General features: G+C 50.0%; 56 protein-coding genes and 1 tRNA gene (2 of these 57 only partly in view). 34 read left to right on the top strand and 23 right to left on the bottom strand.

Annotation, left to right across the window (positions count from 1 at the left end; all coding sequences use genetic code 11):
- The 11 genes from ACJ67_RS03300 to ACJ67_RS03350 all read right to left on the bottom strand — a co-directional run.
- Positions 1–425, bottom strand: the start of a protein-coding gene (locus ACJ67_RS03300; RefSeq protein WP_049637862.1) for an efflux RND transporter permease subunit. The gene continues 2677 nt to the left of window position 1, outside the view; the window shows 425 of its 3102 coding nt (coding positions 1–425); the start codon lies at positions 423–425; its stop codon lies beyond the left edge, outside the window.
- Positions 426–428: 3 nt separating this feature from the next.
- Positions 429–1580: an efflux RND transporter periplasmic adaptor subunit gene (locus ACJ67_RS03305; RefSeq protein WP_049637863.1), complete on the bottom strand. Its 1152-nt coding sequence runs from the start codon at positions 1578–1580 to the stop codon at positions 429–431.
- Positions 1581–1590: 10 nt separating this feature from the next.
- Positions 1591–2841: a TolC family protein gene (locus ACJ67_RS03310; RefSeq protein ID WP_231587236.1), complete on the bottom strand. Its 1251-nt coding sequence runs from the start codon at positions 2839–2841 to the stop codon at positions 1591–1593.
- 105 nt (positions 2842–2946) lie between these two features.
- Entirely contained in the window at positions 2947–3282 is a 336-nt protein-coding gene (locus ACJ67_RS03315) for a hypothetical protein (protein WP_049637865.1), read from the bottom strand.
- Between the two features lie 184 nt (positions 3283–3466).
- Positions 3467–5722 (bottom strand): ATP-dependent Clp protease ATP-binding subunit ClpA, encoded by a 2256-nt coding sequence (gene clpA / locus ACJ67_RS03320; RefSeq protein ID WP_049637866.1) that lies wholly within the window; start codon positions 5720–5722, stop codon positions 3467–3469.
- A gap of 263 nt (positions 5723–5985) precedes the next feature.
- Entirely contained in the window at positions 5986–6297 is a 312-nt protein-coding gene (gene clpS / locus ACJ67_RS03325) for an ATP-dependent Clp protease adapter ClpS (protein ID WP_018986133.1), read from the bottom strand.
- A gap of 79 nt (positions 6298–6376) precedes the next feature.
- Positions 6377–7648 (bottom strand): HlyC/CorC family transporter, encoded by a 1272-nt coding sequence (locus ACJ67_RS03330; protein WP_049637867.1) that lies wholly within the window; start codon positions 7646–7648, stop codon positions 6377–6379.
- An 86-nt stretch (positions 7649–7734) separates the two neighbouring features.
- Positions 7735–8679, bottom strand: a complete 945-nt coding sequence (secF, locus tag ACJ67_RS03335; protein ID WP_049637868.1) for a protein translocase subunit SecF — start codon at positions 8677–8679, stop codon at positions 7735–7737.
- Positions 8680–8708: 29 nt separating this feature from the next.
- Positions 8709–10538 (bottom strand): protein translocase subunit SecD, encoded by a 1830-nt coding sequence (secD, locus tag ACJ67_RS03340; RefSeq protein WP_049637869.1) that lies wholly within the window; start codon positions 10536–10538, stop codon positions 8709–8711.
- Positions 10539–10597: 59 nt separating this feature from the next.
- Complete coding sequence (gene yajC, locus ACJ67_RS03345) at positions 10598–10912, bottom strand: preprotein translocase subunit YajC (RefSeq protein ID WP_049637870.1); 315 nt, start codon at positions 10910–10912, stop codon at positions 10598–10600.
- Positions 10913–11956: 1044 nt separating this feature from the next.
- Positions 11957–13147, bottom strand: coding sequence for a tRNA guanosine transglycosylase (locus ACJ67_RS03350; protein ID WP_049637871.1), 1191 nt, complete (start codon positions 13145–13147; stop codon positions 11957–11959).
- Between the two features lie 155 nt (positions 13148–13302).
- Between ACJ67_RS03350 and pssA the strand changes: the two genes are divergently transcribed.
- The 4 genes from pssA to ACJ67_RS03370 all read left to right on the top strand — a co-directional run bounded on the left by pssA (position 13303) and on the right by ACJ67_RS03370 (position 17410).
- Positions 13303–14094: a CDP-diacylglycerol--serine O-phosphatidyltransferase gene (gene pssA, locus ACJ67_RS03355; protein WP_049637872.1), complete on the top strand. Its 792-nt coding sequence runs from the start codon at positions 13303–13305 to the stop codon at positions 14092–14094.
- A 126-nt stretch (positions 14095–14220) separates the two neighbouring features.
- Positions 14221–15753 carry a 2-isopropylmalate synthase gene (locus ACJ67_RS03360; protein WP_049637873.1) on the top strand — a complete coding sequence of 511 codons (1533 nt, stop codon included), beginning with the start codon at positions 14221–14223 and terminating at the stop codon, positions 15751–15753.
- Positions 15754–15827: 74 nt separating this feature from the next.
- A complete protein-coding gene (gene yedA, locus ACJ67_RS03365) occupies positions 15828–16721 on the top strand; it encodes a drug/metabolite exporter YedA (RefSeq protein ID WP_049637874.1) in 894 nt (297 codons plus the stop codon).
- 20 nt (positions 16722–16741) lie between these two features.
- A complete protein-coding gene (locus ACJ67_RS03370) occupies positions 16742–17410 on the top strand; it encodes an HAD family phosphatase (protein WP_049637875.1) in 669 nt (222 codons plus the stop codon).
- Here the strand turns inward: ACJ67_RS03370 and ACJ67_RS03375 are convergent.
- On the bottom strand, positions 17407–18501 hold the full coding sequence (locus ACJ67_RS03375; RefSeq protein ID WP_049637876.1) for a porin: 1095 nt from the start codon (positions 18499–18501) through the stop codon (positions 17407–17409). The genes ACJ67_RS03370 and ACJ67_RS03375 overlap by 4 nt on opposite strands.
- Positions 18502–18640: 139 nt before the next feature.
- The gene (locus ACJ67_RS03380; protein WP_049637877.1) at positions 18641–19465 is read right to left on the bottom strand and encodes an inner membrane protein YpjD; all 825 of its coding nucleotides are present in this window, start codon (positions 19463–19465) and stop codon (positions 18641–18643) included.
- 148 nt (positions 19466–19613) lie between these two features.
- Here ACJ67_RS03380 and ffh point away from each other — a divergent pair, with 148 nt between their 5' ends.
- The 3 genes from ffh to ACJ67_RS03395 all read left to right on the top strand — a co-directional run bounded on the left by ffh (position 19614) and on the right by ACJ67_RS03395 (position 22006).
- Positions 19614–20975: a signal recognition particle protein gene (gene ffh, locus ACJ67_RS03385; RefSeq protein WP_049637878.1), complete on the top strand. Its 1362-nt coding sequence runs from the start codon at positions 19614–19616 to the stop codon at positions 20973–20975.
- Positions 20976–21114: 139 nt separating this feature from the next.
- A tRNA-Lys gene (locus ACJ67_RS03390) sits at positions 21115–21190 on the top strand.
- 276 nt (positions 21191–21466) lie between these two features.
- On the top strand, positions 21467–22006 hold the full coding sequence (locus ACJ67_RS03395) for a hypothetical protein (protein ID WP_049637879.1): 540 nt from the start codon (positions 21467–21469) through the stop codon (positions 22004–22006).
- A 56-nt stretch (positions 22007–22062) separates the two neighbouring features.
- Here the strand turns inward: ACJ67_RS03395 and ACJ67_RS14795 are convergent, their stop codons facing one another.
- Entirely contained in the window at positions 22063–22203 is a 141-nt protein-coding gene (locus tag ACJ67_RS14795; protein WP_156171636.1) for a hypothetical protein, read from the bottom strand.
- Between the two features lie 328 nt (positions 22204–22531).
- Here ACJ67_RS14795 and ACJ67_RS03400 point away from each other — a divergent pair, with 328 nt between their 5' ends.
- Complete coding sequence (locus ACJ67_RS03400; protein ID WP_049637880.1) at positions 22532–22711, top strand: hypothetical protein; 180 nt, start codon at positions 22532–22534, stop codon at positions 22709–22711.
- Positions 22712–22757: 46 nt separating this feature from the next.
- A complete protein-coding gene (locus ACJ67_RS03405; protein ID WP_049637881.1) occupies positions 22758–22955 on the top strand; it encodes a hypothetical protein in 198 nt (65 codons plus the stop codon).
- Positions 22956–22997: 42 nt separating this feature from the next.
- Here ACJ67_RS03405 and ACJ67_RS03410 read toward each other — a convergent pair whose 3' ends face one another.
- Together ACJ67_RS03410 and ACJ67_RS14800 are read right to left on the bottom strand one after the other, a co-directional pair.
- Positions 22998–23441 carry a hypothetical protein gene (locus tag ACJ67_RS03410; protein ID WP_049637882.1) on the bottom strand — a complete coding sequence of 148 codons (444 nt, stop codon included), beginning with the start codon at positions 23439–23441 and terminating at the stop codon, positions 22998–23000.
- A gap of 38 nt (positions 23442–23479) precedes the next feature.
- Positions 23480–23656 (bottom strand): hypothetical protein, encoded by a 177-nt coding sequence (locus tag ACJ67_RS14800; protein ID WP_156171637.1) that lies wholly within the window; start codon positions 23654–23656, stop codon positions 23480–23482.
- A gap of 379 nt (positions 23657–24035) precedes the next feature.
- Between ACJ67_RS14800 and ACJ67_RS03415 the strand changes: the two genes are divergently transcribed.
- The 7 genes from ACJ67_RS03415 to ACJ67_RS03445 all read left to right on the top strand — a co-directional run bounded on the left by ACJ67_RS03415 (position 24036) and on the right by ACJ67_RS03445 (position 31020).
- Positions 24036–25532 carry a DEAD/DEAH box helicase gene (locus tag ACJ67_RS03415; RefSeq protein ID WP_049637883.1) on the top strand — a complete coding sequence of 499 codons (1497 nt, stop codon included), beginning with the start codon at positions 24036–24038 and terminating at the stop codon, positions 25530–25532.
- Positions 25532–25990, top strand: coding sequence for a YaiI/YqxD family protein (locus ACJ67_RS03420; RefSeq protein WP_049637884.1), 459 nt, complete (start codon positions 25532–25534; stop codon positions 25988–25990). Before ACJ67_RS03415 ends, ACJ67_RS03420 begins: the two co-directional genes overlap by 1 nt.
- A 150-nt stretch (positions 25991–26140) precedes the next feature.
- Positions 26141–27292, top strand: coding sequence for a GGDEF domain-containing protein (locus tag ACJ67_RS03425; protein ID WP_049637885.1), 1152 nt, complete (start codon positions 26141–26143; stop codon positions 27290–27292).
- Positions 27293–27498: 206 nt separating this feature from the next.
- Positions 27499–30135, top strand: a complete 2637-nt coding sequence (locus ACJ67_RS03430; protein ID WP_049637886.1) for a bifunctional diguanylate cyclase/phosphodiesterase — start codon at positions 27499–27501, stop codon at positions 30133–30135.
- 124 nt (positions 30136–30259) lie between these two features.
- A complete protein-coding gene (locus tag ACJ67_RS03435; protein WP_231587237.1) occupies positions 30260–30472 on the top strand; it encodes a hypothetical protein in 213 nt (70 codons plus the stop codon).
- 14 nt (positions 30473–30486) lie between these two features.
- Complete coding sequence (locus ACJ67_RS03440; protein ID WP_049637887.1) at positions 30487–30756, top strand: hypothetical protein; 270 nt, start codon at positions 30487–30489, stop codon at positions 30754–30756.
- Positions 30757–30792: 36 nt separating this feature from the next.
- Positions 30793–31020 (top strand): hypothetical protein, encoded by a 228-nt coding sequence (locus ACJ67_RS03445; protein ID WP_231587238.1) that lies wholly within the window; start codon positions 30793–30795, stop codon positions 31018–31020.
- 145 nt (positions 31021–31165) lie between these two features.
- On the opposite strand, the gene ACJ67_RS03450 is transcribed toward ACJ67_RS03445, so the two are convergent.
- A complete protein-coding gene (locus ACJ67_RS03450) occupies positions 31166–31606 on the bottom strand; it encodes a MarR family winged helix-turn-helix transcriptional regulator (RefSeq protein ID WP_049637889.1) in 441 nt (146 codons plus the stop codon).
- Between the two features lie 264 nt (positions 31607–31870).
- On the opposite strand from ACJ67_RS03450, the gene ACJ67_RS03455 reads away from it, so the two are divergent.
- Positions 31871–33268, top strand: a complete 1398-nt coding sequence (locus ACJ67_RS03455; protein ID WP_049637890.1) for a 3'-5' exonuclease family protein — start codon at positions 31871–31873, stop codon at positions 33266–33268.
- Between the two features lie 64 nt (positions 33269–33332).
- Here the strand turns inward: ACJ67_RS03455 and ccoG are convergent, their stop codons facing one another.
- Both ccoG and ACJ67_RS03465 read right to left on the bottom strand, forming a co-directional pair.
- Positions 33333–34742: a cytochrome c oxidase accessory protein CcoG gene (gene ccoG, locus ACJ67_RS03460; protein WP_049637891.1), complete on the bottom strand. Its 1410-nt coding sequence runs from the start codon at positions 34740–34742 to the stop codon at positions 33333–33335.
- A 112-nt stretch (positions 34743–34854) separates the two neighbouring features.
- Complete coding sequence (locus tag ACJ67_RS03465) at positions 34855–36264, bottom strand: PLP-dependent aminotransferase family protein (protein WP_049639741.1); 1410 nt, start codon at positions 36262–36264, stop codon at positions 34855–34857.
- 113 nt (positions 36265–36377) lie between these two features.
- Here ACJ67_RS03465 and ACJ67_RS03470 point away from each other — a divergent pair, with 113 nt between their 5' ends.
- From ACJ67_RS03470 to ACJ67_RS03500, 7 genes are all read left to right on the top strand, one after another.
- Positions 36378–36719 (top strand): hypothetical protein, encoded by a 342-nt coding sequence (locus ACJ67_RS03470; RefSeq protein ID WP_049637892.1) that lies wholly within the window; start codon positions 36378–36380, stop codon positions 36717–36719.
- 135 nt (positions 36720–36854) lie between these two features.
- Positions 36855–37169 (top strand): 50S ribosomal protein L21, encoded by a 315-nt coding sequence (gene rplU, locus ACJ67_RS03475; protein WP_049637893.1) that lies wholly within the window; start codon positions 36855–36857, stop codon positions 37167–37169.
- A gap of 47 nt (positions 37170–37216) precedes the next feature.
- Positions 37217–37474: a 50S ribosomal protein L27 gene (gene rpmA / locus ACJ67_RS03480; RefSeq protein WP_049637894.1), complete on the top strand. Its 258-nt coding sequence runs from the start codon at positions 37217–37219 to the stop codon at positions 37472–37474.
- 186 nt (positions 37475–37660) lie between these two features.
- Positions 37661–38713: an Obg family GTPase CgtA gene (gene cgtA / locus ACJ67_RS03485; protein ID WP_049637895.1), complete on the top strand. Its 1053-nt coding sequence runs from the start codon at positions 37661–37663 to the stop codon at positions 38711–38713.
- Between the two features lie 42 nt (positions 38714–38755).
- Positions 38756–39877, top strand: a complete 1122-nt coding sequence (proB, locus tag ACJ67_RS03490) for a glutamate 5-kinase (protein ID WP_049637896.1) — start codon at positions 38756–38758, stop codon at positions 39875–39877.
- Positions 39878–40164: 287 nt separating this feature from the next.
- Entirely contained in the window at positions 40165–40659 is a 495-nt protein-coding gene (gene purE, locus ACJ67_RS03495) for a 5-(carboxyamino)imidazole ribonucleotide mutase (protein ID WP_049637897.1), read from the top strand.
- Entirely contained in the window at positions 40656–41804 is a 1149-nt protein-coding gene (locus ACJ67_RS03500; RefSeq protein WP_049637898.1) for a 5-(carboxyamino)imidazole ribonucleotide synthase, read from the top strand. Before purE ends, ACJ67_RS03500 begins: the two co-directional genes overlap by 4 nt.
- Positions 41805–41861: 57 nt before the next feature.
- On the opposite strand, the gene ACJ67_RS03505 is transcribed toward ACJ67_RS03500, so the two are convergent.
- Together ACJ67_RS03505 and rpsT are read right to left on the bottom strand one after the other, a co-directional pair.
- Complete coding sequence (locus ACJ67_RS03505) at positions 41862–42323, bottom strand: PH domain-containing protein (RefSeq protein ID WP_049637899.1); 462 nt, start codon at positions 42321–42323, stop codon at positions 41862–41864.
- A 167-nt stretch (positions 42324–42490) separates the two neighbouring features.
- Entirely contained in the window at positions 42491–42892 is a 402-nt protein-coding gene (rpsT, locus tag ACJ67_RS14580; RefSeq protein ID WP_018986091.1) for a 30S ribosomal protein S20, read from the bottom strand.
- A 205-nt stretch (positions 42893–43097) separates the two neighbouring features.
- Here rpsT and murJ point away from each other — a divergent pair, with 205 nt between their 5' ends.
- Genes murJ through ACJ67_RS03535 form a run of 5 tightly spaced genes read left to right on the top strand, consistent with a single transcriptional unit; the run spans position 43098 to position 49345 of the window.
- Complete coding sequence (murJ, locus tag ACJ67_RS03515; RefSeq protein ID WP_049639742.1) at positions 43098–44642, top strand: murein biosynthesis integral membrane protein MurJ; 1545 nt, start codon at positions 43098–43100, stop codon at positions 44640–44642.
- Between the two features lie 5 nt (positions 44643–44647).
- Complete coding sequence (locus ACJ67_RS03520; protein ID WP_049639743.1) at positions 44648–45541, top strand: bifunctional riboflavin kinase/FAD synthetase; 894 nt, start codon at positions 44648–44650, stop codon at positions 45539–45541.
- Between the two features lie 50 nt (positions 45542–45591).
- The gene (gene ileS, locus ACJ67_RS03525) at positions 45592–48501 is read left to right on the top strand and encodes an isoleucine--tRNA ligase (protein ID WP_049637900.1); all 2910 of its coding nucleotides are present in this window, start codon (positions 45592–45594) and stop codon (positions 48499–48501) included.
- On the top strand, positions 48494–48979 hold the full coding sequence (lspA, locus tag ACJ67_RS03530) for a signal peptidase II (protein WP_049637901.1): 486 nt from the start codon (positions 48494–48496) through the stop codon (positions 48977–48979). The genes ileS and lspA overlap by 8 nt, the downstream gene beginning before the upstream one ends.
- Positions 48980–49030: 51 nt before the next feature.
- The gene (locus tag ACJ67_RS03535; RefSeq protein ID WP_049637902.1) at positions 49031–49345 is read left to right on the top strand and encodes a DUF1905 domain-containing protein; all 315 of its coding nucleotides are present in this window, start codon (positions 49031–49033) and stop codon (positions 49343–49345) included.
- On the opposite strand, the gene ACJ67_RS03540 is transcribed toward ACJ67_RS03535, so the two are convergent.
- Together ACJ67_RS03540 and ACJ67_RS03545 are read right to left on the bottom strand one after the other, a co-directional pair.
- A complete protein-coding gene (locus tag ACJ67_RS03540; protein WP_197080656.1) occupies positions 49323–51644 on the bottom strand; it encodes a bifunctional diguanylate cyclase/phosphodiesterase in 2322 nt (773 codons plus the stop codon). The two genes, ACJ67_RS03535 and ACJ67_RS03540, sit on opposite strands and share 23 nt — an antisense overlap.
- 46 nt (positions 51645–51690) lie before the next feature.
- Positions 51691–52587, bottom strand: coding sequence for a DUF808 domain-containing protein (locus ACJ67_RS03545; protein WP_049637903.1), 897 nt, complete (start codon positions 52585–52587; stop codon positions 51691–51693).
- Between the two features lie 98 nt (positions 52588–52685).
- On the opposite strand from ACJ67_RS03545, the gene ACJ67_RS03550 reads away from it, so the two are divergent.
- From ACJ67_RS03550 to ACJ67_RS03570, 5 genes are all read left to right on the top strand, one after another.
- Positions 52686–53084, top strand: coding sequence for a DUF2946 domain-containing protein (locus ACJ67_RS03550; protein ID WP_231587239.1), 399 nt, complete (start codon positions 52686–52688; stop codon positions 53082–53084).
- Positions 53085–53148: 64 nt separating this feature from the next.
- A complete protein-coding gene (locus ACJ67_RS03555; protein ID WP_049637904.1) occupies positions 53149–53397 on the top strand; it encodes a helix-turn-helix transcriptional regulator in 249 nt (82 codons plus the stop codon).
- 76 nt (positions 53398–53473) lie between these two features.
- Complete coding sequence (locus tag ACJ67_RS03560) at positions 53474–54229, top strand: PEP-CTERM domain protein (protein WP_049637905.1); 756 nt, start codon at positions 53474–53476, stop codon at positions 54227–54229.
- Between the two features lie 25 nt (positions 54230–54254).
- Positions 54255–54989 carry a PEP-CTERM sorting domain-containing protein gene (locus tag ACJ67_RS03565; protein WP_049637906.1) on the top strand — a complete coding sequence of 245 codons (735 nt, stop codon included), beginning with the start codon at positions 54255–54257 and terminating at the stop codon, positions 54987–54989.
- A gap of 42 nt (positions 54990–55031) precedes the next feature.
- Positions 55032–56621, top strand: the 5' portion of a protein-coding gene (locus ACJ67_RS03570; RefSeq protein WP_053092877.1) for a TonB-dependent siderophore receptor. The gene runs 672 nt beyond the window's last position; only the first 1590 of its 2262 coding nucleotides appear in the window; the start codon lies at positions 55032–55034; the stop codon falls past the right edge of the window.

Here is a 56621-nt window from a genome sequence, read left to right on the forward strand (position 1 = left end):
AATTGATAGACTTCGCCGAGACCGGTAGAGACAGGACCAAGGATAGGTGTGACGCCTTGCGGCATACGCTCCATCACTTCCATCAGGCGTTCCATCACCAGTTGCCGGGCAAAATAGACATCGGTGCTGTCCGTAAATACCAGCGTAATCAGTGATAAGGCATTTTTGTTTACCGAGCGCATTTCAGTCAGGCCGGGCAGGCCAGTCATGGCGATTTCCAGCGGGACGGTAATGAAACGTTCTACTTCTTCAGGGGATTTTCCGGTTGCCTGCGTCGCAATCATGACTTGGACGTTGGTCACATCCGGAAATGCATCGACGGACAGTTTTTTAACCGCAAATAAACCGGCGCCGATCAGGGCGATGGCAATTACCAGCACAATGAGGCGCTGCTTGAGAGCGCCTCTAATCATCGATTCAATCATGCTTTACTCCATTTCTTTGCGCTTACGCTCGTTATTGACGTGAAAAGCGCCATCCAGCACGATTTGATCACCTGGTTGCAAGCCTTGCAGAACTTCCCTCTGGCCCTCGTAGGAGCGTCCCAGTGTGACGGGTATCAGTTTGTATTGCGTGGGTTTCATGGTTTGCACAAACACATGGTCTGCATTGTTTTCACGCACCACGGCCGTCGCAGGCACTGCAACCACTTTTTCCGGTTTGGCTTCAAGCAGGATAGTAATCAACATGTCAGGCTTGAGCAGCATTTTATTGTTGCTGATATTGGCACGTGCCATCACTGTACGTGTGGCCGGGTTCACAATATCGCCCACAAATGCCAAGGTGCCAGTCAGTTCGGCATCATTCAGCGCAGGGACCTCGATATTAATGCTTTGGCCTTCGCTGATATGGGCAATCTGTTGCTCTGGAATTTCGGCTACAGCCCACACATGCGACAAATCCGCAATCACAAATAATTCTTCTGCCGGGGCCACAACCTGGCCCAGGCGAGCCTTGCGTTCAATCACCGTCCCGGTGATTTTGGAGTTGACCTGGCTAGTAGACATGCCACTATTGGCCAGGCCTAGCTGAGAGATGCTGTTGGGCGCCATGCCCAACACCAGCAACTGGTCACGGGCGGCATTTAGTTCTGCATTGGCTGCGTTCAGCTCGCCTTCTCGACGTTGTAATTCAGCCTGGCTGATGACATCCGCTTCCAGCAACTGTTTTGCACGATCAACGGCTTTTTTATGTAATTGCATCTGTTGGCTGGCTTTAATATAGCTTAATTGGTATTGCGCCAGCTCAGTGCTTTTGATCGTTGCCAGGCGTTGGCCCGCTTTGACTTCGTCGCCGAGGTTCACATCCAGCGTGCTGATACGGCCAGTAATGGACGCGCCAGCGCGGGACTCAAATTGTTCATCGACCTGGATGCGGCCAGGAATGCGTAGCGTATCCACAAACTGTATTTCAGTCACAGGGCCGGTTTTTACGTTGGCTTGTAGTTCTTTGGTCAAGGTGACTAGGCTAGGGTCGACGACTTCTTTCGTTTCTGGTGCCGGCGCTGGTTTTTCGGAGCACGCCGTAGACATGACGGCCAGTGCGGCAGTTAACAAGGTTGAAAATAACACGCGAGACATCACCATCCCCTTAAGGTTGAACCAAATCAGAACCGATGAAACGTTCGATTTGCAATACACTGAAAAAATAATCGAATTTAGCAATCAGATAGTCCCGTTTGACATCACGATTGACGCGTTGCGCATCCAGGTATTCCAGGATGCCGCGTTCTCCGAATTTATAAGCGGCTTCTGCACGACTCAAGGTCGCTTGTGATTGCTCCAGCAGGCCATTTTCAAATACTTTGAGCTGGTTACTTGCGATCACGTTACGTTGGTATGCGCTATCGATCTCTTTGCGCAATACCTGTTTTTGCAGGCGAATATTGGCATCTGCTTCTTCTACCCCGGCAGCGGCCTGGGCAATCTGGCCTTCACGACGGTTCCAGACTGGTAATGGCAGCACAACACCAAGCCGGAACGTATTCAGGTCTGGATCCTGGGTAAAGTCTGACTTCAAAGTCAGACCCGGAAAACGCAAGGCCTGCTCAAGCTTGAGTTTGGCTTCAGCACTGTCTTTCGCTGTGATGAGTTGCTGCAAATAAGGATTGTTCTCGGCAGATTGCCGTAACTCTGTAATGTTAGGCAATTCAGAAATGGTAGGGAGTTCAGATTTGACCTCAAAGGTGTCAGGCATATTGCCTATCATGCCGCGTAAAATCGCCTTGGCTTCATCAATACGTGTTTGCGCGCTGGCGTAATCCCGCTCTGCTGCCAGCAATTCAGTATCGGCCTTGATGAGCTCGTATCTGGCCGCTTCGCCTACCTCAACCTTGCGTTTGATTTTGGTTTGAATTTCCTGCAAGACACTCAGGTTGGCGCCTAGCATTTGCAAAATCTGCTGACGCAGCAGAACGGTTAAGTAGGCTTGCTTGATCAGATTACGCAAGTCGAAGCTGGTAGTTTGTATGCCTTTTTCTGCGTAGGTTAATTGTTGCTCGGCTAGCTCACGGCGGGAAGTGCGAGTGCCGGGAAAGTCCAGGGGTTGTGAAATAGTGACACCATAGTTTCTTTCGGTGGCGCCTGGCGTTGGCACGCCGCGGTATCTGGCCGGGCCAGCCATCAACTCAAGGTCAGGGTTGTAGAAAGACCTTGCAACGGTGATGCCCGCAGCTGCGGCTTCAACTTGTGCTTTGCTGACCGCCATCATGGGGTTTTCGGCGACAGCTTTATCTAGCAGTGTTTTTAGGTCGAAAGTGACTTCGGCAAAGGCAAGTGAGGGCACGCAACAACATAGCCACATTAGCTTGCGCGCTGTTCGCCAGCGGGTCTTACTCAACATAATAATCCTTCTGCGATGACTGTATGCCTATCATGACACAGTCACCTTAATTAATAATTAAAATGATACACAGGCAACCAAACATGCCTGTATGTGCAAGGATTGTTAGAGGATTTGGGGCGGCCGGTCTAGCCAGAAAGCAAACAGGGGATGGTAATCAGGTAGCTGATGTTCCGGAATGTGATTGCTGGTACGTTGTACGGGGTAGCTGAAAGCCGGTAACAGAATTTTGTCTACATCGACTTCTGCAATTTCGAGCATATCGATGCTGTTGCTGACATCACCAAAATCTGCCGTCAACATATCATCTGCGGCATTGGATAACATCGTTGCACTGGTGCTGCTCTGTAATAGCGATGTAGTGACTACGGGTTCCGCTGCAGTGGTCTGCAAGGCGAATACCAAACACAATAAATGTAATAGATAAAAAATTTTTTGCATGTACAAAATCATGACTGACCGGCATTGCTGGAGTTAGCAATTAACGTACCAGAGATGAATATATGCGTAACGTGTTGATTTTACACTAAACGATAATATATTGATACCCATATTCGTTGGGTTCTCGCCAAAGAGTGCACGCATTTTGTGCACTCTTTGGCGAGGTTTTATTGCAGAGTGAAGATTACGCGGAAATCGTTTCTTCTTTAAAAATCAGTTGAATCTGATCCTTATCGTCGATATCGATGTGTACGTGCCCACCATCACTCAAACGGCCGAACAGCAATTCATCTGCTAATGCTTTACGGATGGTGTCCTGAATCAGTCTAGCCATCGGACGTGCACCCATGAGTGGGTCAAATCCTTTTCTACCCAGGTAGGCCTTGAGTTCATCACTGAATGTGACATCGACTTTTTTCTCGTGCAACTGATCTTCAAGCTGCATGAGGAACTTGTCGACCACGCGCAAGATGACTTCCTGGTTAAGTGCGCCGAATGAAACGGTCGCATCCAAACGGTTACGGAATTCAGGACTGAACAATCGTTTCAGATCGGCCGCTTCGTCAGTCACATCCTTGCTGTTAGTAAAGCCTATGCTAGCTTTAGACAGGTTCTCTGCGCCGGCATTGGTCGTCATGATAATGGTCACATTGCGGAAATCCGCTTTGCGGCCGTTGTTATCGGTCAGCGTACCATGGTCCATCACTTGCAGCAGGATATTGAAAATATCCGGATGGGCCTTCTCAATTTCGTCCAGCAGCAAGACGCAATAAGGTTGCTTGGTCACTGCTTCCGTTAGCAGGCCACCCTGGTCAAAGCCCACATAGCCTGGAGGCGCACCAATCAAACGCGATACCGCATGACGCTCCATGTATTCGGACATATCAAAGCGAAGCAATTCAATGCCCAGGATATAAGCCAGTTGTTTGGCAACCTCGGTTTTACCCACGCCGGTTGGGCCTGCGAACAGGAAACTACCAATAGGCTTGTTGCCATTGCCCAGGCCGCTACGCGCCATTTTCACAGCAGACGCCAGCACTTCAATCGCCTTGTCCTGACCAAACACCACGGCTTTGAGGTCGCGTTCCAGGGTTTTCAGGGCATTGCGGTCATCGGTGGAAATATTTTTGGGCGGAATGCGCGCAATCTTGGCAATGATTTCTTCAATCTCTTTATTGCCAATCACTTTCTTCTGCTTGCTCTTGGGCAGAATGCGTTGTGCTGCACCTGCTTCATCAATCACATCAATCGCCTTGTCTGGCAAATGACGGTCATTGATGTATTTAGCAGATAATTCAGCAGCAACGGTCAAGGCACTGGCGCTATATTTCACGCTGTGGTGCTCTTCAAACTTAGCTTTCAGACCTTTGAGGATCTCAATGGTTTCGGCTACGCTTGGTTCTTGCACGTCGATTTTCTGGAAACGGCGTGACAAAGCATGGTCTTTTTCAAAGATGCCACGGTATTCCTGGTAAGTCGTCGCACCTATGCATTTGAGTGAGCCGTTTGATAAGGCCGGTTTCAGCAAGTTGCTTGCATCCAAGGTACCGCCACTGGCGGAACCTGCGCCAATCAGGGTATGAATTTCGTCAATAAACAAAATGGCATCTGGTTTTTCGGCCAGTTGTTTCATGACGGCTTTTAAGCGTTGTTCAAAGTCGCCGCGGTATTTGGTCCCGGCCAATAGTGCACCCATGTCGAGCGAGTAGACAGTCGCATTTTCCAATACTTCAGGAATGTCGTTGCTGACGATGCGCGAGGCCAAGCCTTCGGCAATCGCGGTTTTACCCACGCCAGCTTCACCCACCAGTAAAGGATTATTTTTGCGGCGGCGGCACAGGGTCTGGATCACACGTTCCAATTCCAGACCACGGCCAATCAGCGGATCAATCTTGCCTGCCAGCACCTGTGCGTTCAAGTTTAAGGTGAAGTTTTCCAGAGCACCAGTACTGACGCTTTCGCCTTCAGTCTCTTGCTCGGTACTGGCAGATTTGGGTTCGTTTTCCTGAATTTTCGCCACGCCATGCGAGATGAAATTGACGACATCCAGGCGTGTCACGCCTTGTTGGTGCAGGAAAAATACGGCATGCGAGTCTTTTTCACCATAAATGGCAACCAGCACGTTGGCGCCAGTCACTTCTTTTTTACCTGAGGACTGTACATGTAGCATGGCGCGCTGGATGACGCGCTGGAAGCCCAGGGTAGGCTGGGTGTCTACCTCGTCAGAGCCGGCCACTGTAGGCGTATGTTCTTCAATATACTGGGTCAATTCACTGCGCAGTGTGTCAAATTTGGCCCCACATGCACGCAGTACCTCTGCGGCTGTCGGGTTATCCAACATAGCCAGTAATAGATGCTCAACCGTAATTAGTTCGTGACGCTTTTGTCGTGCGTCCATAAATGCCATGTGCAGGCTGACTTCAAGTTCTTGAGCAATCATGATGACTTTCCTTAATACACTACACTAAACTGCAAAACGCCTCGTTTGCAGATGTCACTGCTGCAATTTGGCAAAACCTGTCTGTTTATTGTTATCGTGCTTTTCTTCAAAAAATTCAATGCCCCAAGGTTGCTTTTTACTCAAGTTTAAATGAGCGAAGCGATCCAGAAACACTTGTTATCATGCTACCACCACAATACACCTATTTAACCAAGAGTGTACTAGTGTATTTGCCTTGTATTCTCACAATGCCTTTAAAAGCATCAAGCGGCCTCAATCACGCATTGCAAGGGGTGTTGTGCTTCGCGGGCAGACTCTAGAACCTGATGCATTTTGGTTTCTGCAATATCTTGTGGATACACACCACACACGCCCATTCCCTCGGTATGTACTTTGAGCATGATTTGCGTGGCTTGTTCACGGGACTTGTTAAAAAACCGCTCAATGACGGCCACAACAAATTCCATTGGGGTGTAGTCGTCATTGAGTAACAACACCTTGTAAAGTTCTGGAGGCTTGGGTTTGGCGACCTGGGACTCCAGAGCCAAGTCACCATCACGCTTGGGTCGAACCATAGTTTTGTATACCTGTCTTAGGACTTATTTTGCGCCTTGTATTAAAAAATTCAAGAGCGGATGCGAGAGAAATCAGGGTTTAAGGGTAAATTTTGACGCGTTTGACAACACGATCCTGTGCGTCAAGAATTTCCAACTTGTGCTCATCAATTTTAAAGCTGGTATTGGGCTCGGGGATATCCTCAAAATGCTCCAGAATTAAGCCATTCAATGTGCGTGGACCATCTGTTGGCAGAGAGAGTTTCAATTTGCGATTGAGATCGCGCAATAAGCTACTGCCATCCACTAGCCAACTGCCGTCTTCGAGCTGATGAAAGTGGCTGCCATGTTCGGGTGATTGTGTGGTGAATTCGCCCACTACTTCTTCCAGAATGTCTTCGAGTGTCAGTAGACCCTTGAATTCACCATACTCATCCACGATAAGCGCAATGCGCTCATGTCGTTTCTGGAACTGTTGTAATTGTGTGTAGAGTGGCGTGCCCGAGGGAATGTAATAGGGCAAACTCATGGCTGCCTGTAATAGAGCTTTGGTCGGCGCTTTACCTATGTGAAAGTCGCGTAGCAGTGGCAATACCTTGCGCACATGCAAAATACCCACAATATCCTCATGATCTCCCTGTCGGACTGGCAGGCGTGAATGGTGGCTACGTACCAGTTGCTCCATGATTTGGTCTATGGGTTCATCTAGGTCGATAAATTCAACCTGGGTGTGTGCGGTCATCGCATCGTCCACAATGATGTCTTCGAGATCCAGCAGGTTCAGCAGGATGGTCCGGCTTTGCGAGGGAATATATTGTCCGGCATCACTGACAATGCTGCGTAACTCTTCGGTGGTTACCGCTTGGGCCTCGCCATTGAAATTAATGCGCACACCCAGCAACTTGAGAAAGGCTTTGACAAATAAATTGACAAACCAGACGACCGGATTAAATAGCCACAATAATGGATATAACAGATAACTACTGGCGAAGCCAAGCTTTTCGGCGTGCGCGGCGGCAATCACCTTAGGAGAGATCTCACTAAACACGAGGATGGCAAAGGTGATGGCCAGTGAACCAAACATCAGTACGTAATCGCCTTCACCAAACAGGCGCTCTGAAATGACGACTTCGAGGGTAGAGGAGCCGACAATACACAGTGTATTGCCAAGCAAAATGGCGCCCAGGGTTTTGTCGGTTTGTGCAATGAGGCGGCTGGCCAGTTTGGCCCCGCGGTGGCCTTCTTTGGCCAGATGTCGCATGCGGTAGCGGTTGAGCGACATCAAACTGGTTTCGGCAATGGAGAAAAAAGCCGTGAAAGACAGCAAGAGCAGTAGCAGACCAATCTGCCAGCTTAAGGGGATATTGTCCAAAAGTGTGGGGTTAAAAACAAGAAGCCACTAGTGTACCCACCAGTGGCTAAAAATCCAAGCCTAAAAGAATCAAATAATAGTTGCGCTTAAGGTGCGACAGCTGCTTCGTCTTCTTTAGGCTTTTTCTCAGTGTCACCAATCAGGTTGGCACGGTTGACGCCCAGCCACATGGCAATCGGGCAGGCCACCAAGACTGAAGAATAGATACCAAACAGAATACCAATGGTCAGCGCCAGCGAAAAATTATGCAGGGTTTCGCCGCCAAAAAACAGCATGGAACAGACCATGGTTTGTGTCATCAAGTGCGTGATAATCGTGCGTGACATGGTGCGCGTGATCGCGTTATCAATCACATGCACGGCAGTTGCCTTGCGCATTTTTTTGAAGTTTTCGCGCACCCGGTCAAATACCACCACGGATTCGTTCACGGAGTAACCCAATACCGCCAAAATCGCCGCGAGTACCGTCAGGTTGAACTCCCATTGAAAGAAGGCGAAGAAGCCCAGAATGATAATGACATCGTGCATGTTGGCGATAATCGCCGCCACCGCAAAGCGCCATTCAAAACGCAAGGCCAGGTAACCCATAATGCCCGCGCACACCAGCAACAATGCCAGTGCGCCGTTTTCATATAACTCTTCGCCGACCTGGGAGCCAACCGATTCTACGCGGCGCACTTCAGCGCCTGCATCTGCGCCTTTGAGGGCAGTCGAGATTTTTTCAGAGAGCTGGGCAATAGATAATTCTTTTTTGACGGGCAAGCGGATCAATACATCCTGGCTGGAGCCAAAGTTTTGTACCGTCACGTCTTTCAGGCCGACGGCATCCATCACCTGGCGGATTTGTTCAATATTGGCCGCTTTAGGATAGTGCACCTCCATCACTGTCCCGCCTGTGAAATCGACACCGTAGTTCAAGCCGCGATGCAGCAGGAAGAAAATCGCCAATACAAATGTAATTAGCGAGATTGAGGTGGTCAGACGCCCGTAACTCATGAACGGGATGTCTTTTTTAATTCTGAATAATTCCATAATCTGTACTCAATAGGTGATGACAGTGATTAACCGATGTGCAATTTCTCAATCTTGCGGCGGTAGCCGTACAAGAGATTGACCAGTGCACGTGAAACCAGCACCGCGCTAAACATAGAAGTCATTATCCCCAGCACGTGGACCACCGCAAAGCCTTTAATCGGGCCGGTACCAAACATAAACAGCGCCAGACCTGCAATGAGTGTGGTCACGTTGGAGTCGAGGATGGTGTCAAACGCACGGTCATAACCGGCGTGGATGCTTGCTTGCGGCGTATTGCCGTTACGCAGCTCTTCACGGATACGCTCGTTGATCAACACGTTGGCGTCAATCGCCATGCCCAGTGCCAGGGCAATCGCTGCCAGGCCAGGCAAGGTTAGTGTGGCTTGCAGCATGGAAAGAATCGCTACCAGCAACAACAGGTTCACACCTAAAGCCATGACTGATACGCCGCCAAACACCAGGTAATACACAATCATCATCACGGCAATGGCAGCAAAGCCCCACAACGTAGAGTGCACGCCGCGTCTGATGTTTTCTTCACCCATGCTCGGGCCCACAGTACGTTCTTCGATGATTTCCATCGGCGCTGCCAGTGCACCTGCGCGCAGTAGTAATGAAATGTCCGTGGCTTCCTGCGCATTGGCCATGCCGGAAATCTGTACGCGGCCTCCACCAATTTCTTCATTGATCACTGGGGCGGTAATGACTTCAGTGCTGCCTTTTTCAATCAACAAAATCGCCATGCGCTTGCCCACGTTTTCACGTGTCACGTTTTTAAAGATGCCCGCACCGCGGCCATCCAGGGTCACATTGACCACAGAAGCGCCATTCTGACCATTGACGCCAGGGCCAGCGTCGGTGATTCGGTCACCGGTCAGGACGACGCTTTTCTTAACCAGTACAGGGCGGCCTTCACGGTCACTAAACAACTCATCACCGAAGGGCACCTGACCGGTCTGGGCTTTTTGCAGGGTCGCCATGTCGGATTTTTCTTCATCCACCATGCGGATTTCCAGCGTCGCCGTACGGCCCAGGATTTCCTTGGCTTTAGCGGTATCCTGCACACCAGGCAATTGCACCACAATACGGTCCAGGCCTTGTTGTTGCACGATAGGCTCAGCTACGCCCAGTTCATTGATCCGGTTATGAAGGGTTTGCAGGTTCTGCTTAAGCGCAAACTCCTGAATACGTTTTTGCGCCATGACGCTCATGCTGGCCGTCAGGCTGAAGTCTTTATCACTGCCGGAAATTTTGTAGGTCAGGTCAGAAAAGTCTTTAGCCAACAGGTTGCGCGCCCTGGTCGCTTCGGCTTCTGATTCAAATTTCACCACCACGACCTGTCCCTGGCGCTCAATACCGTAGTAGTTGATTTTTTCTTTGCGCAAAGACATGCGGAAGTCACCCACAGTGCTTTCAGCCGCTTTGTCCAGTGCCGCTTTCATATCCACTTGCAGCAGAAAATGCACACCGCCACGTAAGTCCAGACCCAAATACATAGGTTTGGCACCTATGCTTTGCAACCAGCCTGGTGTTTGTGGCACCAGGTTGAGCGCAACGGTATAGTCTTTGCCGAGGTTGGCGACCAACTTGTCTTTTGCCAGCAATTGCGTATCCGTTGTGGCAAAACGTACCTTGACACCACTGGCATCCATAAACAGCCCGTCAAACGGGATGTTAGCCAGTTTAAGTGTGCTTTCCACTTTCTCCAGCAGACTCTCGTCTAGCTTGAGTGATGTTTTTGCCGGGCTGATTTGCACTGCAGGCGATTCACCAAAAAAGTTTGGGATCGTGTACAGCAGGCCAATGATAATCACTGTGCCGATCAGCACGAATTTCCATATTGGATAACGGTTCATAAGAAACTCTTGGTCGAAATGAAAGACGCTTTAGTCTTTGATTCGTATAAATTGATTGATTAAATGGATTTCAGGGTGCCTGCAGGCAGCAGGGTTTGTACCGTATGTTTCTGTACATTCACTACCGTATTGGCTGCAATTTCAATGCTGACAAAGTTTTCACCCACTTTAGTCACCTTGCCGACGATGCCACCGGTTGTGGCCACTTCGTCGCCTGCTTTTAATGTTTCCAGCATGGATTTATGCTGTTTGGCCTGCTTGATTTGCGGACGGATCAACATAAAGTAAAACAAGACGAAAATTACCACCATGGGTAAGAAACTCATGATGTCGGTGGCGGGGGCGCTGGCCGCATAGGCGTTGCTGATAAACATATTTTTTGTTCCTGAATCAATCTACGAGATAACTCGCGATTCTAGCACAGGCAGGAGAAGAATAAACGGCAGGGTGTGATTCGAGGATAATGAGCGTTGATTTGGCGAAAAGTATTTTATGGACACCGTGATTCCGGCATGGAGTGTTACAAGGGTTTCACAGAGCAAGCTCTGCGCCTGCGAAATGGATGTTTTGCAGAACCGGTTGGCTAAGCAACAAATCGTCATTCCGGCGTAGGCCGGAATCCAGGCGTGGTGTGATTGCAATAAAAGGTTGTTCTTTGTTTGGAAGGGTGGGTATGCATGCCCACGCGTTAGTGAATGTTTGTCGGGTTGCTTTTCGCTTTTTCAGCGAGTGACTTTTCTTTGCTTGCCCAAAGAATAAGTCACCAAAAGAAATGCACCCTAGCTTCCGCTTTTATCCTGCGTTGCTCGACCTAGGACTTTCGTCCGTTGCTTTGCCAGACTTAGGCCAAGCGGTCACGAAACTCGACCTGGCAGCTCACAAAGTGCGTGAGCTGCTGCGGGACTCGAACAGTCGCTCCCTTTACTCTTGTTTTGGCTGCGCTACTCGGCGCGTCAGATAGGGGCCCATGAAAAGCACACGCTTTCACTTAAGTGGAATTCTTTGCATTGCATCACGCTCGATCACCGTGAAAAAAATGGTTTTAGTTTCAGCTTTGAAGTGAAAAGTTACCTAGCGCCCCTGAATTTAACATGTCCAGCGAACGTTTCATCGTGGTGGGTTTGAACGGGCCCCTATCTGACGCGCCGAGTAGCGCAATCAGCGTGGGAGCATTCGGCCAGCGGCTGTCCGAGTTCCGCGGTGGCTTGCGCAGTGTGCAAGCCGCTAGGGCGAGTTTCGCTGGACGCCCACGATGACGAGCAACGCAGGGAACAAGCGGAAGCTAGAGTGTCTTGTTCTTTGCCTTCTTTCTTATGGACAAGCATAAGAAAGAATGGTCGCCTACAGGCGAAAGAGAAAGCTAATTTTCTGTGGCGCCACAATTGGAGACATTCGCTGAGTTATTACCATGCAAATGCTTATCTCTTCTCCGCCCGCTTCCGAGCAAACTCCGCCTTAAACGTCTCAAAACGGTTCTCTTCAATCGCTGCCCGCATGCCTTGCATCAACACCTGATAATAATGCAGGTTATGAATAGTGTTCAAGCGTGCCCCCAGAATTTCGCCTATGCGATGAAGGTGATGCAAATAAGCACGGCTGAAGTTCTGGCAGGTATAGCATTCACATTCATCATCCAGGGGGCGTGTATCCGTCTTATAGCTGGCATTCTTGATTTTAACGTCCCCATATTGCGTGAATAACCAGCCGTTTCGTGCGTTACGGGTAGGCATGACGCAGTCAAACATGTCGACGCCGTAGCTGACGGCATCAACCAGGTCTTCTGGCGTGCCGACGCCCATGAGGTAGCGTGGTTTGTCTGTTGGCATTTGTGGTGCGGTATGCGCCAGAATGCGTAACATATCTTCTTTGGGCTCGCCCACAGACAAGCCACCAATGGCATAGCCGTCAAAGCCAATCTCTTCCAGGCCCTGACGTGAAATGTCGCGCAGGTCTTCGTACATTCCGCCCTGGATAATCCCAAATAAAGCATTACCGTTAGTTGGTAGGTTATCTGAACGTAATTGGTTCACTTCGGCAGGGCCACCCACCATGGCGAGAGTGTGTGTGATGGTCTGGGTTTGGTAGACATTAAAGGCATCCCGGCTGCGTTGTGCCCAGCGCAGGCTGAGTTCCATGGATTTACGTGCCTGGTCGTGGCTGGCCGGGTAAGGGGTGCATTCGTCAAAAATCATGACAATGTCGCTGTTGAGCACGCGCTGGATGCGCATGGACTCTTCCGGCGTTAAAAAACAGCGGTCACCGTTGATGGGTGACTGGAATTTCACGCCTTCTTCAGTGATTTTGCGTAAGTCTCCCAGGCTCCATACCTGGAAGCCACCTGAATCCGTCAGGATGGGATTGCTCCATCCCATGAATTTATGCAGGCCTTCATGTGCTGCAATCACGTCCAACCCAGGGCGCAGCCACAAATGAAAGGTGTTGCCGAGCACGATGTGCGCCTGGATGTCATTGAGTTCTTGCGGAGACATGGCCTTGACCGTGCCATAAGTGCCCACGGGCATAAACGCCGGGGTTTGTACTTCACCATGCGGCAGGCTGACCGTGCCACGTCTAGCAAGCCCATCGGTATTATGTAAGGAAAACTGCATGAAAATGACGGTAAATAGCTGAAATAAACCAGCATTTTAGCACAGCGTGATGACGCCTCCTGACCATGCATGAGTGCTTTTTCGTCGGCTGACCGTGCTTGCATTTTTTGTCATTGCCCGCAACAATGCGCATATCTCCATTGTTTATCTTTCTTATGTCTGACTCACAAACCCGCTTATCAAGACGTGAAGAACATACTAGTTTGCGTCAGCGTGGCATTTATCTGCTCCCCAATTTATTCACCTCCGCAGCATTATTCGGTGGGTTTTATGCCATCGTTCAGGCGATGAACCAGCATTTTGAGCAATCGGCGATTGCGATTTTTATCGCGATGGTGATGGATGGTCTTGATGGTCGCGTCGCACGCATGACCAAAACCCAAAGTGCATTCGGTGCGGAATACGACAGTTTGGCCGATATGGTGTCGTTTGGGGTAGCACCGGCATTGATCATGTATGTGTGGGCATTGCAGCCCATGAACAAGCTGGGCTGGATTGCCGCGTTTATTTACTGTGCCTGTGCAGCGTTACGACTGGCCCGTTTTAATACCAAGCTTGATGACCCGTTCCAGGATAAGCGATTCTTCCAGGGCTTGCCCAGCCCCGCAGCTGCGGCTTTGCTGGCAGGCTTTGTCTGGGTCTCCTACGAATACAATATTGATGGCCGCGAGATTTTCTTTGGCGCCTTGCAAGTGAAGTGGATTGCCTGGTTCCTGACCATCTTCGCGGCTGGCTCCATGGTGTCTGACCTCAAGTTTTATAGCGGCAAGGATATCAATCTCAGGCATTCAGTGCCGTTTGTGGCGATCTTGGCGGTAGTGATGGCATTTGTGCTGATTTCATATAGTCCGCCAGAAGTGTTGTTCAGCGTGGTGTTTGTGTACGCCTTGTCCGGGTACTATATGTGGGTGCGTGGCAGGCTAGAAGCAAAGAAAACGGGCCCCTAAGAGTTGCAGAGATAAAGAAAACGCGTCTTCCAGGCGCGTTTTTTTATGCATGACACTCACTGGCTAAGGTGTGGTCAATTGTAGGACAAGCGAGTAAAATTCCCGCCTACCAGATTAGGAACATTCATGGAACAAATTATTATTTTTGATACCACGCTGCGTGATGGGGAGCAAAGCCCAGGGGCAGCGATGACCAAAGAAGAAAAAATCCGTATTGCCCGCCAGCTGGAAAAGCTGGGCGTGGATGTGATTGAAGCCGGCTTTGCGGCGGCCAGCCCAGGTGATTTTGATGCGATCTCTGAAATCGCTAAAGTGATTAAAACCTCAACAGTGTGCTCACTGGCCCGTGCCAGCGAAAACGATGTGCGGCGTGCGGGCGAGGCGATCCAGCACGCGGCCAAAGGCCGTATTCATACCTTTATCGCCACCAGCAAAATCCATATGGAAAACAAGCTGCGCATGACCGAGGACCAGGTGGTTGAGCGGGCCGTGCAGGCCGTGAAATGGGCGCGCGAATACACAGAAGACGTGGAGTTTTCCGCCGAGGATGCGGTCCGTTCGGAAATCGATTTCCTGGTACGTGTGTTTGAAGCCGTGATTGAAGCCGGTGCCAAAACTATCAACGTGCCCGATACTGTTGGCTATAGCATTCCCTCCGTGTGGGGTGAGCGCATGGCCGAGCTGATCAAGCGTGTCAAGAACTCTGACAAGGTGATTTGGTCTACCCATTGCCACAATGACCTGGGCATGGCGGTGGCTAACTCCCTGTCTGCCGTCATGAATGGTGCGCGTCAGGTGGAGTGCACCATCAATGGCCTCGGCGAGCGTGCCGGCAATGCCAGCCTTGAAGAAATCGTTATGGCGATTAAAACCCGCAGTGATATTTTCAACCTGACCACGCGTATTGATACCACCCAGATTGTGCCTGCCTCCAAGCTGGTCTCGACGATTACGGGTTACCCGGTGCAGCCGAACAAGGCGATTGTCGGGGCCAATGCGTTTGCACACGAGTCAGGCATTCACCAGGATGGCGTTCTCAAACACCGCGAAACCTATGAAATCATGCGCGCTGAAGATGTGGGTTGGGGCGCGAATAAACTTACCTTGGGTAAATTGTCTGGCCGTAATGCTTTCCGCACGCGCTTGAAAGAACTTGGCATTGAGCTTGAAAGTGAAGATGCGCTCAACGCAGCGTTTGCGCGTTTTAAAGAGCTGGCGGATAAAAAATCCGAGATTTTTGATGAAGACTTGCACGCATTGGTGAGTGATGAAGTGGTGCAGGATACTGCAGAATTGTTCAAACTGGCATATCTGCAGGTCGCGTCACAAACCGGTGAAATTCCGCATGCCATTTTAACCTTGGGCATTGATGGCGCAGAGCAGCGTACGGAAGCCAACGGTGGCGGCCCGGTCGATGCGACCTTCAAAGCGATTGAAAACGTGGTGAAAAGTGAATCCGAATTGTTGCTTTACTCTGTGAACAACATCACTAGCGGCACGGATGCGCAAGGTGAGGTCACGGTGCGCCTCGCTAAAGGTGGCCGCATCGTCAATGGGCAGGGCGCTGATACTGACATTGTGGTTGCTTCTGCCAAGGCTTATTTAAATGCTTTGAATAAGTTGTATGCCAAACCGGAAAAACTGAATCCGCAAGTGTAATCACGGTATTGGCAAACGCTTGCTGTGGACCAAACAGCAAGCGTTTTTATTTTTTGGAGAAAGGTTAAGTCGAGATGGCGCAGAAAAATCAATGGTGGCTCGTGATCATTGCGCTGAGCTGCACCTATTTCATCTGGGGCTCCACCTATCTCTTCATCAAATACGCCATTGAGAGCTTCCCGCCTTTTATCATGGTGGGTATCCGATTCACGATTGCTGGTGCTTTGCTGTATGGCATCTTGCGCAGCATGGGGCATGCAGCACCTACAGTTGCGCAATGGCGTGGTGCGGCTTGGGTAGGGTTATTGTTACCCGTGCTTGGCAATGGCACCGTCTCGAATGTGCAATTACATGTCTCGTCCAGTGTTGCCGCGTTGTCGATTGCCACAGCACCCATCTGGATGGCTGTTTTTTCCAGCTTATGGGGGCACAAGATCAGCCGCCACGAGTGGCTGGGGATAGGCATTGGCCTGGTCGGGATTTTGTTATTGAATACCCGTGGCAGTTTGCAAGGCGACTGGCTCAGTGCGGGTTTACTGATGTTTGCGGCGGCTTCGTGGTCGCTGGGCTCAGTGTGGAGCAAGCATATGGCCATGCCAAGCGGCTTGATGGGCGCCGCCAGCCAGATGTTATGCGGCGGACTGATTGCATTTTTATTCAGCGTCGCGTTTGATGAGCATTTGCCCGCCCATATTTCGGCACAGTCATGGGCTGCAATAGGCTTTTTAATTGTGCCCGGCTCCATGATTGCTTTCTCGGCGTACCATTGGCTGCTGCATCATGTGCGGCCATTGGTCGCCAGCAGCAATACCTTCGTCAATCCGGTGGTGGCCTTTGTGGTCGGCGTCTGGTTTGCCAATGAGCATATCCATGTCATGGAATATATTGCGCTGGCCGTGATCCTGGTCGGCGTGTTTCTGGTGCTGACCTCAACGACTGAAGCCGTGCCCGAGGAACAGATTGTTTAATTATTCAAGAAGTTGATTTTATGAAACAAAACCTGGCGTTATTTGATTTGGACAATACCCTGCTGGCCGGGGATAGTGACTATAACTGGAGTGTGTTTTTAATCAGCGAAGGTTTGCTCGATGCCGAGCAGCACAAGTCTTGCAATGAACAGTTTTATGAAGACTATAAAAACGGCTGCCTGGATATTTATGCTTTCCTCAAGTTCCAGTTACAGCCTTTGGCGCAGCATCCCAAAGCTTTTCTGGATGAACTGCATAAAAAATACATGGAAACAGTCATCCGCCCGATGATGACGCAAAAAGCCCAGGACCTGGTCAACCAGCATAAAGCCAATGGCGATTTGTGTATGGTGATTACGGCGACCAACAGCTTTGTCACCAAGCCAATTGCCACTGCCTATGGTATTGAACACCTGATAGGCACAGACCCTGAAATGGTCGATGGACAATTTACCGGTGGCGTCAGTGGCACACCCAGTTTCCAGCAGGGTAAAGTGACGCGCCTGAATGAATGGCTGGCGGCCCGAGGGCAAAGCTTGGCGGACTTTGAAATCAGTTACTTTTATAGTGATTCACACAACGACTTGCCATTAATGAAACTGGTGACTAACCCGGTAGCCGTCGATGCAGACCCCACGTTGACTGCGTATGCCACCGAGCATGGCTGGCCACACATTAGCCTGCGCTAAAAGCTGAGTGTCAGTGCCGTGACGGCCATCAGGTTGTTATCGACCAGTCGCGAGCCCTCTTTGTCAAAGATCGCATCGCGGCTGTTTAACTTGCGCAACTCGTTGCGCCATGCCATGCGCGGGTGAAATCGGTAATCCATGTTGACTGAGTAGCCGGTGGTCTGGAAACCATTGCTGGTACCAGTATTGATAATCACACCGTGCCTGTCGTGGTAGTGCTCCAGTCTCGCCGCAAATTGCAGCCGGTCTGAATAAGTGTAACGCAGCACAATATTCGGGCTATACCAAATGTTGTATTTATCACTGCGAGGCGCCGCCTGTTCAGCGCCGATATCAAAAGCCGTCGTCAGGCCCCATTGCTCATTGAGCTGCCACTGCACGTAAAAATCATGAAAATAGCGCATCTGCCGTTGGGCGTCGGATTTATCGTTGCCGATAAATGAGCTGCTGTTAATCGTGATTTTGTCACTCGGTTTATAGGTAAGCTGGTGTCCAATCGCAGGCGTAGTATTGTCGTTGGGTCTATGAATCCGTTGCCAGCCAGTGAGTAATAATCCACTCAGCAGCCACTTGCCATCTGGTGTGGTGTAACTCAGCTTGGCCCCGGTTTCAAAATAGGGGGAGCTATCGGCCATCAGGCTACGTGTGAGGGTCCAGTTATCTATGCCAATTGCACTCTCAAAACCAAGATGCGAAGGCATCACGCCCATGTCCAGCCAAAGGTCATGCGCATCGGAAAGCTTTAAGCCGATATTGGCTTCATAAAGATTGCGCAGGCCATGCGGCTCGGCTGCATAGTTGGCGCGCATATAGGTGCCCGAGCCAAGCGCCAGGTTGGCGCGTACACGTTCGGTGGATAGTGCGGCTTTGAGGATGCCCAGATTAATGCTGGGGTGGTCAGTCACATTGTGGCTGTACACAAACCCGGGCCGCCTGTCATTGGCAGGCTGGTTAAAGTCATGAATCAGGTAGGTTTCCAGATATGCGCTGAATTGCAAGGGTGAGCTGCCGGAGGTGGCTGGCTGTTCTTCTGCCCCGGCTGACAACGACATGCACAACAAGGGCGCAACTAATAATAAGGATGGCTTCATGCTCACTTCCAATGACTATGCGATCAAGAAAGGTCAGCAGAATATGTCGCCGACCCTATCAATCGCATCAACATAGCATGAGGTGAAACTGTTGATTTTGCCGGAAAGCAGGCAAAAAACCACTTACTTTGAATATGGATTAGCGGCCCAACACGACGTGCAGTACAAAGCGGCTGCCAATGTAAGCCAATAGCAGCAATACGAATCCCATTAAAGTCCAGCGTGTGGCGGTTTTGCCGCGCCAGCCGTATTTAAAGCGGCCAAACAGCAGCCAGGCGTAAATCAGCCATGAGGCAATCGAAAAAATGGTTTTGTGGTTAAACTGCAAAGGTTTGCCGAAGATTTCTTCACTAAATAGCATGCCGCTAATCAGGGTGATGGTGAGCAAAACAAAGCCAACGTGCAATACTTTAAATAGCAAAGACTCCAGCACCATCAGTGGTGGAAATTCCGGCAAAGCCAACCAGCTGTTTTTCTTGTGCAGGGCACGTTCAGCCATATGCATGAGGCAGGCGTGCAGGGCGGCAAAGGTAAACAGGCTGTAGGCGACCATGGCAATCAAGATGTGCAGGTTAAACAAGGTGAAGCCGTGCGTGTCCACATAATAGTCTTTCACCGCAAAGCCAGGCATGAGTACGAACAGGGCTGCTGGCGGCAACACAAAGGCTTGCAGGCTGCGTAGAGAGTGTTTTAAGTCAGCCAACCAGTAAATCAGCACCGTCAGCCATAAAATGGCCGAGAGCGCATAAAAAACACCAAGGTTCAGCGAGCCGATGGCAAAAATATCGCGGTACAGCAGGCCGCCATGCATGACCAGGCCCAATGCCACCATGGCACTGTGTAGTTGAAACGGAAACGAATTTTCATCCACCGGTTTGCCCTGTGTGGCAATGCGCCAGTAATCCAGCGCCACCGCCATGTAAACAAACGCGACAATCAGGTAAGGAAGCAGGTGTTGAGTCATCCTTGCATTATGGCAAAACTCACCGCGTTCGACCAGCACGTCACCATGGTCTTGCCAATGTTTGCCATGACTTTATTTTAGGGATGGGCTTGCATGAGGTAAAATTCAAGCCATTACCTATTCATGAATTGTGAAAGAAAGGCATTCCATGCTGGAAAACCTGACCGGCCGCTTGCAGGGCGTCATTAAAAACCTGCGCGGCCAGGCACGACTGACCGAAGACAACATTGCCGATGCCATGCGTGAAGTGCGTATGGCGCTGCTGGAAGCCGATGTGGCTTTGCCAGTGGTGAAAGAATTTATTGCCCGCGTCAAAGAGCGCGCCAATGGCCGTGACGTGCTGCAAAGCCTGACCCCCGGCCAGGCCGTCATTGAAGTGGTGAATGAAGAACTCACCGAGCTCATGGGTAAAGCTAATGAAGGCCTCAACCTGGCTGCCGTGCCACCTGTGGTGATTTTGATGGCAGGTTTGCAAGGGGCCGGTAAGACCACCACCTCGGGCAAACTGGCCAAATTGCTCAAAGAGCAAAAGAAAAAAGTATTGCTCGCCAGTGCAGACGTGTATCGCCCAGCCGCGATTACGCAGCTGCAATCCTTAGCTAAGCAGTTGGAGATTGACTGCTTTGACAGCAATCCGCAGCAAAAGCCACTCGACATCGCTGCGCAAGTCATGGCTCAGGCCAAAAAGAACTACTACGACGTGGTGATTTTCGATACTGCCGGTCGTTTGGCGATTGATGAAGCCATGATGGCCGAGATTAAAGATCTCCACGCCTACCTCAAGCCGACCGAAACCCTTTTTGTGGTTGACGCCATGCAAGGGCAGGATGCCGTCAACACCGCCAAAGCCTTTGGCGAGACCTTGCCACTCACTGGCGTGATCGTCACCAAGCTAGACGGTGATGCGCGCGGCGGTGCGGCACTATCAGTGCGCCACGTCACCGGCAAGCCGATCAAGTTTATCGGTGTCAGCGAAAAAGTGGATGGCCTGGAGCCTTTCCACCCTGACCGTATGGCGGGCCGTATTCTCGGTATGGGCGACGTGCTCAGCCTGATTGAAGAAGCGCATAAAAAAGTCGACATGGCCGAGGCGCAAAAAGTCGCCGACAAAATCAAGTCTGGTGCCAAGTTTGACCTCGAAGACTTTAAAGCGCAAATGAAGCAAATGCAAAAAATGGGCGGCATGGCCTCGCTCATGGATAAAATGCCCAGCCAGATTTCTGGCATGGCGCAAAAGATCAATACCGACGACGTGGATAAATCAATGCGCCGCATCGAAGGCATTATTAATAGCATGACGCCAGAAGAGCGCCGTAAGCCGGAGCTGATTAAGGCGACACGTAAAAAACGTATCGCTGCCGGTAGCGGTGTGCAAGTGCAAGATGTAAACCGCCTGCTCAACCAGTTTGAAGAAACCCAAAAAATGATGAAGATGTTTAGCAAAGGCGGCATGGCCAAACTCATGCGAGGCATGGGCGGCATGATGGGGGGGAAATTCCCCGGCATGTAAAGCGAAAAATGGGGATGAATAAAAAAATAAACTTTTTATACAAAAAAAGCCAAAACAGCATTGACCAAATTTAATTCATCCCCCATAATCGCGTTCTTTCAAATTTGACGCAAAACACAGCGGCAAACAAGAAACAGATGGGGTGTTAGCTCAGCTGGTAGAGCAGCGGACTTTTAATCCGTTTGTCGTGGGTTCGATCCCCGCACACCCTACCAAATATAAAAGACGGCTTGCAGAAATGTGAGCCGTTTTTCTTTTCTCGGTGCCGTGTAGCCGCCTTTATTAAATCTGTAAATCTAAGCTTTTAATTCATAGATTTGCAAAGCCTTGATTCCGAACTCATTAAAGTCTTGAAATCACGGAAAATCGAATGCTTGTGTAATACCCATTTGGGCCATTCTGATTGTTAACTTTTGTGGTATTGTAAATCTTAAGTTTCAGCTGTTTAATCATAGCAATGTTTTCCTTAACTTATTAAAGAAAAGTTATTTATGAAAAATTTACTAGCCATACTTCTGTTTTTATCGAGCGCACTTTTAATTCAATCAAATGCAAACGCTGCATTCGTTGGCTCCACATCTGGTTTCGGCGATTTCTTGGTTGCAGCGTACAATCAAGACTCTAACGAAGTGGATTTAACTGCTACCGGGGGTAAAGGTGGTGTTAATGCCTATGTAACTGTGACAGATTATTTTGCGGATGCTGGGACAATCAGTTTTGATTGGAATGCTAGTCTTAGGGACGGAAGAGAAATTAGCTTCGGTTATTTAATCAATGGTGTCGAAACAGAATTAGGATTTACTGACGATAGAAACAATGTACCCATGGGTAGTAATAACGTGACAGTTGCTAAAGGGGACACATTTGGTTGGTACTTTAGAGCAATCGGAGGTGATAGTTACATGGCTGCTAAAATATCTAACATATCATTTGTGGCTTCACCCTCAGCTGTACCTGAAAATAATATCGCAATGCTGATGGCGGCTGGCTTAATTGGTATTGCTGCACTAAGAAAGAAAACTTTGATTTAACCACTAAAAATTCAACTGCGCGCATAGCATAATCGGCCACCAATTGTAGAGAGACTCTATTTGTGATTTTCAAGCTTAATAACCGCTTTGCCTAGCTCAAGCCGCAGATCGTTTAATTCGTTTTCTTTATGCGTGATTTCAGTTTTTAATCGCAAAACTTCCTGCTCGGTTTCTGCTAACAATTTATCCTCGTTCATGTTTTCCATCATTTTCTCCTTACAGCGTCAATGATCATCCATTTAAACTCGACACATCGGGTGCCTTATCTGGTTGGACTGAAAAGCCACGGTCAAATTTCCTGAGTATTGAAGATAGCGTGGTTGACCAGGCTTGTTTATCAGAAGAATCCTATAGCGCTGTCGGAATTTCTTGGTTAAGGGCAGCGATGAATAGTGGTAAGGCTAGATCACTTTAGAAGTAAGCCATCGTCTTACAGCGCAATCAGCCATATTCTGATAATCCTTGCCTGTCTATCTCTCTATGATCACGGTGAACGATCAACAGAACGGTGAAAGGTGAAATGCGATGACTACTGGCGTAATACTCGGCTCCAATGAACAGCCTGTTGACCGGAGTGAATCCTTGGTGTTCAGTCCGAACAGAATTCAAGATACCAATATCGGGGATGTTCAAGTGGAACAGAAAATGAAACCTAGTGATATTTCCAGAAATGATTGGAGTGGCCGCCCCAATATTGAGTTGTAGACCACTATTTAGTTAAGGGTGGAAGTGATAGTCATAGGAGATCAATATGGCGATAAACAGGAAGACTGTTGACCGATTGGATAAGCGGCCACGAGATCAACAAATAGATGCGCATCAAAAAGCAGTGATTGATGGCGAAGTGGGAAGCCCGCCCAAGCCGATTAGAAAAATTGTGGACTTGCGTAATGAGCCGCAAGTCAGGCCGGGCGAGATGCTTGAGGATGGCAACTTCACTCAAACCTAAGGTTGGCTGAAAAGCCAGTTGACTGGCTCTGCATTGCCCCTTTTACTCCAGAATCTTGCACTCCCCAGCCATGGGGATCTCCGAAATGTTCCCTTGCCCTATGCATTGCAGGCGGATACTCTGGCCTGGTTGCAGTTCCGTGGCTTGGTCTTTTTCACTTTGCTGAAATGCAAACTGCGGCTCCTTGCCAGGCTCTGTGCCACCCTCCAGGCTGACGAAGGGCTCCTTGATGAAATTCTTGCTGGTGTCCGCAATGATGCCACTGACGTTGAAGGTTGCGTCCTTAAATTTGTTGTCCGCGGCAACAGGATTATCGGCGTACTCTTTGGCGATCTCATTCGCTGTGGTCTCAAATGGCGTTTGTTCCTGATGCAGTTGATCGGCGGACTGCTCTGCAATTTTCTCCGGTGGCTTGTCGCAGGCGGCCAAGCTTAGAATCGTCAGGCCAGCAATCATGGCGTATACATAGCGGTAAGTTTTTTTCATTACAGACTCCTCTTGTGATGCGTTTGGGTCATCAGCTATTAAAGCTCTTCAAATGGAATAAAGTTTTCAGGGGTGTCAGTCGGAACATCCAGGATGCCACTGCCATAGGGTGGAGTTGATTTATCCAAGCTAACAGCGGCCACGATAACCACAGGCTTGGTCTCGTTGGGAGACTGCAAAACGATGACTGATTGTGTAGGGATGTCACTGGTCATCAATGCCTGTTGCCTTCTCTTTTCCCACCCTTAAAGCCGATTTTCAGTACATAAATGATAGAGACGGAGGTCGCATGACATTATCCGAACCACGCTGATTGTGCTGTCAGAAAATCCCGCAAGCGCCAGTTGCAGGGCTTGCGTAGTGCTGCGAGTGAGGGAACGATAGAGCGTTGCGAGTCTATAGTTTAAGATTCAGACACACTGAACAGCTTGAGTTATAATAATGTTTCCCTGCGCACTACCAATCAGCGCAGCGGTTCTGAAATTCCCCGTCATTATTTGCCCGTTAGTCCAGATTGGTGTTGCTCACGCAACAGACCAACGCCCGATGATTCATTGCATGAAATGTCATGCAATCTCTATAAGTTGAACAACCTTGTCACAAGAAAACACACCTGCAAACGTCACGTTTGCTGATTTAAATTTATGCGAGCCTGTGCAGCGCGCGATTGCCGATGCTGGCTATACCTCACCCACGCCTATCCAGGCGCAGGCGATCCCTTATGTATTACGTGGCGGTGATTTACTCGCCGGGGCGCAAACTGGTACCGGTAAAACCGCTGGCTTTACCTTGCCGATTTTGCACCGTTTGTTTGAAACGCCTTTGACCAACCAGGCCAAAGGCAGGCCACGTTGCCTGATTTTGTCGCCCACCCGCGAGCTGGCGGCACAAATTGGCGAGTCAGTTACCACCTATGGCAAATATTTGCCATTGAAAAGCATGGTGGTGTTTGGCGGCGTCAGTATTAACCCGCAAATCAACCGCTTGAGCAAACCGCTGGACATCCTGGTGGCGACGCCGGGCCGCTTGCTCGACCTGGTGCAACAAAAAGCGCTGGATTTATCTGGCGTTGAAATCCTGGTGCTGGATGAAGCCGACCGTATGCTGGATATGGGCTTTATCCACGACATTAAAAAAGTGCTGGCCTTGCTACCCAAAAAACGGCAAAACCTGCTGTTCTCGGCGACCTTCTCTGACGAGATCAAGCAGCTGGCAGATAATCTGCTGAATACACCTGATCTGGTGGAGGTGGCGCGTCGCAATGCGTCGAATGCGCTGATTGAGCAGAGTGTGCATATGGTGCCGCAGGCGCATAAACGCGCCATGGTCAGCCACTTGATCAAGCAGAATCAGTGGACGCAGGTATTGATTTTTACCCGTACCAAGCATGGCGCTAACCGCCTGGCAGAAAAGCTGGTGAAAGACGGGATCCCGGCGATGGCGATTCACGGCAACAAGAGCCAGAATGCGCGTACCGCTGCACTGGCACAATTCAAAGCTGGTGAGATTCCAGCCTTGGTTGCGACCGATATTGCCGCTCGAGGACTTGATATAGACCAGTTGCCGCAAGTGGTGAATTTTGAATTGCCCAATGTGCCTGAAGACTATGTACACCGCATCGGACGTACCGGACGTGCCGGTGCCAGTGGCGCGGCGATTTCACTCGTGGATCGCGAGGAACTCAAATTGTTGAAAGACATTGAGCGCTTGATCAAGCGGGAAATCCCCAAGGTGCCGGTAGAAGGGTTTGTGGCACCGGAAAAGGGTAGTGAAGAGCCTGACCGTCCGCCGCGTGGACAGCAGCCGCGCGGGCAGAATCCCCGTGGAAAAAATAATGCTCGTCAGCAACAGGGCGCATCGCAGAGGTCTGCAGGCAATACCGCCAGCCAAAAAGCCCCGCAATCGCAACAGCATCAGCCGCAGGTGAATAGTCCACGTCCGGCGCAACCGCATGGTAACAAAGCTGCGAAAAGGAGTAATCCACCTGCCAATGGTCATCGTCCTCAAGGGGCGCTATTTGCGCCCAAGCCAGGCGCATCTTCGCAGCATCAGCCACAAGGTCAGAGCCGCCATAAACCGAAAGCCCGCTGATGCAGATTCTGGTGGATGCCGATGCGTGCCCGGTGGTGATTAAGGAAATCCTTTTCCGTGCTGCCGATCGCGCCAAAATCACCACCATTTTCGTCGCCAACAAGCTGTTGTATGTGCCGCCTTCAATGTACTTGAAAGCGATACAAGTCGCCAAAGGCTTTGATGTGGCAGATAACGCGATTGTGGCCATGCTGGAGGCAGGTGACTTGGTGATCACGGCGGATATTCCACTGGCGGCGCAAGTGATAGAAAAGAGTGGTCATGCCTTAAATCCCCGCGGTGAGTTTTATTCGATTGAAAATATCCGTGAGCGCCTGGCAATGCGCGATTTTATGGAATCATTGCGTGCCAGCGGCGTCGAAACACAGGGGCCTGCTGCCATGCAGTCTTCTGATCGCCATACGTTTGCTGCGCAGCTCGATCAATTCCTGGCCCGTCATCCATCCCGGCCGATATAAGCCTGAATTGCCGCGGTCGGCATGATGTTTTATTTCGATTGTAATGAATTGAAAACCCTTTTGTTCTAACTGGTTATTTTCAAAGGCTTGTATTAGCATGAGTTAAAACAATGTAGCTAAAGCTATATGTAAAAGAAGAGGTCAGAACTCATGAGTTTGCAAACTCGGATTGACGAAGCACTATTTCACAGGCTGTTATCGGGCGCGCGTATTCCTTTGCTGGGGAGTGCATTCGGTGGTTTGCTGATTGCGCTGTCACAGCTGGGCTCGGAAAACAGTCATTGGTTTTTGCTCTGGTGCGGTGTGGTCTATGTGGTGATCATTTTTCGTGTCTATTTCCTCAAACGCTGCAAAAGCATGCTGGCCCAACATGGATTCAACTATCCTTTGGCATATAAATACTGTCTGACACTGGCGTTCTCGGGATTGGCATGGGGGGCATTGGGCTTTCTGGCAAAAGACGCACCCCCCATGACGGTGATTATTGTCATCACGGCTATCCAGGCCATGGTGATGGGTGGGGTGGTGACCATGGCTTCCTGTATCCCTGCTTTTTTTGCTTTTAGTTTGCCAGCCATGCTGCCAACCGTGCTGGTGTTTTCATTCAGCGAAAACCTGTCGAGTTTTATCATGGCAGTGTTTAGCGTGATTTTTTACCTGTTGATGATAGGCGTGGCTTACCGCTTTAATCAGTCTTTACGGCAGGCGGCACGCATCAGTTTTGAAAACGAGGATTTGATTGGCTCTTTAAAAGAGGCTTACCACAAGATTTCTCTGCAGAACGAAGAACTCAATCATGTCGCGCATCATGATGCATTGACGGGATTGCCTAACCGCAAATTGTTGTCTTTACGTTTGCAGCAGGCGATGGAGTTGGCCAAGGTTAAAAAGAATGGGACGGCTATCCTGTACCTCGACCTGGATGGCTTTAAGGCGGTGAATGACCAGTTGGGGCATGAAGCGGGGGATTTAGCCCTGGTGGAGGTAGCACAACGTTTGAGTAGTGTGATTCGCGGGAGCGATACACTGGCCCGTGTGGGCGGGGATGAATTTGTGGTGGTGCTCTCTGACTTGCCCACGCAGAGCAAGGCATCAGTAGAAATGGTGGCCCAGAAATGCCTGAGGGTATTTGAACGGGAATTCCAGATTCTTGATCACATTTGCCAGCTGGGGACCTCGATAGGGTTAACTTTGTGTCATGAGGGCGATGCGATAGAGGCAGTTTTGTCTGCCGCAGACAAGGCCATGTACCAGGCCAAGTTACTGGGGTGCGGACAAATGTCGTGGGCACCCGAGTGTTAGGCACCAAGTCACACTGTTCAGTTGTCATTGCTGAGAACATTTTATTCGTTGCGCAAGCAAGCTTGCCGTGGTTTGTCATAGACGGTAACTGTGTTGGACATCCCAGGCTAAATTAACCAATTTACCGGGGATTTGCATGCGTGTTTTGGGATTTGATTTGAATCACATCCCTTACAGTAGTGGACGGGGGCTTAGGCTAAACATCCATGACTGCACAACAATTCACATCTGCAGGGCGGGACAGGCTTATCAGACATTTATGGCTGATGGCGCTGTTTGCGCTGTTGATTTGCCTGTTATTGCTCATCTACTCAGATCTGTTTGCGCCAGTGCATTTCGCCGCTATCCTGCTGCTCGCGATTGGAATCGGCTTATGGTGCCTGGTGACTGTCCTCGCCTGGCGCCAGCGCCGCCTGCTCTTGGCCAGGCAGGCGGCAGACCTCCAAACATTGAATCAGGTGCTGGCCCATGCTTTTTCCAGTGAAGTGTTTTCCCCGGTCAAATTTTCCCCGGCGCAAGAGGAAAGCGTGCAAGCCGGCTGGCAGCAATTGCTTGACCAGAGTCAGCAATTAAGTGCCTTAGATCCATCCGGTAAGCAGCATCCTCAGCATTTGAATCAGCTTTACCTTGCATTGTCCCAATGTAACCATGCGATTGTGCAAAGCCAGGACAAGCATATCCTTTTTGAGCAAATTTGTCGCATTATCGTTAACCTGGGTCATGCCAATATGGCCTGGATTGGCGAGCTGGGTGCCGATCATAAGCGCATCACCGTCCTCAGCGCATTTGGTTCAGGCATTCATTACCTGGATGAAGTCGAGATCTCGGCTGACCCGGCCCAGCCCAGTGGTAAAGGGCCATGCGGTTTAAGCCTGATTTCTGACCATCCCTATTGGGTGCATGACTTTCAAACCAATCCTATGACTGCCCCATGGCACGAAAAAGCCAGAGAGTTCGCCTGGAAGTCTGCCGCTTTTTTACCCTTGCATATTGAGGGTAAAGTGATTGGCTGTTTGGCGCTCTATGCTGCAGAAGCGCATGCGTTTGAGCCTGACACCCAGCGCTTGCTGCAAGGCATGGCGGCCAATATTGACTTTGCCCTGGACCGCTTTGAAGTTCAGGCACAGCGTAGCCTGATCCAAAGTCATTTACAAGGCAGTGAGCAACGCGCACGGCTAGTGCTGGAAAATGCACTGGATGCGATTGTGAATATTGATATGCAAGGCCTGATTGTGGAATGGAACCGGGCGGCGGCACATATCTTTGGCTATACGCGCGCCGAAGTGTTAGGCCGCCGGCTGGAAGACCTGATTGTGCCGCCAGAGCACCGCGAAGCACATCACCAGGGAATGCACCGCTTGCAACAAACAGGGCAGTCCCGCCTGTTGGGCAAGCTGATCGAGATTACGGCCTTGCGCAGGGATGGCAGCGAATTTCCTATCGAGTTAACCATTGTTGAAATTGAGCGTGGTCACGAACATTACTACAGTGCATTTATCCGTGACATTACCAAGCGCAAAGAGGCGGAAGAGCGTATCCGCGTCCTGGCAAATTACGATACCCTCACTGGCTTGCCAAACCGGAACTTGCTCAATGAACGTGTGACGGTTGAAATTGAGAAAGCCTGGGACCAGGATGGCCAGTTCGCGTTGATGTTCCTTGATCTTGACCATTTCAAGGATGTAAATGACAGCCTGGGGCATCGCTATGGCGATAACTTGCTTATTGCCTTAACCAAGCGTTTTGAAAGCCTGGTGCGGCCGCAGGATACCATTTGCCGCCTGGGTGGGGATGAGTTTGTGTTTTTGCTGGCAGAAGCAGACCATGTGATTGCCAGGGAGGTGGTCGAACGGTTGTTGAAAGCTGTTGAACAGCCGTTTGTCATAGACCAGTATGAACTCACCATTACGGCATCCATCGGGGTGGCGATTTATCCTGATGACGGCCTGGATATGGAAAGCTTGCAACGTAACGCCGATGTGGCGATGTACCGCACCAAAAAAGAGAGCCGCAACAGTTACCGCTTTTTTAGCAATCATATGCAGGTGCAGACAGCGCGTAACCTGCAATTGGTCAATGCCTTGCGCCAGGCGATTTCCCTGGGGCAACTGGCAGTGTACTACCAGCCGCAAGTGGCGCTGGATAATGGCCGGTTGCTAGGTGTTGAGGCCTTGCTGCGCTGGAAGCACCCCCAGCTCGGCTTTATTTCACCCGCTGAGTTTATCCCGCTGGCAGAATCGAGTGGTCTGATTATTTCCATAGGCAGCTGGGTGCTGGAGCAGGCAACACAACAAATGTATGCCTGGCGCCTGGCAGGCTTGCACGGTATCTCGGTGTCCGTCAATTTGTCCAGTATCCAGTTCCGCGACCCTAAGTTGCCTGCGCTGGTGAAGTCTACCCTGGAGCGTTACAACGTTTCACCAGAATGCCTGGAACTGGAGCTTACCGAAGGCGTGGCGCTGGAAAACCCGGAAGGGGCTGTGGCCATGATGGATGCATTAAATAAGCTGGGGGTGCGCCTCTCTATTGACGATTTTGGGACCGGGTATTCTTCATTGAGTTACCTGAAAAAATTCAAAGTCTACAAGCTCAAGGTCGACCAGACCTTTGTACGCGATATCAGCACCGATGATGAAGACAAGGCGATTGTGATTGCCATTATCCAGCTGGCCCGCAGTCTGGGGCTCAAGACCATCGCTGAAGGGGTGGAAACGCCCGAGCAGAAAGCATTCTTGCAGACACAGGGCTGTGACGAAATGCAGGGCTACCTGCTCAGCAAGCCTCTGAACAGTGACGATGCGACGGCATTCTTGCTGTCATATGTTCCACCTGCTGTGCCCTGACCTCAGGACTCAATTCAACCGTTTTATCTTTCGCTTCTTTTCTTCTCTGCCTAGCAATGTAAATCCGCTTGACATTGTAAATGATAATTATTATCATTTACTGAAGGTTTAGCAAAGGAGCGTCATGATGAAACGTCAAACAGTGGTTGGAAAAACGATGTTGGCAGGAAAGACTGCCTGCAAGGTGCTTTACCATCAGTCTTCGGACATGGTGGAACTGGAGGTTGGCGGTACCACACTCAAGTTTGACGCCGATCACTTTATTGTGATTAATGAAATGCTACGCAAGGCCGCTGCGCGCATTGTGATGCAAACCGAAATTGAGATGATTGTTTAAAAAGAAAGGCTGCCATGAATACCATGAATATCCATCCCATACGCTACGATCCCAGTCTGCCAGATGCCGAGTCTGTGATGGCGTCATTGCTGTATGTCGCGACGCTCTATATCAAAAAGCCAACCTATGACTTGGCCAAACAGGCATTGCGCTTGGCCGAGACGCTGACGGCACCAGAGTATGCCGATTCGGAACTGATTTGCAGCGTCTCTCGGCGCATGTGCGTGCAATGGACCTTACTGGTCAACGAACACGAGCAGGCCACCACCCAGCTGCGCGCATAACAATAAAACGAGGGATTGATTGTGAATGAGGAAACTATGTGTAAAAAGATTCTCTTGTCTGGCCAGGCCGGATTCCGTGTGCATTACTGCGAGACCCACCGTACCATAGAGCTGGAAATTGGTGCCATGAGTTTGCGGCTGGATGAAGATGCGCTGGAGCTGATGAGTGATGCCCTGGATGAGTCAGTGACTAAATTACAGGCCCTGCATGCGACCAGAGGGTCTTTCCGGGCATTTATGCGGCAATTGAATATGCCTGATTGATTTAAACCTGTTGTGAGAAACACTCACAGGCATCTGAGATCAATAGATGGCAAGCACTGCTAAAACAAAAGAGGAGCATAAGCTCCTCTTTTGTTTGATAGGATTTGCTTGCAAGGATGATTGCTATTTCAAGTTCCTTGGTGACTTAATAGCTTGGAATTTTTGCTGTCACGCTTTTGGTCAGCTCATTCAGCGTTTTGTTCAGGTTATCAAAGGCGGCACTGTTCAACCCTGTATCGCAAGCCACGCGCTTTTGCACATCAGAAAGCTTGCTACGTAAGGCTTGTCCTTCTTCGGTCAGGCTGACAATCACGACGCGCTCGTCATCCTTCTGTCGGGTACGCTTGGTCAGTTTTTTTGCTTCCAGACGTTTGACGACCGGGGTAATGGTGGCAGGTTCCAACATTAACTTTTCGGCAATATCTTTAATCGAAAGCTGCTTGTATTGCCACAGTGCGACCAATACCAGGTATTGCGGATAGGTCAGGTTAAGTTTGTCCAGATCAGGCTTGTAAGAACGCAGTAATGCATGGGTGGCCGAGTAAAGCGAAAAGCACAACTGGTTTTCCAGATATAAGTTAGGCATGAAGTTAAAATTATATTGTCATTAATATGTAATTGATAATTACAGCATCAATTGAGGAGGGTGTCTATAGGTGTTTTGTAGGAGAAACACTGGTTTTGTATAAGATATGAAATATCACACCCAAGAATTTGCTGGTTAATAGCAAATCTTCTCACTGAAGTAAGGTTTTGACGCTATTTCTTTGAACGTCATGAAATGATTAAAGTACGATAAAATCATGCCTATCCCAGCCTAATTGTGTGCCGTAGAAAGCTTTTCCGCGTAATGTTGCCTTCCGTGACTTTTCTTGACCTCGAAACCACCGGGGCAACACCCTTAAGAGACCGTATTACAGAAATTGCTTTGGTAAGGTTTGACGATGGTGTGGAAACGCTGCGCTGGCAAACACTGATCAATCCGCAGCAACCTATCCCGCCATTTATCCAGTCACTGACCGGCATCAATGATGCCATGGTGGCCGATGCCCCGACGTTTGCCGAAGTGGCTGACAAGTTGCTGGCTTTACTGGAAGGTTCTGTGCTGGCCGCGCATAATGTGCGCTTTGATCATGGTTTCCTGAAGTCTGAATTCAAGCGGATAGGATGCAATTTTCGCACCAAAGTCCTATGCACAGTCAAATTGTCTCGCCTGTTATATCCGCAGTATTACAGCCATGGGATTGATGCGATTGTAGAGCGTCACCGGATCACTGGCCTGGCGCGCCACCGAGCCATGGGCGATGTGGAGGCGATTCTCATCATGCTCAATGACGCCAGGCGTGACCTGGGCGAAGAAGAGGTTCGAGCGGCCGCACTCAAGCTGATGTCAGCGCCTACGCTGCCACCGCATATCGACGCCAGCCTAGTGGGTGAGCTGCCTGAGGCACCAGGGGTCTACCTGTTCTACGGTGAGAACGATTTACCGCTGTATATCGGTAAAAGCATTAATCTAAGGGCGCGTGTGCTGTCGCACTTTAGTAGCGATCATGCTTCCAGCAAAGAAATGCGCATGACTCAGGAAATGAAGCGTTTTGAGTGGATCCCGACCGCAGGCGAATTCAGCGCTTTGCTGCTGGAGTCGCGGTTGGTCAAGGAGCGTCTGCCCATCTATAACCGGCAGTTGCGGCGTGAGCGCCAATTATGCAGCTGGCGGTTGGCGCCAGGTGATACGTCGCAGCCCTTACTCACGCTTGTGCATGAAGACGAAATTGACCCCAGCCAGTTGACTCAACTGTTTGGCACCTTCAAAAGCAAGCGCCAGGCGGTAGAAACCTTGCGCAAGATTGCCGAAATGAGTCATTTGTGTGTCAAAGCGCTGGGTCTTGAGCCAGGACGCAATGGCCCGTGTTTTGCCTATCAGTTAAAAGGTTGCAAAGGCGTGTGTTGTGGTCAGGAGTCGACTGAAATGCATGCTTTACGCGTACAGCAGGCATTGATTGCGCATAAACTCAAAATCTGGCCATACCCCGGCAAGATCGGGATTGAGGAATATAACCTCGAAAACGATCTGCGACAGATTCATGTCTTTGAGCATTGGGTGTATCTGGGCGTAGCGGTGGATGATGACAGTTTGCAGGAACTAAGGACGCAAAAAACAGCGCTCAAGTTTGATCTTGATACCTACAAGTTATTATTGAAAATGCTGGCGCAAAAAAAGACCCGCGTGCTCGACCTGGCGGGCTGAAGGCAAGTTGGTCAACCTAAACTGCAACCTGCCAGAACACGCGGGACAAGGGGTAGTTGTTAAATCAGGGCAGGTAGAATGTACTGTCCGTTGAGACGGTTTCGCCGCTGGAGATTTGCATCACTTCGATTTTGATGCGCTGGCTGCCACGTTGCTCGCTAGAGGGTAGAGACAAACTTAACGGCAGCAATACTTCCTCGGTCGGGCCAGCAGTCAGTGTTTGCTCACTTTCTATACGTAGGCCGCCAAGTCCGCTGGCCTGTACCCGGTAGCGTTGCCCCTGCTCGGTGGCATTGGTCAGGTGTAGCTGATACAGGTTCTCGACACCATGGCTGGTTTCCCGGTACATGATATTGCGGTCACGGATCACATCCACCTTAAAGTCGGGCTTGTGTAACAGGCCATAACCCAGCCACGCCAGCATGAGCGCAAATAATGCGCTGTATATCAAGACGCGGGGGCGCAGCAGGTGCTGGCGCAATTTGTGTTTTCCACTCTGGCCTGCGGAAGAGAAGCGGATCAGGTCGCGTGGATATTGCATTTTGTCCATGACGTCATTGCAGGCATCAATACACAATCCGCAGCTGATGCATTCGTATTGCAGGCCATTGCGAATATCAATGCCTACCGGGCATACCTGCACGCAGATATTGCAATCTATGCATGATCCCAAGCCTTGTGCCTGGTAATCCTGATTTTTGCTACGGCCACCGCGGGGTTCGCCCCGCTCACTGTCATAAGCCACAATTAATGTGTGATTATCAAACATTGCACTCTGGAAGCGTGCATAGGGACACATATGCTTGCAGACCTGCTCGCGTAAAAAACCGGCATTGCCATAAGTCGCCAGGCTGTAGAAGCCTAACCAGAAGCACGACCAGCCACCCAGTTGCCATTGCTGAATATCACCCAATAATTCGCGTACGGGTGTGAAGTAGCCGACAAAGGTGAATCCTGTCACCAGCGAGAAGGCCAGCCATACACCATGTTTGCTCAGTTTGATGCCGGCTTTGCGGGGTCCCCAGGGCTGGGCATCGAGCTTTTGCCTGGCCATGCGGTCGCCTTCTATGCTGCGCTCCATCCACAAGAAAATTTCGGTATATACCGATTGTGGGCAAGAGAAGCCGCACCACAATCGGCCTGCAACCGCCGTAAACAAAAATAATCCGATCGCACAAATGATGAGTAGCATGGCCAGGTAAAACAGGTCCTGCGGAAAGATCACCAGGCCAAACAGGTAAAAGCGATGCGTATCAATATCCAGCAAAAATGCCTGGCGGCCACCGTATTGCAACCATGGCAAGCCGTAAAACACCAGTTGCGTCAGCCAGATCATGAGCCAGCGCCAGTTCTTGAAGTAACCACTGACAGAACGCGGATATACCTTGCGTGTTTTCTGGTAAAGCGAAATGGTTTGCTCGGCCACGGGGGCGGCCACAATCGGAATCACTGGTTTGCTGCGTGTGGATGACATAAGACGCTCGAATCAATCAGATTGCGAGCAGTTTAGAAGAATAAGTATATTGAAAACAGATTCAGTTTCTAATTAAAAAACCATATCAGATGTGCGTTGTCTGAGGAACTGTTTAGTCGCGGCGAATGAATTGACCTAGCGTCTCAATCGCGTGTTGATTGGCTGCAGTGAAAGGGTGGCCGTAATTGAGCCGGATGTAGCATGCATATTGCTGTTGTGAAGAGAACATATGGCCGGGTGCCAGGCTGATATTATGGGCGATGGCTTGCTGGAATAGTTTCAGGCCGTCTTTTTGCGCTGGTAATTGCACCCATAAGAAATAACCGCCTTGCGGCAGGGTAAAGCGGACTTCTGCTGGCAGGTGCTGGTGGATGGCTTGCGAAAATTGCAATTGTTGCAACATGAGCTGGTGCCTAAGCTGGCGTAAATGCTTGTCGTAGCCGCCTTTTGCCAGATAGCTCGCAAGTGCTAGTTGCGCTGGAATGGAGGTGGCGAGTGTGGTGGAAATTTTCAGGCGGGTAATTTTTTCGCTAAAGCGCCCGGCAGAGACCCAGCCGACACGGTAGCCAGGCGCCAGTGTTTTCGAAAATGAGCTGCAATGCATGACCCAGCCGTCACTGTCCCAAGTCTTGGCTGGCAGAGGGCGATGCTTGCCAAAATACAATTCCCGGTAGACATCATCTTCGATCAAGGGGAGCTGGTAACGCGTGATGAGCGCAACCAGTGCCTGCTTTTTGTCTTCTGGCATCAGGCTGCCAGTGGGGTTCTGAAAGTTGGTCATAAGCCAGCAGGCTTTAGGTCTATGCTGAATAATCGCGCGTTCAAGCGCTGCAAGGTCTATACCGAGCTCTGGGTGGCTGGGGACTTCTATTGCTTTTAGCCCCAAGCGCTCAATCGCCTGCAAGGCGGCGTAAAAACTGGGGCATTCAATCATCACGCTATCGCCAGGCTGGGTCACTGCCGCCAGGCAAAGGTTAAGCGCTTCCAGGGCGCCATTGGTAATTACAATCTCATCCGGATCGGTTTGCTTGCCATCCAGTTGGTAACGCAAGGCAATTTGTCGTCTGAGTTCGAGATCCCCCTGACCGATATCACTGACCGTATCTTGCGGCTGCATATGCCGCACGGCGCTAGCCATGTGATCCGCCAGTTTAGGTAGTGGAAACAAGTGCGGGCTGGGAAAGGCCGAGCCAAAAGGAACATGTTGCGGATCCTTGATCCGTTCAAGTAAGTTAAACACCAGGTCACTCACTTGCAGGGTGGTGGGGACGCCGTCATCCTCTGCGGTATGTGGTAACAAACGCTCGTTTCGCAAAGGTCCGGCCACGTAATAGCCAGAGCGTGGCCGCGTCACAATCAGGCCACGCGCCTCTAGTAAATAATAGGCTTGGAAGACAGTGGATGCATTGACCTGTTTGCTGACCTGTATCTGGCGGATAGAAGGCAGCTTGTCACCACGCTTAAGTAGGCCTTGTTGAATGGCGCTGGCGATTTCTTCAGCAATAACTTCGTATTTCTTCAACTGATCGTCCATTCTGGCGTGAGTATCTGATATGGTTAATTTAATGCAAACTGCAGCTGTTATGCAAATCGCTCATCGATTAAGCTGCCCTTAACTAAATTTGGGAGTTGCAGATGGCTTCAAAAGCAGTCACTGAAAACGCGGTGCTGAGCGTGATGCAGTGGAATAAAAAACATTACCAGGCATCGCTGATGGATGGGCAACATCTGGAACTGGTGGTGGATATGTTTAATGTGCAAGTCATGCATGCTGGCAGGCCAGTTGCCAAAGCGACCTTCCAGCCGTTGAGTTCATTGAATAATCTTGAAATGCAACCCGTGTATAAATTAGCCGCATTTCAAGATGATGAGGGTGAAAACTTGCACGGTTGTCAGCCCTTGCTAGAGACAGTGTTCGCTGTCTACGCTTATTACACTAATGGCAGTATCCGGCCGTGGCGCCAAGCAGTAAAATAAGCTCTTTTTTGACTAGTGGTGCGGTGAAAGTGAGCGCTGCTGGGTCAGGTAAAAACATGCGCAAATATATTTGCATTCTTGAATAAATTGCGTATAATTGCGGGTTCTTTAAAAGGCGATGTTTAAGGCATTATTATGTACGCAGTGATTAAAACAGGTGGCAAACAGTACAAAGTAGCCGCTGGTGACAAGGTAAAAGTTGAGAAATTGACTGGCGACGTGGGCTCTACAGTGGTGATCGACAAAGTGTTGTTGATTGCTGACGGTGAGACAACCACAGTTGGTGCACCTTTGGTAGCTGGTGCGAAAGTGAACGCCACTGTGGTATCACATGGCCGTGGCGACAAAGTGATGATTTTCAAAATGCGTCGTCGTAAGCACTATCGCAAGACACAAGGTCATCGTCAGAGCTACACAGAAATTCAAATCGACACTATTTCAGCAAAATAAGCACGTTCTGCTTGAGTAGAGCAGATTGCTAGAATAAGGAATCAAACATGGCACACAAAAAAGCAGGCGGTAGTTCACGTAACGGTCGCGACTCACAAGCCAAACGCCTGGGCGTTAAAGCTTTCGGTGAAACAGTTGTTAACGCTGGCAGCATCATCGTACGTCAGCGCGGTACAAAAATGCACGCTGGCGAGAACGTTGGCATGGGCAAAGACCACACGCTGTATGCACTGGTAGAAGGCAAAGTTAAATTTGCTGTTAAAGGTGCTTTAAAGCGCCATACCGTGAGCATTGAAGCGGTCTAATCGCACTTTTATGAAAAAAGCCCTGTCGCTTGACGGGGCTTTTTACTTTATAGTTCACGCATCAGAAAAATTCGCGTACGACGGTAGCTTGCTTGTTTTTGCGCGCAGTGACGCAGACAGTACAAATCAGCACGGCAAGGAATGAGCACAAAAAACATGCGAGATTACGAGTAAAGCAATTTTTATATGAAGTTTATTGACGAAGCGACTATCAAGGTTTATGCCGGCGACGGTGGTAACGGTGTTGCCACATTCCGCCGCGAAAAGTATGAGCCTATGGGCGGCCCGAACGGTGGTGACGGTGGCCGTGGCGGTTCTATCTTTGTCGTGGCTGACCGCAATATCAATACGCTGGTGGATTACCGTTATACGCGAACCTTTAAAGCGCAACGTGGTGAAAATGGCAGCGGCTCAGACTGCTATGGCAAAGGTGGCGACGATATGGTTCTGCGCGTGCCTGTAGGCACGACCATCAGCGACAAGGCGACCGGCCAGATGATGGTGGATTTGAACACAGATGGCCAGAAAGTACTGATTGCCAAAGGCGGCAATGGCGGCCTGGGTAATATCCATTTTAAAACCAGTACCAACCGCTCCCCACGCCAGTGTACTAAAGGTGATCCTGGCGAGGCTTTTGAGCTCTACCTTGAGTTGAAAGTACTGGCAGATGTTGGTTTGCTGGGCATGCCGAATGCCGGTAAATCTACCTTTATCCGCTCAGTGTCTGCGGCCAAACCTAAGGTCGCCGATTATCCATTCACGACCTTGCACCCTAACCTGGGTGTGGTGCGTGTCGATAGCAACCGTAGCTTTGTCATTGCCGATGTGCCTGGCCTGATTGAAGGTGCCGCAGAAGGCGCCGGCTTGGGTCATCAGTTTTTACGCCACTTGCAACGTACCTCTTTGCTGCTGCATTTAGTTGATCTTGCTCCATTTGATGAGAGTGTTGATCCAGTGCAGGAAGCCAAAGCAATTGTTAATGAGCTGAAAAAATACGACCAGGAGCTCTACGACAAACCACGCTGGCTGGTCCTCAACAAAATTGATATGCTGGAAGACAGTGCGAAAAAGGTCGCTGATTTTGTGAAGGCTTATGGCTGGGACGGTCCTGTGTTTCCTATTTCGGCCATTAGTGGCGTAGGTTGCCAGGCACTGACTTATGCCATTATGGATCATATTGATCAGGCGCGTGTCCAGCGTGAGGCCGAGGCAGAGCAGTCATCTGGCGTCACTGAATAATCATTATAAAAACGCATTCATTTTAAGAATTTCTTGGCAGGTATGAGTGTTTCTTTAATTCAAGGCAGCAAAACCCTGATTGTCAAAGTCGGCTCCAGTCTGGTGACCAATGATGGTCAGGGACTGGATAAAACTGCCATTGCTGCCTGGGCTGAGCAAATCAGTGCCCTGGTGAAACAGGGACGGCAAATCGTGCTTGTCTCCAGTGGTGCGGTAGCTGAAGGCATGCAGCGCTTAGGCTGGAAAAAGCGCCCTGTCGAGATCAATGAGCTACAAGCGGCGGCGGCTGTTGGTCAAATGGGGCTGGTGCAAATGTATGAGCAATGTTTTGCCCAGCATGGCTTGCACACTGCCCAATTACTGCTGACGCATGAGGATCTGGCTGACCGCAAACGCTACCTGAATGCACGCACAACATTACGTACCTTGCTTGACCTGAAGGTCATCCCAATCATTAATGAAAACGATACTGTGGTCACTGAGGAAATCCGCTTTGGTGACAACGACACCCTGGGGGCGCTGGTCGCAAACCTGATTGAGGCGGACGCGCTGATTATCTTGACCGATCAGCAAGGATTGTATTCCGCCGATCCACGCAAAAATCCTGACGCCTTATTTGTGAATTTTGAAACAGCCGGTAATCCTGAGCTGGAAGCCATGGCTGGTGGTGCTGGTAGTGCTGTTGGTACCGGCGGTATGCTGACCAAGATTCTCGCGGCCAAGCGTGCTGCGAACAGTGGTGCGCATACGGTGATAGCTTCTGGTCGTGAACCCAATGTACTGGCTCGCCTGAGTCAGGGCGAAGCCATTGGCACGCACCTAAAAGCGGGCAAAATGAAAACACTGGCTAAAAAACAATGGCTGGCTGATCATTTGCGTGTAGGTGGCAAATTGGTGCTTGATGATGGTGCGGTCAATGTGCTCACCAAGGATGGCAAGAGTTTGCTGCCAATTGGCGTGGTTGACGTCCTGGGTCAGTTTGAGCGTGGCGACGTGGTGGCGTGCGTCGATGCGCAGGGTAAAGAGTGGGCGCGTGGCATTATCAATTACAATGCCAACGAGGTGCGACGCATCAAGCGTAAACCAAGTAGTGAGATTGAGCAGACGCTGGGTTACGTAGAAGAAAAAGAATTGATTCACAGGGACAATCTTGTGTTGCTTTAGCAACGCAAGATTGCGGCGTAGGCTAACTTGCAAAGCAAGTTAAGCGCAGAGGCCGAAGCCACAATCGGCACAAGAAGCAACACAAGATTGCGGCGTAGGCTAACTTGCGAAGCAAGTTAAGTGAAGTGGCGGAAGCCACAATCGGCACAAGAAGCAACGCAAGATTGCGGCGTAGGCTAACTTGCGAAGCAAGTTAAGCGAAGTGGCGGAAGCCACAATCGGCATAAGAAGCCGACGCATGAATGCCCTGTTGTTTAGGCAGACAAATTCAATAAAAAGGCAATAGTATGAGTAAACCTTTGGTGGCTATTATTATGGGATCGGACAGTGACTGGCCGGTGATGAAAAATGCCGCGCAAATGCTGGCAGATTTTGGTATTGCCTACGAAGCGCGTGTGGTCTCTGCTCACCGTACACCTGACCTGATGTTCCAATTTGCAGAGTCTGCTGCCAGCAATGGCTTTCAGGTGATTATCGCTGGTGCCGGTGGTGCAGCGCATTTGCCTGGCATGGTAGCGGCAAAAACCACATTGCCTGTGTTGGGCGTGCCTGTGCCTTCCAAACATCTGCAAGGGCAGGATTCCCTGTTATCTATTGTGCAAATGCCTAAAGGTATTCCGGTGGCGACGTTTGCAATTGGAGATGCCGGTGCCGCTAACGCTGGCTTGTTTGCAGTTGCCATGTTGGCAAATCAGGACCAGTCGCTGGCTGACAAGTTGGTTGCCTTCCGTAAGAAGCAGGCCGAAAAAGTACACGCAATGGAGTTGAGCGAAAAACCATGACAACCACTGTGATTCAACCTCCTGCCATGTTGGGCATGTTGGGCGGCGGCCAGCTGGGTCGCTTTTTTGTGATTGCAGCTCATGAGATGGGCTATAAGGTGACCGTGCTGGATCCTGACAAAAATAGTCCGGCGGGCATGATTGCCGATGTACATTTGTGTGCTGCCTACGATGACGCCTCTGCTTTAAAAACAATGGCAGAAACCTGTCAGGCGATTTCTACCGAATTTGAAAATGTGCCCGCAGAAACGCTGGCAACCTTGGCAAAATCCACGGTCGTTCATCCGAGTGCCGATGCCGTCGCCATTGCGCAGCACAGAGTCAAAGAAAAAACCTTCTTCAAGGAAGCCGGTTTGCCGGTTGGACCATTTGTGCCGGTCACTGCTGAGAGTGACTTGCCAGCGGATGGCGACATGTATCCGGCCGTGCTTAAAGTGGCACGATTCGGTTATGACGGCAAAGGCCAGGCGCGCGTTGCCAACCGTGAGCAGGCGGTGGCTGCATTCCAGGGATTCAAGCAGGAAGTCTGCGTGCTGGAAAAGATGCTGCCCTTAGACTTGGAAGTCTCAGTCGTGTTGGCGCGGGATGTGCATGGCAATATCGCCGCGTTTCCCACGGCAGAGAACAGCCATTTGAATGGTATTCTCGATATCAGCATCGCCCCTGCACGCTGTTCTGAAGTAATCAAGGCCAATGCGCAGGAGCTGGCTAAAAAGCTGGCAACCAAGCTGAATTATGTGGGTGTGCTGGGGGTGGAGTTCTTTGTGGTGGGTAACCAGTTGCTGGTCAACGAAATCGCGCCGCGCCCGCATAACTCAGGCCATTACACCATTGATGCCTGTGTGACCAACCAGTTTGAACAACAGGTGCGTGTGATTACCGGTCAGGCGTTAGGTAGCCCGCGTTTGCATAGTCATGCGGTGATGGTGAATATCCTGGGTGATAGCTGGTTGTATAGTGGCAAGCAAGTTGAGCCAGCGTGGGATAAGGCTTTTGCACATGGTGATCTGAAAATGCACTTATATGGCAAACATGAGCCACGCAAAGGCCGCAAGATGGGTCACTTCACCGTGATTGGTGAAGATATGCAGGCGGTATTGAATGCCGCCAAGGTTGCACGTAGTGAGTTACATATTGGCGAATAACATGCTCAAGATAAAAAAGCCCGGTCATCCGGGCTTTTTTATTGGTAGACATGCATCCTAGAGATTAGCTTGTACCTGGCTTCTAAATTCCAGTGGCGAGGCTATCTGGTCAAACGTTTCTTTGGTGCCGCCAGTACCTGTGACAATGATGGTGCCATACCCTAATATTCTTCCCATAATGCTTTGATTCACACCAATCCCTTCTACTTTTGTTAGCAGTACTTCAAGAGAGTGGCGTTGAATAAAGCCAATCTTAATGAGTACCCGTTTGTTGGTAATGGCAAACTCTGAAGTTTTGTAGCGGATGAAGCTATTGATCCCGGAAATCAGCGCAAACAATAACGCCAGCAGGCTGATGGCCAATAATAACTGGCTGCCTTCTGTTTGTTTAAAACTGAAAGCGCAGGTGATCAGGCTAAGGAGCAAGTAAAGAATGGTATTCAGAAAAATGATCCAGTGCATGTTTGCACGGTAAATAATCACTTCATTGGTCAGCAGGTTTTTTTCGATAAAACTCAAAGTAATGCCTCCAGATTCGCTATGCGTTTTGATCTGGCTTGAAACAAGCGTTAGAGGATGGTAGCAGTAAGATTCAATTCTACAAAGGGGGCTGCTGGGTAGGCACCGGTACGAAATAAAAAAGCCGGACATGCGTCCGGCCTTTTTAGTATGCACCCCTACTGAAATTATTCAGCAGCTTTTTTCGCGCGAGGCTTGGCAGCAGCTTTTTTGGCTGGAGCAGCTTCGGCTTTGGCAGCAGCTTTTTTCGGAGCTGCTTTAGGGGCAGCTGCTTTTTTCACAGAAGCCAAAGTCACAGGTGCGTCACCGGACAATGCTTTAATAGCAGCAGTCAAACGGCTCTTATGACGTGCAGCTTTGTTTTTGTGAATGATTTTTTTGTCAGCGATGCGGTCAATCACGCTCACGTTTTCCTGGTAAGAAGCCACAGCAGCAGCCTTGTCACCAGTTTGAATTGCTTTGATTACTTTTTTAATCGCAGTACGCAAAGTAGAACGCAACGCAGCATTGTGCGCATTTACTTTGACGGATTGGCGCGCGCGTTTGCGTGCTTGTGCGGTATTTGCCATATACGTTTATCCTGTCACTTTCAAAAGGGGTGTAATACGAAACCGTGCATCATACTGTTTTTGCTTTGTTTTTGCAAGATTAAAAACGCAATTCGTCGATTGATTGTGGCTGCATGTTAAAATCGGCCAACTTTTTAATCTGCTGGCACCGACAGTCGTTGGCAAGCAGTCAAAAACAACGCAAGGCGCATATTTTCCATCATTTATGAATTTGCTCAAAGCACTGGCTACCGTAGGTGGCATGACGTTTATCTCGCGCTTGCTGGGATTTGTCCGTGACACACTGATTGCGCGTATTTTTGGCGCGGGCATGGCGACCGATGCTTTTTTTGTCGCGTTTAAAATCCCAAACCTGTTGCGCCGTATTTCCGGTGAGGGCGCTTTCAGCCAAGCCTTTGTGCCTATTCTTTCCGAGTACCGTAAACAGCGCACGCCAGAGGCTACCAAGGCGTTGATCAACCATGTCTCCAGTTTGCTAGGTTTATTTCTGGTGGCGATTACCATTGTTGGCATGCTGGCAGCGCCACTTATCGTACGTTTGACTTCACCAGGTTTTGTGCATGACCCGGCCAAATTTGCGCTGACGACCGAGCTACTGCGTATTACCTTTCCTTATATTCTGTTTATTTCACTGGTTTCCATGGCCGGTGGTGTGCTCAATGCGTTCAGCAAGTTTCAGGTGCCGGCGTTTACGCCCGTCTGGCTTAATCTGAGTTTTATCACGGCTGCCTTGTTTATCGCGCCATATTTTAATAACTCCGTGTACGTGTTGGCTTGGGCGGTGTTTGTCGGTGGCATTATTCAGTTGCTGTATCAGTTGCCATATCTGCAAGAAATCGGCATGTTGCCGCGTTATGAACTCAATTTGCAGGATGAAGGCGTGCGCCGAATTCTCAAATTGATGGGGCCCGCCATTTTCGGTGTGTCGGTGGCACAAATTTCCATCGTGTTGAATAATATTTTTGCCTCATTTATGCCGACGGGAAGTGTGTCCTGGTTGTATTACGCTGACCGCCTGATGGAGTTCCCGACCGGCGTGCTGGGGGTAGCCCTGGGCACCATCCTGTTGCCCAGTTTATCCAAGGCGCATGTAGACAAATCCAGTGCCGAGTTTTCCCAACTGCTGGATTGGGGCTTGCGCCTGACCTTTATGCTGGCGATTCCTGCAGCTGTGGCCATGGCCGTACTCTCCAAACCTTTGGTCGCAAGCCTGTTTTATTACGGTAAGTTCACTGCTGTGGATGTGGCACAAACCGAGCGCGCGCTGATTGCCTACAGCCTGAGCTTGCTGGGTTTGATTATGGTAAAGGTGCTGGCACCAGGCTTTTATGCCCGCCAGAATGTGAAAACACCGGTCAAAATTGCGATTTTCACTTTGATAGTGACGCAGTTGATGAACATCTGTTTTCTGATGTTCACATCATTACAGCATGCCGGATTAGCGCTCGCCGTTGGTTTAGGCGCTTGCATCAACGCGATATTGTTATGGGTCACCTTGCAGAGAACTGGCGCTTTCCAGCCGCAAGCAGGATGGGTAGTATTCCTCATAAAGCTATTGATTGCAGTGACGGTGATGGCGCTGGTGTTATATGCAGCTGCTACCTGGTCGGGTGACTGGCTGGCAATGCCAACTTTGAACCGCATGCTGCATCTGGCAGGTATTGTTTTGCTGGGGATGACCGTGTATTTTGCCTCGTTGGCACTGTTAGGTTTCAGGCCTAGGGACTTTATGAAACGGGTGGCTAAATAATGGTCATGCAGATATTTCGGCATTTCCCAGACACATCAACACCGCAAGCAATTGCCATCGGCAATTTTGATGGCATGCATCTTGGTCACCAGGCCTTGTTACGTCAACTGATTGCCTTTACGCAAACTTATAAAATTACCCCCGCAGTGATGACGTTTGAGCCGCATCCACGCGAATTTTTTATGCCGCAGAATGCCCCGGCGCGATTGGCTTCCATGCGTGAAAAGCTGGAATATTTTGCCGAGTGTGGCGTGCATCATGTCTACGTGCAGCGCTTTAACCAGGCGTTTGCGGCACAAAGCCCGGCCACGTTTATGCAAGTGCTGCGGGATCGGCTCAATGCCAATGTAGTCATGGTGGGTGAGGATTTTTGCTTTGGCGCCAAGCGGGCGGGGTCGGTGCAAACCCTGATTGAGAACGGTTTTAATGTCATCCCCTTACCCGAAGTGCAGCTGCATGGCGAGCGTGTTTCAAGCACGCTGGTACGTAATGCGCTGGCTGCGGGCGACTTGGTCAAAGCCCAAACCTTACTCGGGCGCCCTTATAGCATTAGCGGTAAAGTGGTACATGGTGCCAAACTTGGCCGCCAGCTTGGCTTTCCCACCGCTAATGTTCATATGCGCCACGAGCGGCCTGCACTGACAGGGGTTTATGCGGTAAAATTGAACAATTTACCGGCGGTTGCCAATTTGGGTAACCGGCCGACGCTCGAAGGCATCCCCAAACTTAAGCTTGAAGTACATGTGTTTGATTTTAATGGTGATCTTTATGATCAGCATGTACATGTGCAGTTTTTTCATAAATTGCGAGACGAACAAAAGTTTGCCGGATTGGACGCATTGAAAGCGCAAATTGCGCTGGATGCCTTGCAGGCGAAACAATATTTTAGCCACGGATAAATGCTGAACCTAAATCGGCTGAGTCTGTGGCTGATTTTTTGGATATTTAAATGACTGACCAAACAAAAGATTCAAAATACAAACTGAATTTACCTGAAACCAGCTTCCCCATGCGTGGTGACCTTTCCAAGCGTGAACCCGCCTGGTTGAAAAGCTGGCAAGAACGCAAGGTATACGAGCGTATCCGCGCCAAGCGCAAAGGCGCTCCCTCATTTATTCTGCACGATGGCCCACCCTATGCCAACGGTGATATTCACATCGGTCACGCCGTCAATAAAATCCTGAAAGACATCATCATCAAGGCCAAAACCATGAGCGGTTTTGACGCGCCTTATGTGCCAGGCTGGGATTGCCACGGTCTGCCGATTGAGCTGGTGGTGGAAAAGAATCACGGTAAGAATATAGACCCGGCCAAGTTCCGCGAACTGTGCCGTGCCTACGCCGCCGAGCAGGTGGAAAAACAGAAAAAAGACTTTATCCGTCTGGGGGTGTTGGGTGATTGGGACAATCCTTACCTGACGATGGCATTTAACACCGAGGCCGATATCATGCGCGCTCTGGGTGAGATCTACCAGAATGGCTATCTGTACCAGGGTTCCAAGCCCGTACACTGGTGCGTGGACTGTGGCTCTGCGTTAGCTGAGGCTGAGGTGGAATATGAGGATGTCAATTCACCTGCTATTGATGTCGGGTTCAAGGTAGTAGATAACGCTCTTTTAGCCAAAGCATTTGGTTTAGATAAAGTAGAAGGTGATGTCTATGCCGTAATTTGGACAACAACCCCTTGGACTCTGCCTGCAAACCAAGCTGTGAGCGTGAACGCAGAGCTTGATTACGCTCTTATAAGAACGGAGCGTGGAAGTTTGATTTTGGCCAACGACATATTGATGCAGTCCGCATATATTCGTGGAGAGAATACCGGAAGCCCACTTGAATTAATGCGCAGATATGGAGTAGAAGCTGGTCCTGCTGATATTTTTGGTTTGGTTAAAGGCGCAGCATTAAAAAATATTCTGCTTCAACATCCATTCGATAACCGCCAGGTGCCTGTGATCACTGGTGACCATGTCACGACTGATGCCGGTACTGGTCTGGTGCATACGGCCGCAGCGCACGGTAACGATGACTGGCTGGTGATGCGCGCTAATTTCCCGAATGAGAAACCACGCGTACTGATTGGTGGCGATGGCAAATTTTTCACCAGTGAACTGGTTGAGTTTGCCGAGATTCGTGGCCTGAGCCGTCAGGATGCCAATAAAGTGATCCTGGCTAAGTTGCAGGAAAACGGCGTGCTGTTTGCCTCTGCACGTTTAAACCATAGCTTCCCGCATTGCTGGCGCCACAAAACGCCGCTCATGCAATTGGCGACGCATCAGTGGTTTATCGGCATGAATTCCGTCGGTAAAGATGGCAAAGCATTACGCGAACATGCTAATACCGCGGTAGATGCCACACAGTTCTTCCCGAGCTGGGGCCGTGCACGCCTGGAAGCCATGATCAAAAACCGCCCGGACTGGTGTGTGTCACGCCAGCGTAACTGGGGCGTACCTATGCCATTCTTTGTGCATAAGGAAACTGGCGAGCCGCACCCTGAGACGATGCGCTTGCTGGAAGCCGTATGTAAACAGGTAGAGCAACAGGGCATAGAGGCCTGGTTTAGTCTGGATGGCGATGCTTTCCTCGCGCAACATGCGTCTGAAAATGCAGCACAGTATAAAAAAGTGACGGATACGCTGGACGTGTGGTTTGACTCCGGAGCCACGCATTATGCGGTGGTGCGTTCTGCCCATCATCCAAGTTTGTCCGCAGCGGCCAACGTGCGCGAAGCGGCGCATCAACCTGTAGCTGACTTGTACCTCGAAGGCTCAGACCAGCACCGTGGCTGGTTCCAGTCCAGCTTGCTGACCGGTTGTGCTATCGATGGCAACGCGCCTTACAAGGCGCTGCTCACCCATGGTTTTGTGGTGGACGGTGCTGGCCATAAAATGAGTAAATCCAAAGGCAACGTGGTGGCGCCGCAAAAGGTGATGGATACTTACGGCGCCGATATTCTGCGTTTGTGGGTGGCTTCGACGGATTACTCCGGCGAGTTGACGATCAGTGACGAAATCTTGAAACGTGTGGCTGACGGCTACCGCCGTATCCGTAATACACTGCGTTTCCTGTTATCTAATCTGGCTGATTTTGATGCCAGCAAAGATCTGCTACCAGTTGATCAGTGGCTGGAAATTGACCGTTATGCGCTACACCTGACGCAGCAATTGCAAACCGGCATTCTGGCAGATTACGAAAAATACGAGTTCCACTTGGCGGTGCAGAAGTTTGTGAGTTTTTGCTCTGAAGACTTGGGTGGTTTCTACCTCGATATTCTCAAAGACCGCCTGTATACCAGCGGTGAGACGTCTCATGCACGCCGTGCGGCACAGAGCGCATTGCATCACATCACACATGCCATGATGCGTTTGATGGCGCCGATTTTAAGCTTCACTGCCGATGAAATCTGGCAGACCTTAGGTCTTGATAAGGTCGCGACCGTGTTTGAAGAAGACTGGTATGGACTGCCTGCGCACGACTTGAGCGACACGCAATTACAACACTGGCAAACCATTATTGCCTTGCGAGCACAAGCGGCCAAAGAAATCGAAGTGTTGCGTGGTGAAGGCAAAGTAGGCTCTTCTCTACAAGCAGAATTGGAGTTTCATGTTGCACCAGAAACTTTTGAAGCGTTAAGCAGCCTGCAGGATGATCTGCGCTTTGTGATGATCACTTCCAGCGCGACAACGTACAAAGTGGCAGATGCCTCTGCGCAGAAAATTCTCGTAAAACCGAGTACACATCAAAAATGCGACCGTTGCTGGCATTACCGTGCCGATGTAGGCATTGATGCCGCGCATCCGACCATTTGTGGCCGTTGCGTCAGCAATCTGTTTGGCAAAGGTGAAGTGCGCAAATATGCGTAATGTCCGTTCGGCTTTGCCCTGGCTGGTGTTGAGCGCGATCGTGATCGTGCTCGATCTGTACACTAAACATCTGATCCAGCAATCGTTTGTCTATGGCGAACATGTGCCCGTGACAGGTTTTTTTGACCTGGTGCGTTATCACAACACCGGCGCGGCTTTTAGTTTTCTGGCGGACGCTGGTGGCTGGCAACATGGCTTTTTCACAGCAGTGTCTACGCTTGCGTCTGTGGTCATGGTCTATCTGCTGGTCAAGCACCCGCAAAAAAAACTGTTCTGTTTTGGAATCGCCCTGGTATTAGGGGGCGCATTGGGTAATTTATATGACCGGTTGACGCTGGGCTACGTGGTGGATTTTTTGCTATTTTATTATCAGCAATGGGCCTGGCCTGCGTTTAATGTCGCAGACAGTGCTATTTGTGTTGGCGTCGGTTTGCTGATGCTGGATAGTTTTAAGCAACCTGATACATCCTCTTCCTGAAGATTCTTGAGGTTTTTTGCTCACAGTACAGAGTCAGTAAAGGAGCGTGTAATGGATGGACTGAGTTACAGCTTTAATGATGTCATCAAATTGTGGGTCGGGAGTAAAAGTACCTGGCACTACGTCAGTTTGCCGCTGGCGATGTCTGACGAAATTCATACCCTTAGCCAATACCACCAAACCAAACGCCGCGGATGGGGCGCGGTGAAGGTGGATGTTGCGGTGCAAGGCCAGCAATGGCAAACATCGATATTCCCGGCCTTTGAAGATGGCCGCTATGCCTTGTTTCTCAAGGCTGACATACGCAAGCAGTTAGGGATTGCTGCTGGTAGCGAGATCGCTGTTACATTAACGCTTCTTTGGTAGGTGGGCAATCAGTCGTCATGGCGCCAGGCAACAAGGCGTGGATGTCTTCAATGTGCATAGGCTTGCCGAGCAGGAAGCCTTGAATGTAGTCACATCCGGTTTGGCGTAAGAAGTCGAGTTGCGCTTGGGTTTCTACGCCCTCAACCACCACTGAAATGCCCAGGATCCCGGCGGTTTTGACGATGGTGCTCACAATTTCACTGTCAGCACTGCTTTCCGGGACATCCACCATAAATGCGCGGTCTATTTTAAGCTCATCAATCGGCAAGTGTTTGAGTTTAAACAGTGACGAGTTGCCCACGCCAAAGTCATCCAGGGATATCCGTACCCCAATGGCTTTCAGCTGTTTAAGCATTTCCAATGCCTGCTCCTCATGTTCAAACACTGCGCTTTCGGTGATTTCGAGGGTAATGCAGGCGGGTGGAATGGCATGTTGTTTTAATTGCTGGGCAATCCTTAATGGCAGGCCATGGTCGCGGAATTGTCTGGGGGAAATGTTAATGGACAGTCCTAGCGATTGGCTCCCGCTTTTGCCGAGGTCCGACAAGCGGCGGAAAGCTTCTGCAATCACCCATTCTCCCAGTGGCAGAATCAAGCCCGATTGCTCTGCATAAGGAATGAATTCGGCAGGAGGGATGATGTCTCCCTTGTAGTTTCGCCAGCGAATAAGCGCTTCAATTTTAACCATGCGAGGTGTTTGCTTATCCAGGCAGAAAATAGGCTGGAATTGCAGGAAAAACTCTTGTCTGCGAATGGCTTTGCGCAATTGCACATCTAGCTTGAAGCGGTTTTGCGCCTGCTTGGTTTGCTCTTTGCTGTAAAAAAGAAACAGATGCTGGCTGGAGCGTTTGGCATGTGAGAGCGCAGTATTGGCATTGCGTGCGAGCTGTTCACTGTTGTTGCCATCGCGTGGATACAGACTGATACCGATACAGGCATCCAGCATGAGCTCGTGATTTTCGATCATCACAGGTTTATGCACGATTTTGCATAAGTTATGCGCCAGTTGGACTAATTCCGCATCGCTTTTGCGTCGGGTGATAATAAGGGCAAATTTATCGCCGTGTACGCGTCCCAGTTCACCGCAGTCATGCGCGATGTATTGCAGGCGATGGGCAGTCTCAATCAAGAAAAGATCGCCAGTCCTATGGCCAAAACTGTCGTTAATGCTCTGGAAATGCTTCAGGTCTATCATCAGCAAAGCCACCATGCCGCTCTCACTGGCCGCGCCAATAATGGCATGTTCTAGCAAATTCAGCATGGCAAGCCGGTTAGGCAGGTGGGTGAGAGGGTCATGCCGCGACAGCTGCTGGTACTCCAGCTCCTTTTCGGCCAGGCGTTTCTCGGCATGCAATAACCGCTCACTCTCGCGCAGCAGGATACTTTGCCTGATGGTTGCAAAAATCAGGATGGCTGTTACCGACCCGATGGCAATGTGATAGGCATAAGGATGCGGGCCACTTTGCCACCAGATGAGCGTTAATGAACTGATGCTAAAGACAAAAGCAAGCACCGGGATCCAGCTGCGGAGCCTGCGGCACTGGCGGTGATAACTGACGTTTTTGGCGATACGCACCTGCCAGCCATACAGGCCTGCGCCTATCAGTATGTCAGCGGCAGAAAAGCCGTAATTAATCCACAAACTGTTCTGTGGCGTGTGGTTGAGTGCATTCAGGTTCCATTGCATCCAGCATATTCCCAGCAGCGAAAGCCCTGCACTCAGCATCAACCAGGGCCGCAAGCCGGTGGGCCTTAAATACGGGATCAGCAAAAGTGACACCAGGGCCGCACTGAGCATGCTGGCAGGATACGCGGTGAGGACTGTCAACTCCAGTGCACTGACTTCCGTGGCCTTGGGCAAATAAGAAATCAATATATACCCGATGACGGCCACACTAAAAGAGAGCGCATCAATTGTGAAAGCCAGTGTTTTAGCGCGGGAGAGCTGGCTAAGTAAAGCAACAACGAAGCCGACGATGAGACAGGGCCCCATCAGTGGGTAAAAGATATCAGACTGGGCGGGGAAGGTGGTTTGATCGGTGAGTACTTCAAATATCCATAACAGACCGCCCGTGAAATAGGCGAATGTGCCAATGACAAACCAGCGTTTACAGGGGCGATGGGCCGGATTGGCACGGAAATAGCCCAAAGTGGCCAGCGCCAGGCAGGCAGTAATCGTTGCAAACCAGTGGATATTATCCAGCCACAGCACAGTTTCGGGTGTTGCATTAAAGGTTGCCAGTAGGCAAATGCATGAAACAGATAATGCAACAACAATGACTTGACGAGAAAGTGTCATGAAGCCCCCTTGTTTTTGTCAATTCTAACAAGGGGTTAAAAAAAAACTAGCCCTTGGTAATAATTAACTTAACGATATTTATTAAGCACGTAAGAATTGCACCCACAAGCACGCCAACAGTTGCATTCAAAAGCAAAGACCATTGGGAAAACTGCTCAACGAATGTGTGTAACGGATGGATGCCGTGAACGATAATGCCGCCGCCTACAAGAAACATGGCAGCAGTGCCTAATACGCTTAGCAGGCGCATCAGGTAAGGGACCGCTTGCACCAATCCCCAGCCGAATTTACGTGTGGCTTGTGACATCACACTTTGGCCCTGACGCTGCATGAGCCACAGGCCGATATCGTCCATTTTGACGATCAGGGCGACGAGGCCATAGACCCCTATGGTCATGAAGATCGCAATCAAGGAAAGCACCAGGATGCGCTGCGTCAATGCTGCTTCGGCCACCACCCCCAGGGCAATGACAATAATTTCGGCTGAAAGGATAAAGTCAGTACGTACCGCCCCCTTTATTTTTTCATTTTCAAGCGTCACTAAATCGGTGGTTGGCTGCTGCATGGCAGCATGCACGGCCTGCGCATGAGCATCCTCTTCTTTGCTATGGCGCAACTTATGCCAGATCTTCTCAAAACCTTCAAAACACAAAAAGGCACCGCCCAGCATGAGCAAGGGCGTAATCAGCCAGGGTAAAAAGGCGCTGATCAATAAAGCGGCAGGCACTAAAATCAGCTTGTTGATGAACGAACCACGTGCCACCGCCCACACCACCGGAAGCTCCCTTTTCGAAGCGATCCCTGTCACCTGCTGAGCATTAAGGGCCAGGTCATCCCCCAACACGCCCGCGGTTTTCTTGGCTGCCAGTTGGCTCATGACCGACACATCGTCGAGCATGGTGGTGATGTCATCAAGTAATGCCAGTAAGCTGGATCCGGCCATGTTTTGTCCTGTGTCAATTGAAATGCTTGTCTATTCTAAAGGATTGTCGTTAAAATGCCCGAATGGTAACGGTCAAATTTCAACATTGGATGGCGCGCATGGCCTTGATGGCAATCATGCTGGCTGCGCTTATGCCAACATTGACCTTGGCTTTCCCCATGCAGGGTGGCAAAACTTTTGTGCAGGAAGTATGTTCTTCGCAGGGCAGTAAGCTGGTGATTCAGGTCATCACCACACAAGGCAAGCTGCGCTCCACCTTGATTGATTACCAGCCTTCGCAAAAACCGGTGTCATTGAGTCATCACCTGAATCATTGCCCGTTCTGCCAGATGGCGCTGGATCAGGTGACTATCCCATCACATAGCCCTGCATATATTCTGTTCCAAAAAACACAGGCAACAATCGCCCTAAGCGAATATCAGGCACCTGTTGTTTCAAGTTTCTATCCTACTGCGCATCTCTCGCGCGCCCCTCCGCTGACTCCTCACTCAGTCTAATTCCGTCAGTTAGTTTGACGGCTTATGAGTTTGCCTGCAACCCAGGCAAAGATGGAGTCATCACATGATTATTATCAACCTACAGGCAATGATTTTTGCCAAACAGGTGGAGTGGAAACGCCACATCACCCTCAAAGAAGTCGCTGACGCTACCGGCATCAGCCGTATGACCCTGCACCGCATGGTCAAAAATCCTACCTACAACGCATGCACCGAGCATCTGGGCAAGCTATGCACCTATTTTTCCTGTGATATCAGTGCATTAATACGTTGGCAGCCCGATCATCCAGTCAGGCAAATATTTGCCGCCTGATGCGTGATATTCACCCTACTGGTTGTCGACCAGTAGGGCATGCCGTTTACAAAAAAATTCTGAGGAAAAGTTTGATATGAAAAAAGCATTATTAGCAGTTGCATTACTCGGTTTAACCCAAAGCGCTTGGGCGCACTTAAGCTACACCGGTCGTGACTTTGGTACGTTCTCAGGTCTGGCTGACGCCAGCAACAGCATTACGACCACGGTCAACACCAACTATGGCTGGGCAGGCGCCGCAGACGGCAATCTGGGTGATAGCCATATCGGCCGTGCTTTCCGCTTTACCCTGCAAAATGCAGCGTGGGTTGATTTTACGGTCGATGCCACTTCTGCCGATCTCTTGCCGGCCTTTTCAATTTACTCGGGCCTGGCGGCAGTAAGAACCGGTGGCGTATTTCCAGGCACACAAACCAGTGCAGATTACGATACTGCCACAGCCTCTATCGTCTGGCGCTACAGCTGGGCACAAGCCAACCTTGGCTCTAACGCATCGTATACCGACACCGATGGCAGCTGGAACGCGCTAGGTAACTGGAAAATGGGCGGTGATGGTGATGCCATCGGTATCGACAGCGAACTGAGCAGTTTTATCTACCAGGGCTCTGCAACTACTACTACCGATATTGTGACAGGTAAATTTCTGCTCAGCGCTGGGGATTACACCATCATGATTGGCGGTAATAACGCTACAAATATGCTGGGGACTTCATTTGGCTACACCGCCTTACTGAATGTGAGTGCAGTACCAGAGCCGGAGAATATGGCTTTGCTGATGGCAGGCTTGTCTGTACTTGGCTGGCAAGTTCGCCATAGCAAAAAAACAAATTAATACAGTGCTATTTTAGGAGAGTGATATGAGCTTTAAAAAATCAATCATTTTGGGTGTGTTGGCGATGTTTGCCACATTGCCAGCAATGGCGGCCATTCAAACTTACAGTGTTACAACCAAATTTATAGAGCCAGATACTGAGCCTGCAAATACTTGGTTTGTAGGGACATTCAGCTTTAACACGGTGAGCAAAACCGTTTCTGGTTTACAGGGGTGGTTGAGTGAGTCCATGACTGGCACGGTGGACTATAACCCAGCAACAGGAATTAATGGCACAGACGATATGACGTGGGTACAACTAACCAATCAACTGGATGCGACCTATGACGCAAGTTTAGGCGGTCTGCTGGTCACCACCTTTTTGAATTCAACAACCAGCACATTTGTAGATGCAGCTGGTTCTACCTCAGATGGGTGGACACCTGGTGTGGGACATACCAGAAATAATGGTAGCAATAACGCGTATGCCAGAATTTTTGTAAATACCGTTGATCCGCTTGCAACGTTGACTTCTTCTCAAATCAATAAGTTAGCTTATGCTGATTGTACTGCTGGCGGAATGATGGGGCCTACTTGCATGACTGGGACGTCAATTGCTGGCTATGGCCGCGTTGGTACCATGGGTGGCTTCCCGGTATCACAGACAATGACATTACTGTCTACCACTCCAGTGCCTGAGGCTGATACTTACGCCATGTTGGCATTAGGTTTAGGCGTATTGGGCTGGGTAGGGCGCCAAAAACGTCAATCTATGGTTTAACTGGAGGCTTAAGCCGCACCTTTTGTGAGGTGTGGCTTTTTTATGATGGACTCAAAACAAAACGCCAGCAAATACATATCCGCTGCCAAAGGTATTTTTCTGCTGACCATTCTGACGCATGCATTTGCCAGTGCTGAGGAGCTTTCTGATGAAGCACAATCTTCTGCAAATACCACTATTGAGGTGCCTGTCGTTGAATTAACTGCGCCTAAAGCCAGCGTAAATCCTTTGTCCGGTGGCGTCATTGAGGCGCATGAACTGGCTGAAAAAAAGACTACTGTCATGGATACCGCTCGACTATTGGAGGATATTCCTGGCGTAAGCACCTACGGAGCCGGGGCGATTTCCGCATTACCTGTGATACATGGTCTGGCTGATGAGCGTTTGCGATTGCAGGTGGATGGTATGGATATGACTGCTGCATGTCCTAACCACATGAACTCAGTGCTTTCTTATATCAATCCAACGCGTGTTGGCGTGATTAAGGTGTTTAGTGGTATTACGCCAGTAAGCGAAGGTGGTGACAGCTTGGGTGGCACGATTCAGGTCAGTGCTGCTCCTTTGGCCTTTGCCTCGGAAGGCGATTGGCTGGTTAATGGCAGTTTGGGCAGTTTTTATCGTAGTAATGGTTATGCCACTGGGTGGAATGCCAGTGCAGGGTTTGCGACGGATCATGTCAGCATGCAATATTCCGAGTCGCATTTAAAGTCGGCAAATTATCGCGCTGCCAAGCGCTTTAAAGATGTGAGTCAATGGCCCTCGCAGGATTGGCTTGAGAATACAGACGATGACGAAGTCGCTTCTAGCGCTATATCAGGGTCAGTCAACCAATCTTTAGACGTTGCTTTCAAGCATGAATCGCACCTGCTGCAATTGGGATTGAGTCAGCAAAGTGTTGGTTTTGAAGGCTTTCCTAATCAACGCATGGACATGACAGATAACAAAAATACTACTGTTAATTTGCGATATGCCGGACAGTTTGACTGGGGTGACGTTCAGGCAAAGATGTTTCGTCAACATGTGAAACATGCCATGGACATTGGTGCGCAACGTGCTGATCAGGCCATGCCGATGTTGTCTGATGCTGAAACGCTAGGGGCGAGTTTAAAAGTGAGCGCTCCGATAATGAGTGAACATCTACTCAGAGTGGGCACTGAGTTATTGAGTTATCGTTTGGATGACTGGTGGCCTCCAGTAGGTACGGCTGTAGGCTCCATGTGTTGCAACGAATTTCAGAATATCCGGAACGGCCAGCGGGACAAAGTGGCTCTATTTGCCGAGATGGAGTCCAGTTGGCGTCAGGACTGGTTGACCCTGATCGGGGTGCGAACTGACATTGTGAATTCAAACGCAGGGGATGTGCAAGGTTACAGTAACACTGCGTCCTACAGGGCGGACGCAGCATCATTTAATGCCCAAAGCCGTGGCAGGCGTGATCTTAATTGGGATTGGACAGCGCTGACTCGATATATGCCGACTCTACAGCAAACTTATGAGCTGGGCTTTGCCAGAAAATCCCGAGCTCCAAGCTTGTATGAGCGCTATGCGTGGTCAACCTTTTCCATGGCCGCATTGATGAATAACTTTGTTGGAGATGGTAATGGATATATTGGCAATCTGGAACTTGAGCCA

The sequence above is a fragment of the Methylophilus sp. TWE2 genome (assembly GCF_001183865.1).
GTDB lineage: Bacteria > Pseudomonadota > Gammaproteobacteria > Burkholderiales > Methylophilaceae > Methylophilus.

Excerpts from the sequence above, each read along its gene's own strand:
- ACJ67_RS03305 (WP_049637863.1), bottom strand. The coding sequence starts at position 1,580 with ATGTCTCGCGTGTTATTTTCAACCTTGTTAACTGCCGCACTGGCCGTC.
- ACJ67_RS03310 (WP_231587236.1), bottom strand. The coding sequence starts at position 2,841 with ATGTTGAGTAAGACCCGCTGGCGAACAGCGCGCAAGCTAATGTGGCTA.
- ACJ67_RS03315 (WP_049637865.1), bottom strand. The coding sequence starts at position 3,282 with ATGCAAAAAATTTTTTATCTATTACATTTATTGTGTTTGGTATTCGCC.
- clpA (WP_049637866.1), bottom strand. The coding sequence starts at position 5,722 with ATGATTGCTCAAGAACTTGAAGTCAGCCTGCACATGGCATTTATGGAC.
- clpS (WP_018986133.1), bottom strand. The coding sequence starts at position 6,297 with ATGGTTCGACCCAAGCGTGATGGTGACTTGGCTCTGGAGTCCCAGGTC.
- secF (WP_049637868.1), bottom strand. The coding sequence starts at position 8,679 with ATGGAATTATTCAGAATTAAAAAAGACATCCCGTTCATGAGTTACGGG.
- secD (WP_049637869.1), bottom strand. The coding sequence starts at position 10,538 with ATGAACCGTTATCCAATATGGAAATTCGTGCTGATCGGCACAGTGATT.
- yajC (WP_049637870.1), bottom strand. The coding sequence starts at position 10,912 with ATGTTTATCAGCAACGCCTATGCGGCCAGCGCCCCCGCCACCGACATC.
- ACJ67_RS03350 (WP_049637871.1), bottom strand. The coding sequence starts at position 13,147 with ATGCAGTTTTCCTTACATAATACCGATGGGCTTGCTAGACGTGGCACG.
- pssA (WP_049637872.1), top strand. The coding sequence starts at position 13,303 with ATGTCTGACTCACAAACCCGCTTATCAAGACGTGAAGAACATACTAGT.
- ACJ67_RS03360 (WP_049637873.1), top strand. The coding sequence starts at position 14,221 with ATGGAACAAATTATTATTTTTGATACCACGCTGCGTGATGGGGAGCAA.
- yedA (WP_049637874.1), top strand. The coding sequence starts at position 15,828 with ATGGCGCAGAAAAATCAATGGTGGCTCGTGATCATTGCGCTGAGCTGC.
- ACJ67_RS03370 (WP_049637875.1), top strand. The coding sequence starts at position 16,742 with ATGAAACAAAACCTGGCGTTATTTGATTTGGACAATACCCTGCTGGCC.
- ACJ67_RS03375 (WP_049637876.1), bottom strand. The coding sequence starts at position 18,501 with ATGAAGCCATCCTTATTATTAGTTGCGCCCTTGTTGTGCATGTCGTTG.
- ACJ67_RS03380 (WP_049637877.1), bottom strand. The coding sequence starts at position 19,465 with ATGACTCAACACCTGCTTCCTTACCTGATTGTCGCGTTTGTTTACATG.
- ffh (WP_049637878.1), top strand. The coding sequence starts at position 19,614 with ATGCTGGAAAACCTGACCGGCCGCTTGCAGGGCGTCATTAAAAACCTG.
- ACJ67_RS03395 (WP_049637879.1), top strand. The coding sequence starts at position 21,467 with ATGAAAAATTTACTAGCCATACTTCTGTTTTTATCGAGCGCACTTTTA.
- ACJ67_RS14795 (WP_156171636.1), bottom strand. The coding sequence starts at position 22,203 with ATGAACGAGGATAAATTGTTAGCAGAAACCGAGCAGGAAGTTTTGCGA.
- ACJ67_RS03400 (WP_049637880.1), top strand. The coding sequence starts at position 22,532 with ATGACTACTGGCGTAATACTCGGCTCCAATGAACAGCCTGTTGACCGG.
- ACJ67_RS03405 (WP_049637881.1), top strand. The coding sequence starts at position 22,758 with ATGGCGATAAACAGGAAGACTGTTGACCGATTGGATAAGCGGCCACGA.
- ACJ67_RS03410 (WP_049637882.1), bottom strand. The coding sequence starts at position 23,441 with ATGAAAAAAACTTACCGCTATGTATACGCCATGATTGCTGGCCTGACG.
- ACJ67_RS14800 (WP_156171637.1), bottom strand. The coding sequence starts at position 23,656 with ATGACCAGTGACATCCCTACACAATCAGTCATCGTTTTGCAGTCTCCC.
- ACJ67_RS03420 (WP_049637884.1), top strand. The coding sequence starts at position 25,532 with ATGCAGATTCTGGTGGATGCCGATGCGTGCCCGGTGGTGATTAAGGAA.
- ACJ67_RS03425 (WP_049637885.1), top strand. The coding sequence starts at position 26,141 with ATGAGTTTGCAAACTCGGATTGACGAAGCACTATTTCACAGGCTGTTA.
- ACJ67_RS03430 (WP_049637886.1), top strand. The coding sequence starts at position 27,499 with ATGACTGCACAACAATTCACATCTGCAGGGCGGGACAGGCTTATCAGA.
- ACJ67_RS03435 (WP_231587237.1), top strand. The coding sequence starts at position 30,260 with ATGATGAAACGTCAAACAGTGGTTGGAAAAACGATGTTGGCAGGAAAG.
- ACJ67_RS03440 (WP_049637887.1), top strand. The coding sequence starts at position 30,487 with ATGAATACCATGAATATCCATCCCATACGCTACGATCCCAGTCTGCCA.
- ACJ67_RS03445 (WP_231587238.1), top strand. The coding sequence starts at position 30,793 with ATGTGTAAAAAGATTCTCTTGTCTGGCCAGGCCGGATTCCGTGTGCAT.
- ACJ67_RS03450 (WP_049637889.1), bottom strand. The coding sequence starts at position 31,606 with ATGCCTAACTTATATCTGGAAAACCAGTTGTGCTTTTCGCTTTACTCG.
- ACJ67_RS03455 (WP_049637890.1), top strand. The coding sequence starts at position 31,871 with ATGTTGCCTTCCGTGACTTTTCTTGACCTCGAAACCACCGGGGCAACA.
- ccoG (WP_049637891.1), bottom strand. The coding sequence starts at position 34,742 with ATGTCATCCACACGCAGCAAACCAGTGATTCCGATTGTGGCCGCCCCC.
- ACJ67_RS03470 (WP_049637892.1), top strand. The coding sequence starts at position 36,378 with ATGGCTTCAAAAGCAGTCACTGAAAACGCGGTGCTGAGCGTGATGCAG.
- rplU (WP_049637893.1), top strand. The coding sequence starts at position 36,855 with ATGTACGCAGTGATTAAAACAGGTGGCAAACAGTACAAAGTAGCCGCT.
- rpmA (WP_049637894.1), top strand. The coding sequence starts at position 37,217 with ATGGCACACAAAAAAGCAGGCGGTAGTTCACGTAACGGTCGCGACTCA.
- cgtA (WP_049637895.1), top strand. The coding sequence starts at position 37,661 with ATGAAGTTTATTGACGAAGCGACTATCAAGGTTTATGCCGGCGACGGT.
- proB (WP_049637896.1), top strand. The coding sequence starts at position 38,756 with ATGAGTGTTTCTTTAATTCAAGGCAGCAAAACCCTGATTGTCAAAGTC.
- purE (WP_049637897.1), top strand. The coding sequence starts at position 40,165 with ATGAGTAAACCTTTGGTGGCTATTATTATGGGATCGGACAGTGACTGG.
- ACJ67_RS03500 (WP_049637898.1), top strand. The coding sequence starts at position 40,656 with ATGACAACCACTGTGATTCAACCTCCTGCCATGTTGGGCATGTTGGGC.
- rpsT (WP_018986091.1), bottom strand. The coding sequence starts at position 42,892 with ATGGCAAATACCGCACAAGCACGCAAACGCGCGCGCCAATCCGTCAAA.
- murJ (WP_049639742.1), top strand. The coding sequence starts at position 43,098 with ATGAATTTGCTCAAAGCACTGGCTACCGTAGGTGGCATGACGTTTATC.
- ACJ67_RS03520 (WP_049639743.1), top strand. The coding sequence starts at position 44,648 with ATGCAGATATTTCGGCATTTCCCAGACACATCAACACCGCAAGCAATT.
- ileS (WP_049637900.1), top strand. The coding sequence starts at position 45,592 with ATGACTGACCAAACAAAAGATTCAAAATACAAACTGAATTTACCTGAA.
- lspA (WP_049637901.1), top strand. The coding sequence starts at position 48,494 with ATGCGTAATGTCCGTTCGGCTTTGCCCTGGCTGGTGTTGAGCGCGATC.
- ACJ67_RS03535 (WP_049637902.1), top strand. The coding sequence starts at position 49,031 with ATGGATGGACTGAGTTACAGCTTTAATGATGTCATCAAATTGTGGGTC.
- ACJ67_RS03540 (WP_197080656.1), bottom strand. The coding sequence starts at position 51,644 with ATGACACTTTCTCGTCAAGTCATTGTTGTTGCATTATCTGTTTCATGC.
- ACJ67_RS03545 (WP_049637903.1), bottom strand. The coding sequence starts at position 52,587 with ATGGCCGGATCCAGCTTACTGGCATTACTTGATGACATCACCACCATG.
- ACJ67_RS03550 (WP_231587239.1), top strand. The coding sequence starts at position 52,686 with ATGGCCTTGATGGCAATCATGCTGGCTGCGCTTATGCCAACATTGACC.
- ACJ67_RS03555 (WP_049637904.1), top strand. The coding sequence starts at position 53,149 with ATGATTATTATCAACCTACAGGCAATGATTTTTGCCAAACAGGTGGAG.
- ACJ67_RS03560 (WP_049637905.1), top strand. The coding sequence starts at position 53,474 with ATGAAAAAAGCATTATTAGCAGTTGCATTACTCGGTTTAACCCAAAGC.
- ACJ67_RS03565 (WP_049637906.1), top strand. The coding sequence starts at position 54,255 with ATGAGCTTTAAAAAATCAATCATTTTGGGTGTGTTGGCGATGTTTGCC.